The organism is Marinilactibacillus sp. Marseille-P9653, assembly GCF_916618885.1.
Classification (GTDB): domain Bacteria; phylum Bacillota; class Bacilli; order Lactobacillales; family Carnobacteriaceae_A; genus Marinilactibacillus.
Genome location: NZ_CAKAKH010000001.1, coordinates 519,043 through 576,713, shown reverse-complemented (window position 1 = coordinate 576,713; position 57,671 = coordinate 519,043). Strand labels below are relative to the sequence as shown.

56 protein-coding genes and 1 pseudogene (2 of these 57 only partly in view) are annotated in these 57,671 nt (G+C 38.1%); 17 read left to right on the top strand and 40 right to left on the bottom strand.

Translation table 11 applies throughout. The features are described from left to right. The 6 genes and pseudogenes from LG377_RS02875 to LG377_RS02850 all read right to left on the bottom strand — a co-directional run. On the bottom strand, positions 1-777 hold the 5' portion of the coding sequence (locus LG377_RS02875) for a Gfo/Idh/MocA family protein (protein ID WP_225743212.1). 138 nt of this gene lie to the left of the window's left edge; the window shows 777 of its 915 coding nt (coding positions 1-777); it begins with the start codon at positions 775-777; its stop codon lies off the left edge, out of view. Between the two features lie 188 nt (positions 778-965). After that, a pseudogene (murB, locus tag LG377_RS02870) lies at positions 966-1,889 on the bottom strand (UDP-N-acetylmuramate dehydrogenase); the annotation flags it as partial. A 425-nt stretch (positions 1,890-2,314) separates the two neighbouring features. Then, the gene (locus tag LG377_RS02865) at positions 2,315-2,962 is read right to left on the bottom strand and encodes a carbonic anhydrase (RefSeq protein ID WP_225743211.1); all 648 of its coding nucleotides are present in this window, start codon (positions 2,960-2,962) and stop codon (positions 2,315-2,317) included. Between the two features lie 112 nt (positions 2,963-3,074). Next, positions 3,075-3,533: a GNAT family N-acetyltransferase gene (locus tag LG377_RS02860; RefSeq protein WP_225743210.1), complete on the bottom strand. Its 459-nt coding sequence runs from the start codon at positions 3,531-3,533 to the stop codon at positions 3,075-3,077. Positions 3,534-3,725: 192 nt separating this feature from the next. After that, entirely contained in the window at positions 3,726-4,712 is a 987-nt protein-coding gene (locus LG377_RS02855) for an aldo/keto reductase (RefSeq protein WP_225743209.1), read from the bottom strand. Between the two features lie 192 nt (positions 4,713-4,904). Next, entirely contained in the window at positions 4,905-6,506 is a 1,602-nt protein-coding gene (locus LG377_RS02850) for a SulP family inorganic anion transporter (RefSeq protein WP_225743208.1), read from the bottom strand. Between the two features lie 201 nt (positions 6,507-6,707). Here LG377_RS02850 and LG377_RS02845 point away from each other — a divergent pair, with 201 nt between their 5' ends. After that, positions 6,708-7,001 carry a helix-turn-helix domain-containing protein gene (locus LG377_RS02845; RefSeq protein ID WP_225743207.1) on the top strand — a complete coding sequence of 98 codons (294 nt, stop codon included), beginning with the start codon at positions 6,708-6,710 and terminating at the stop codon, positions 6,999-7,001. 234 nt (positions 7,002-7,235) lie between these two features. Continuing rightward, the gene (locus tag LG377_RS02840; RefSeq protein ID WP_225743206.1) at positions 7,236-9,872 is read left to right on the top strand and encodes a cation-translocating P-type ATPase; all 2,637 of its coding nucleotides are present in this window, start codon (positions 7,236-7,238) and stop codon (positions 9,870-9,872) included. A 147-nt stretch (positions 9,873-10,019) separates the two neighbouring features. On the opposite strand, the gene LG377_RS02835 is transcribed toward LG377_RS02840, so the two are convergent. Further along, entirely contained in the window at positions 10,020-10,271 is a 252-nt protein-coding gene (locus LG377_RS02835; protein WP_225743205.1) for a hypothetical protein, read from the bottom strand. Positions 10,272-10,466: 195 nt separating this feature from the next. On the opposite strand from LG377_RS02835, the gene LG377_RS02830 reads away from it, so the two are divergent. Beyond that, on the top strand, positions 10,467-11,273 hold the full coding sequence (locus LG377_RS02830) for an alpha/beta fold hydrolase (RefSeq protein ID WP_225743204.1): 807 nt from the start codon (positions 10,467-10,469) through the stop codon (positions 11,271-11,273). Positions 11,274-11,349: 76 nt separating this feature from the next. Here LG377_RS02830 and LG377_RS02825 read toward each other — a convergent pair whose 3' ends face one another. Together LG377_RS02825 and glyA are read right to left on the bottom strand one after the other, a co-directional pair. Next, a complete protein-coding gene (locus LG377_RS02825) occupies positions 11,350-12,765 on the bottom strand; it encodes a 6-phospho-beta-glucosidase (protein ID WP_225743203.1) in 1,416 nt (471 codons plus the stop codon). Between the two features lie 198 nt (positions 12,766-12,963). After that, positions 12,964-14,187 (bottom strand): serine hydroxymethyltransferase, encoded by a 1,224-nt coding sequence (gene glyA / locus LG377_RS02820; RefSeq protein ID WP_370632531.1) that lies wholly within the window; start codon positions 14,185-14,187, stop codon positions 12,964-12,966. 270 nt (positions 14,188-14,457) lie between these two features. Between glyA and LG377_RS02815 the strand changes: the two genes are divergently transcribed. Continuing rightward, on the top strand, positions 14,458-14,988 hold the full coding sequence (locus LG377_RS02815) for a 3'-5' exonuclease (protein WP_225743201.1): 531 nt from the start codon (positions 14,458-14,460) through the stop codon (positions 14,986-14,988). Between the two features lie 49 nt (positions 14,989-15,037). On the opposite strand, the gene LG377_RS02810 is transcribed toward LG377_RS02815, so the two are convergent. Together LG377_RS02810 and tsaE are read right to left on the bottom strand one after the other, a co-directional pair. Further along, the gene (locus LG377_RS02810; protein ID WP_225743200.1) at positions 15,038-15,556 is read right to left on the bottom strand and encodes a GNAT family N-acetyltransferase; all 519 of its coding nucleotides are present in this window, start codon (positions 15,554-15,556) and stop codon (positions 15,038-15,040) included. Then, complete coding sequence (gene tsaE / locus LG377_RS02805; protein ID WP_225743199.1) at positions 15,540-16,013, bottom strand: tRNA (adenosine(37)-N6)-threonylcarbamoyltransferase complex ATPase subunit type 1 TsaE; 474 nt, start codon at positions 16,011-16,013, stop codon at positions 15,540-15,542. Before tsaE ends, LG377_RS02810 begins: the two co-directional genes overlap by 17 nt. Positions 16,014-16,239: 226 nt before the next feature. Between tsaE and LG377_RS02800 the strand changes: the two genes are divergently transcribed. Continuing rightward, positions 16,240-17,706, top strand: coding sequence for an amidase (locus LG377_RS02800; protein WP_225743198.1), 1,467 nt, complete (start codon positions 16,240-16,242; stop codon positions 17,704-17,706). A gap of 47 nt (positions 17,707-17,753) precedes the next feature. Here LG377_RS02800 and LG377_RS02795 read toward each other — a convergent pair whose 3' ends face one another. Beyond that, positions 17,754-18,224, bottom strand: coding sequence for a Dps family protein (locus tag LG377_RS02795; protein ID WP_225743197.1), 471 nt, complete (start codon positions 18,222-18,224; stop codon positions 17,754-17,756). A 173-nt stretch (positions 18,225-18,397) separates the two neighbouring features. Between LG377_RS02795 and LG377_RS02790 the strand changes: the two genes are divergently transcribed. Continuing rightward, a complete protein-coding gene (locus LG377_RS02790; RefSeq protein ID WP_225743196.1) occupies positions 18,398-19,021 on the top strand; it encodes an MBL fold metallo-hydrolase in 624 nt (207 codons plus the stop codon). A gap of 15 nt (positions 19,022-19,036) precedes the next feature. After that, on the top strand, positions 19,037-20,011 hold the full coding sequence (locus LG377_RS02785; protein WP_225743195.1) for an asparaginase: 975 nt from the start codon (positions 19,037-19,039) through the stop codon (positions 20,009-20,011). A gap of 69 nt (positions 20,012-20,080) precedes the next feature. Here LG377_RS02785 and LG377_RS02780 read toward each other — a convergent pair whose 3' ends face one another. The 4 genes from LG377_RS02780 to LG377_RS02765 form a co-directional block, all read right to left on the bottom strand. Continuing rightward, a complete protein-coding gene (locus LG377_RS02780; protein ID WP_225743194.1) occupies positions 20,081-21,529 on the bottom strand; it encodes a sucrose-6-phosphate hydrolase in 1,449 nt (482 codons plus the stop codon). Positions 21,530-21,559: 30 nt separating this feature from the next. Then, positions 21,560-22,942: a PTS transporter subunit EIIC gene (locus LG377_RS02775; protein ID WP_225743193.1), complete on the bottom strand. Its 1,383-nt coding sequence runs from the start codon at positions 22,940-22,942 to the stop codon at positions 21,560-21,562. A 162-nt stretch (positions 22,943-23,104) separates the two neighbouring features. Then, complete coding sequence (locus LG377_RS02770; protein ID WP_225743192.1) at positions 23,105-24,094, bottom strand: LacI family DNA-binding transcriptional regulator; 990 nt, start codon at positions 24,092-24,094, stop codon at positions 23,105-23,107. A gap of 25 nt (positions 24,095-24,119) precedes the next feature. Then, a complete protein-coding gene (locus LG377_RS02765; protein ID WP_225743191.1) occupies positions 24,120-24,869 on the bottom strand; it encodes an acyl-[acyl-carrier-protein] thioesterase in 750 nt (249 codons plus the stop codon). Positions 24,870-25,142: 273 nt separating this feature from the next. On the opposite strand from LG377_RS02765, the gene LG377_RS02760 reads away from it, so the two are divergent. Beyond that, positions 25,143-26,675 (top strand): AbgT family transporter, encoded by a 1,533-nt coding sequence (locus tag LG377_RS02760; RefSeq protein ID WP_225743190.1) that lies wholly within the window; start codon positions 25,143-25,145, stop codon positions 26,673-26,675. A 61-nt stretch (positions 26,676-26,736) separates the two neighbouring features. Here LG377_RS02760 and LG377_RS02755 read toward each other — a convergent pair whose 3' ends face one another. From LG377_RS02755 to LG377_RS02730, 6 genes are all read right to left on the bottom strand, one after another. Then, positions 26,737-28,224, bottom strand: a complete 1,488-nt coding sequence (locus LG377_RS02755; RefSeq protein ID WP_225743189.1) for a DUF1538 domain-containing protein — start codon at positions 28,222-28,224, stop codon at positions 26,737-26,739. A 27-nt stretch (positions 28,225-28,251) separates the two neighbouring features. Beyond that, positions 28,252-28,914: a P-II family nitrogen regulator gene (locus LG377_RS02750; protein WP_225743188.1), complete on the bottom strand. Its 663-nt coding sequence runs from the start codon at positions 28,912-28,914 to the stop codon at positions 28,252-28,254. Positions 28,915-29,183: 269 nt separating this feature from the next. Next, positions 29,184-30,734, bottom strand: coding sequence for a ribosomal protection-like ABC-F family protein (gene abc-f / locus LG377_RS02745; RefSeq protein ID WP_305067559.1), 1,551 nt, complete (start codon positions 30,732-30,734; stop codon positions 29,184-29,186). Positions 30,735-31,082: 348 nt separating this feature from the next. Then, positions 31,083-31,238, bottom strand: a complete 156-nt coding sequence (locus LG377_RS02740) for a hypothetical protein (protein WP_225743186.1) — start codon at positions 31,236-31,238, stop codon at positions 31,083-31,085. Next, positions 31,235-31,828 (bottom strand): DUF1700 domain-containing protein, encoded by a 594-nt coding sequence (locus LG377_RS02735; protein ID WP_225743185.1) that lies wholly within the window; start codon positions 31,826-31,828, stop codon positions 31,235-31,237. Before LG377_RS02735 ends, LG377_RS02740 begins: the two co-directional genes overlap by 4 nt. Further along, positions 31,821-32,138: a PadR family transcriptional regulator gene (locus LG377_RS02730; RefSeq protein ID WP_225743184.1), complete on the bottom strand. Its 318-nt coding sequence runs from the start codon at positions 32,136-32,138 to the stop codon at positions 31,821-31,823. Before LG377_RS02730 ends, LG377_RS02735 begins: the two co-directional genes overlap by 8 nt. A gap of 139 nt (positions 32,139-32,277) precedes the next feature. Between LG377_RS02730 and LG377_RS02725 the strand changes: the two genes are divergently transcribed. Further along, positions 32,278-32,550: a hypothetical protein gene (locus LG377_RS02725; protein ID WP_225743183.1), complete on the top strand. Its 273-nt coding sequence runs from the start codon at positions 32,278-32,280 to the stop codon at positions 32,548-32,550. A gap of 75 nt (positions 32,551-32,625) precedes the next feature. Here the strand turns inward: LG377_RS02725 and LG377_RS02720 are convergent, their stop codons facing one another. Further along, positions 32,626-33,963, bottom strand: coding sequence for an aminopeptidase C (locus LG377_RS02720; protein WP_225743182.1), 1,338 nt, complete (start codon positions 33,961-33,963; stop codon positions 32,626-32,628). 118 nt (positions 33,964-34,081) lie between these two features. Next, the gene (locus LG377_RS02715; RefSeq protein ID WP_225743181.1) at positions 34,082-34,618 is read right to left on the bottom strand and encodes a hypothetical protein; all 537 of its coding nucleotides are present in this window, start codon (positions 34,616-34,618) and stop codon (positions 34,082-34,084) included. Positions 34,619-34,764: 146 nt separating this feature from the next. Between LG377_RS02715 and alr the strand changes: the two genes are divergently transcribed. Then, on the top strand, positions 34,765-35,934 hold the full coding sequence (gene alr / locus LG377_RS02710) for an alanine racemase (RefSeq protein ID WP_225743180.1): 1,170 nt from the start codon (positions 34,765-34,767) through the stop codon (positions 35,932-35,934). Between the two features lie 69 nt (positions 35,935-36,003). Here alr and LG377_RS02705 read toward each other — a convergent pair whose 3' ends face one another. The 8 genes from LG377_RS02705 to LG377_RS02670 all read right to left on the bottom strand — a co-directional run bounded on the left by LG377_RS02705 (position 36,004) and on the right by LG377_RS02670 (position 44,075). After that, positions 36,004-36,228, bottom strand: a complete 225-nt coding sequence (locus tag LG377_RS02705; RefSeq protein WP_225743179.1) for a hypothetical protein — start codon at positions 36,226-36,228, stop codon at positions 36,004-36,006. 227 nt (positions 36,229-36,455) lie between these two features. Beyond that, a complete protein-coding gene (locus LG377_RS02700) occupies positions 36,456-37,307 on the bottom strand; it encodes a 3D domain-containing protein (protein WP_225743178.1) in 852 nt (283 codons plus the stop codon). A 449-nt stretch (positions 37,308-37,756) separates the two neighbouring features. Then, positions 37,757-38,521, bottom strand: a complete 765-nt coding sequence (gene fetB / locus LG377_RS02695; RefSeq protein ID WP_225743177.1) for an iron export ABC transporter permease subunit FetB — start codon at positions 38,519-38,521, stop codon at positions 37,757-37,759. Continuing rightward, positions 38,511-39,170 carry an ATP-binding cassette domain-containing protein gene (locus tag LG377_RS02690; RefSeq protein ID WP_225743176.1) on the bottom strand — a complete coding sequence of 220 codons (660 nt, stop codon included), beginning with the start codon at positions 39,168-39,170 and terminating at the stop codon, positions 38,511-38,513. The genes fetB and LG377_RS02690 overlap by 11 nt, the downstream gene beginning before the upstream one ends. Positions 39,171-39,206: 36 nt before the next feature. Continuing rightward, a complete protein-coding gene (locus LG377_RS02685) occupies positions 39,207-40,112 on the bottom strand; it encodes a YitT family protein (protein ID WP_225743175.1) in 906 nt (301 codons plus the stop codon). Beyond that, positions 40,093-41,721 (bottom strand): amidohydrolase, encoded by a 1,629-nt coding sequence (locus LG377_RS02680; protein ID WP_225743174.1) that lies wholly within the window; start codon positions 41,719-41,721, stop codon positions 40,093-40,095. Before LG377_RS02680 ends, LG377_RS02685 begins: the two co-directional genes overlap by 20 nt. A 187-nt stretch (positions 41,722-41,908) precedes the next feature. After that, positions 41,909-42,535 carry a glycosyltransferase family 32 protein gene (locus tag LG377_RS02675; RefSeq protein WP_225743173.1) on the bottom strand — a complete coding sequence of 209 codons (627 nt, stop codon included), beginning with the start codon at positions 42,533-42,535 and terminating at the stop codon, positions 41,909-41,911. Between the two features lie 139 nt (positions 42,536-42,674). Beyond that, the gene (locus tag LG377_RS02670; RefSeq protein ID WP_225743172.1) at positions 42,675-44,075 is read right to left on the bottom strand and encodes an MATE family efflux transporter; all 1,401 of its coding nucleotides are present in this window, start codon (positions 44,073-44,075) and stop codon (positions 42,675-42,677) included. Between the two features lie 246 nt (positions 44,076-44,321). Between LG377_RS02670 and LG377_RS02665 the strand changes: the two genes are divergently transcribed. Further along, on the top strand, positions 44,322-44,984 hold the full coding sequence (locus tag LG377_RS02665) for a CAP domain-containing protein (protein ID WP_225743171.1): 663 nt from the start codon (positions 44,322-44,324) through the stop codon (positions 44,982-44,984). Positions 44,985-45,015: 31 nt separating this feature from the next. Here LG377_RS02665 and LG377_RS02660 read toward each other — a convergent pair whose 3' ends face one another. Together LG377_RS02660 and LG377_RS02655 are read right to left on the bottom strand one after the other, a co-directional pair. Continuing rightward, on the bottom strand, positions 45,016-45,813 hold the full coding sequence (locus LG377_RS02660; RefSeq protein WP_225743170.1) for a carbon-nitrogen family hydrolase: 798 nt from the start codon (positions 45,811-45,813) through the stop codon (positions 45,016-45,018). 36 nt (positions 45,814-45,849) lie between these two features. Then, positions 45,850-46,764, bottom strand: a complete 915-nt coding sequence (locus LG377_RS02655; protein ID WP_225743169.1) for an ROK family protein — start codon at positions 46,762-46,764, stop codon at positions 45,850-45,852. Positions 46,765-47,126: 362 nt separating this feature from the next. Here LG377_RS02655 and LG377_RS02650 point away from each other — a divergent pair, with 362 nt between their 5' ends. Both LG377_RS02650 and LG377_RS02645 read left to right on the top strand, forming a co-directional pair. Beyond that, positions 47,127-47,444: a PTS sugar transporter subunit IIB gene (locus LG377_RS02650; RefSeq protein ID WP_225743168.1), complete on the top strand. Its 318-nt coding sequence runs from the start codon at positions 47,127-47,129 to the stop codon at positions 47,442-47,444. A gap of 54 nt (positions 47,445-47,498) precedes the next feature. Continuing rightward, on the top strand, positions 47,499-47,828 hold the full coding sequence (locus tag LG377_RS02645) for a PTS lactose/cellobiose transporter subunit IIA (protein WP_225743167.1): 330 nt from the start codon (positions 47,499-47,501) through the stop codon (positions 47,826-47,828). 100 nt (positions 47,829-47,928) lie between these two features. Here the strand turns inward: LG377_RS02645 and LG377_RS02640 are convergent, their stop codons facing one another. The 4 genes from LG377_RS02640 to groES all read right to left on the bottom strand — a co-directional run bounded on the left by LG377_RS02640 (position 47,929) and on the right by groES (position 52,066). Further along, positions 47,929-48,912 carry an NAD(P)H-quinone oxidoreductase gene (locus LG377_RS02640; protein WP_225743166.1) on the bottom strand — a complete coding sequence of 328 codons (984 nt, stop codon included), beginning with the start codon at positions 48,910-48,912 and terminating at the stop codon, positions 47,929-47,931. 108 nt (positions 48,913-49,020) lie between these two features. Then, positions 49,021-49,935 (bottom strand): ketopantoate reductase family protein, encoded by a 915-nt coding sequence (locus tag LG377_RS02635; RefSeq protein WP_225743165.1) that lies wholly within the window; start codon positions 49,933-49,935, stop codon positions 49,021-49,023. A gap of 121 nt (positions 49,936-50,056) precedes the next feature. Beyond that, positions 50,057-51,679: a chaperonin GroEL gene (gene groL, locus LG377_RS02630; protein ID WP_225743164.1), complete on the bottom strand. Its 1,623-nt coding sequence runs from the start codon at positions 51,677-51,679 to the stop codon at positions 50,057-50,059. Positions 51,680-51,781: 102 nt separating this feature from the next. Further along, a complete protein-coding gene (gene groES, locus LG377_RS02625) occupies positions 51,782-52,066 on the bottom strand; it encodes a co-chaperone GroES (protein ID WP_225743163.1) in 285 nt (94 codons plus the stop codon). 227 nt (positions 52,067-52,293) lie between these two features. On the opposite strand from groES, the gene LG377_RS02620 reads away from it, so the two are divergent. After that, positions 52,294-52,950: a CPBP family intramembrane glutamic endopeptidase gene (locus LG377_RS02620; RefSeq protein ID WP_225743162.1), complete on the top strand. Its 657-nt coding sequence runs from the start codon at positions 52,294-52,296 to the stop codon at positions 52,948-52,950. 28 nt (positions 52,951-52,978) lie between these two features. After that, positions 52,979-53,182, top strand: coding sequence for a DUF4305 domain-containing protein (locus LG377_RS02615; protein ID WP_225743161.1), 204 nt, complete (start codon positions 52,979-52,981; stop codon positions 53,180-53,182). Positions 53,183-53,245: 63 nt separating this feature from the next. Here LG377_RS02615 and LG377_RS02610 read toward each other — a convergent pair whose 3' ends face one another. Continuing rightward, the gene (locus LG377_RS02610; protein WP_225743160.1) at positions 53,246-53,944 is read right to left on the bottom strand and encodes a redox-sensing transcriptional repressor Rex; all 699 of its coding nucleotides are present in this window, start codon (positions 53,942-53,944) and stop codon (positions 53,246-53,248) included. 403 nt (positions 53,945-54,347) lie between these two features. On the opposite strand from LG377_RS02610, the gene LG377_RS02605 reads away from it, so the two are divergent. Next, on the top strand, positions 54,348-56,306 hold the full coding sequence (locus LG377_RS02605) for an ABC-F family ATP-binding cassette domain-containing protein (RefSeq protein WP_225743159.1): 1,959 nt from the start codon (positions 54,348-54,350) through the stop codon (positions 56,304-56,306). Between the two features lie 269 nt (positions 56,307-56,575). Continuing rightward, positions 56,576-57,034, top strand: coding sequence for an Lrp/AsnC family transcriptional regulator (locus tag LG377_RS02600; protein ID WP_225743158.1), 459 nt, complete (start codon positions 56,576-56,578; stop codon positions 57,032-57,034). A 58-nt stretch (positions 57,035-57,092) separates the two neighbouring features. Here the strand turns inward: LG377_RS02600 and tsaD are convergent, their stop codons facing one another. Further along, positions 57,093-57,671, bottom strand: partial view of a tRNA (adenosine(37)-N6)-threonylcarbamoyltransferase complex transferase subunit TsaD gene (gene tsaD / locus LG377_RS02595; RefSeq protein WP_225743157.1) — the 3' portion only. Its footprint extends 426 nt past the window's final position; the window shows 579 of its 1,005 coding nt (coding positions 427-1,005); its start codon lies beyond the right edge, outside the window; its stop codon occupies positions 57,093-57,095.

Below are 57,671 nucleotides of genomic sequence, written 5' to 3'. Positions count from 1 at the left end.
AAGGGTGTGATCCCAGTCACCAAAAGATCTGCTGACTGTTTTTTCTTCATCATATCTTGTCCACTCTGAAAGATTTTCTACTCGCGCTGTTTGCGTTGGACTTTGAACTTCCATCGTTTCCAGTCTAGCGCCTGACTCAGCGTTTATCGAGACCATAATATGCGTGGAATCAGTTTCCAGAATGACCCATGCACGCTTAAAGAAATCATCTGACCCTACAAGGCCTGAATTGATCATTCTTACAGGCTCATCAATCATATGGAGTGCTGTATCTACAGGATGAATCATCATGTCGTAGATTCTATATCTAGAAGAGTGTTTTGTATAATTCCCTTGGTTCTTCTGGAAGTAAACCATATTTTTATCTTCAATTGCTTTGAGTTCTTTTACTCTTGGAGCAAATCTTCTATTAAATCCAGCTGTTAATAGCACATTTGCTTTACGAGAACGTTCAATCAATGCTTTTGTTTCTTCAAGATCTGCACTGATTGGTTTATCGACGAATACATGTATGCCATTATCAATCATTTTTTCAATAATCTCAGCATGAGTTGGTGTGGGTGTATGGATAAATACGGCATCCAAACCTATGTCGAGTAAATCTTCCCAACTTGTATGTAACTGTTCTGCAGGAATTCGGTATTTTTCACCTATTTCCTTTAGCTTGTCTTGATTTCTAGTAGAAAGATGCCACTCCACAGTTTGGTGCTCTGTCATCATAACTGGTAAATAAGCTTTTTGAGCGATGGTGCCTAATCCGATTACCCCAATTTTCATCTATAATTCCTCCAAATCCATTTAGTACATATGGAAATCTTTTTTGATAAAAAGTGTACACCTAAGACTATACCGTATGTTCAGTCTTAAGTGTACACTCGCTGCTATATTTCGTCTACAAAACCTACAGATTGCTCCGTACCGATTTTTTGTTTAAATTGATCTGTAGCTTTTTGAATCAATTTTTTTGCTTTCTCTTTGTTACTTTTCACTGGGTCTTCTCCAATGATTCGAACTTCAGTTTCAAGTTGCACATCATTTTTCTCTAAAATCACTTCTTTGATGTGGTCAATCAACTCAATATAATCTGTCGCTGTTGCATGATTGATGTTTACAATGAAGCCCGCATGTTTAGTCGAAATTTGTGCTCCGCCCCACTTCAATCCTTGTAGACCCGCTTCTTGAATCAGCTTTCCAGTAAAATAACCCGTTGGTCTTTTGAAAACAGATCCACAGGACGGATATTCTAGAGGCTGTCTTGTCGTACGCAGAATAGTTAATTCATCCATACGCTCTTTGATCGCATCTTGGTCGCCTTCTTCTAACTGGAAACTAACGTCTATAACAATGTCTCCCGTCTTCTGAATTAAACTGTTACGATAAACAAATGCCATATCTTCATTACTAACTTCTTTAATTTCTCCCGTCAAGCTCAGTAACGTGACACTTTTAATAACATCTTTTACTTCTCCATCATACGCTCCAGCGTTCATGTAAACGGCTCCGCCAATACTACCTGGAATACCGCAAGCAAATTCCAATCCTGTTAAGCTTGCATGATAGGCTTTTTTACTGACTTCAATCATTGCGGCTCCAGCTTGAGCTATAACCTGGTCTTTTTCTACAGTAATTTGATCCATTTCTGTCAAAATCATTGTAACGCCTCTGATTCCGCCGTCTCTTACAATCAAGTTACTCGCGTTTCCTAAAATCGTCAAAGGCCATCGTTTCTCATTGATGTAAGAAATCATTGCAGCGATTTCTTCTTTTCTTTTAGGGAAAACCAGTACATCAGCTGGTCCTCCAGTTTCGGTATACGTAAATTGCGCTAACGGTTCGTCGGTCTTTATGATTGATTCTTTGAATAATTCCTTGAATTCTTTAATATCCATGGTATCTAAATGTTCCTTTCAATTTTCATCTATTCAATTCTGGTAGGCTGCTTAACGTATAAATAAAGATACATCAATGCAAAATCATACTTATTCTAACACGAATACAATAAGAGTAGTAGACTCAATTCGAAATCTCTCTATTCAGTTCAGCTCTATTATACACTAGCATAATTCGAGCAGATTTCCCCGTGGAAAGACTTTTTGGAGCCCATAACTTATTGTTTTGACTTTCTCATGCTATCAGATATGATTGTGACAAATATTTGAAAGGAGTCACCCATGAAGCTGATCTCTTAGAATGTTAATGGAGTATGTGCAATGACGAAAAAAGATTTCAAGTTGCTTTGTAAAAGTATTGCACACTAAAAAATCTGACCTCAGTATAGAACTAAGGTCAGACTTTTTTTATTCACTGAATAGGGTTATTCTTGTTCGTTTTGATATTTTTCTGACTCGTGGAATGCATCAGTAGCTTCATCATAAACCAGTACACTACCCGTTTTGATATCGTAATGCCAGCCTTCTATTCCTAACTCGCCATTTTCTATTTTTTGTTTTATCCAGGGATAGGTTTTTAGATGCTCAACCTGTTCGATGATGTTCAAAAGTTCCATTAATCGCGCTTTAGCGTTATCATCTTCATGAGCATGATTCTTTTCGATTTTTTCTTTTACACTTTCTAAGGGTTCTAGGTACTTCTGAGTGAATGGAAGGTGATCTAGCTTCTCTCGTCCTCCGAGTGCTGCAGCACACCCACCGCAATTTGAATGTCCACAGACAATGATTTCTTTTACCCCTAGTACTTCTACTGCAAACTCAACAGAAGATACTGTTGTTAGATCTCGCTGGCTTAATTCGTAAGTTGGAATGGTATTTGCAATATTACGAATCATAAAAACTTCACCCGGTTCACTATCGATCAGTCTTTCCGGATCCACTCGAGAGTCAGAGCAGGCAATAAATAATGTGTGCGGATTTTGAGCCTGTCCAAGTTCCTGATAAAGTTGTTCGTACTTTTTGTATGTCACATCTTTGAAATTGGTCAGTCCTTTTTTTAAGCGTGCAAGCATAATTCTTCCTCCATTAAATCAATTCTCGGCTTCAATTGTACCATAAGTAGTATATTCCAATAAACTATGATTTTATCTGGATAGTCTAAAAGCGCTTTTCACTAGTATAGTACTACTGAACTAACTGTTTTTTAAGTGTAACACAGGGTACGCCGTCTTCTAAATATTCTTCTGAGCATTTTTTATATCCAAGTTTCTCATAAAAAGCGGCGGCTGTCAGTTCACCGTGGATAATTGATTGTTTAATCCCACGTTCTAGGCTTTCTTTCTCTAGTTCTTCGATAATTTGTTGTCCAAGTCCACGATTTCGATAGTCTTTTAGTACAGCGATTCTTCCAGGACGAATCGTTTCAACATCTATCTGTGTATAACGACCGGTGGCAACTGCTTTATTTCCATCGTAAATCACAGCGTAATTGGTTTTATCATGATCGTCCATATCAAACTCTTCTGTCAAACCTATACCGCATTCCAAGACAAATACCTGCATACGGACATAAAAAGCAGCTGCTTGGTGCCATTTCTCACTTCCAAAGTGTCTATTCACAGCTTCTCCCTCTCTTCTATTCACAGATTCACTCATTCAATTAAACTGGAAGTATGCTTTAAGTCATTATCTAAAGGCGTTTAGCTTTTTTACATTAGACTCACAATTCATTTTATCTTTATACTAAAATAGCAGACATCTAGTCTCTTTCACAAGAGGTTTGATGTCTGCTAACCTTATTTAATCAGTTGTTTAGAGAAAATTAGATCTTTTGTCTTACCAAGCATAAGCTTCTGGAGCACGTCCACCCGGTCCTGGGAAAATTCTATCCAATTCTTTCATTGTATCTTCTGAAAGATTGATTTCAACGGCTCTAAGTGCTTGCTCTAATTGTTCCATTGTTCTTGGACCAATAATTGGTGCTGTCACCGCAGGATTTGCTAAAAGCCATGCCAATGCGACATTTGGTTCAGATTCCCCAAGTTCTTCGCATAGCTTAGCGTAATCTTCTAATTGACTGCGTTCGTGGTCAGTTAGCTTAGCTGCGCGACTTTCACTTCTTGAACCTGGCTCTGGATCGAGCATCTTACCACTAAGCATTCCACCCTCTAGCGGGCTCCACGGAATGATGCCAATACCCAAATCTCCTGCAGCTGGAAGTACTTCTAATTCCGGTAGTCTACAAAGCAGATTATACTTGTGCTGTTCGGATACTAGTCCAAGGAATTGTCTTTTCTCAGCTGCCGCTTGAGCTAGGGCAAGATGATAGCCTGCAAAGTTACTGGATCCAATATAATAAGCTTTTCCTTGATTGACAATTGACTCGAATACACCCCATATTTCTTCCCACGGTGCGTGGCGTTCAATATGATGCATCTGATACAGTTCTACATGATCGGTTTGTAGTCGTTTCAAAGATTCTTCCAGATGACGACGGATTTTATAAGCAGAGAGCCCACTTCCTTGATTTGGACCATCGGCTTCATTTTCCATCCCACCATAAACTTTTGTTGCTAGAACAACTTTTTCACGTCGTCCGCCACCTTGTGCGAACCAACGACCAATAATCTCTTCTGTTTGTCCTCTTTGACCTTTACCACCATATACATTTGCTGTATCAAAGAAGTTAATGCCTGCTTCCAATGCTCTATCCATGATGGCAAAAGCATCCTCTTCACTTGTATATGAACCAAAATTCATTGTTCCTAAACAAATCTTGCTTACTTTTAGTCCTGTTCGTCCTAGATAACTGTATTCCATCATTCATTTCCTCCTCATAACTTTTAAGTAGTACAGAACCGTTAATTAATTTAAGTGATAACACGCCATAACAGTCAAACTTTATCACTATTCAGTTAGTACTACAACGAATTTGAATCCGTTATCATTTAATTTCAACAGTAAAAAAAGACTCTCAAGTCTGCTTATAAAAACAGTCTTGAGAGTCTTTTCAATTTATACGTATGGATATTCGATGATTTCATCTTCACCTTCGTCAATAATGACAGAAGTAAAGGCATTTGCATTGTGGAACATTCGTTTACATTCATCACTTAATCTGACAATCTTGAATGTCTTACCTGATTCTTCATATCGTTTGGTAACGGAGCTGATCGCTTCTACTGCAGAATAATCTGTTACTTTTGCGTATTTTAAATCCAAGATCACTTCATCTGGGTCACTCTCTACATCAAATAACTCTTTGAAATTCAGGACTGAACCAAAGAACAGCGTTCCATTGATTTTGTATGTTTTCGAACCATTATCAGATTCTTCTACATTGGCATAAATCACTTTCCCTTTTTCCCATGCGAAAATCAATGCTGAAACAACCACTCCAGTAATAACAGCTGTTGCAAGGTCTGCAAAGATTGTGATTGCTGATACAATAATGACAACTAAAATATCTTGCATAGGTACTTTCCCTTTATAGCGTAAACTTTCCCATTTAAAGGTCCCAACAACCACCATAAACATAACCCCAACTAGACCAGTTAGTGGAATCGCATTGATAAATGCTGAGCCAAACATGATGAAAAACATTAGAGCAGAGGCCGCAACGAGTCCAGATAAACGATGACGTCCACCAGATTTGATATTAATGATCGACTGACCAATCATTGCATCTCCTCCCATGCCGCCAAAGAAACCGTTGACTGTATTCGCAAGTCCTTGTGCAATAATCTCCTTGTTTGTTCTACCTCGAGTATTAGTCATTTCATCAATTACTTGAAGGGTCAATACCGCTTCAGTTAATCCGACAAGCCCACCTATAAAGGCATACGGCGTAATGATTCTAAGCGTTTCAAAGTTTAACGGAACTTGAGGAATATGGAATCCTGGTAGTCCACCAACAATTTCCATTCCAGCAAAGTCTTGTACATTTCTGAGGTGCATCCCGAAACTCCCAAGCCCAACAGCGATTAAAGTCATTACAACGATAGCAATTAGACTAGACGGAATCACTTTAGTGAATTTAGGAATGATGTGAATCATAGCCATAATAAATAGTACAAAGCCAATCATAACTGCCAGATCTGTCCACGGCATCCAGACAGATTGTGTAACCATATTCCCATTTACTTCTACTACTTGATTGATTTTGAACTGATCCAATTGTGCTATAAAAATTAGGATCGATAATCCATTCAAAAAGCCAAGCATTACTGGATAAGGGATGATTCTAGCATATTTCCCTAATTTTAATAATCCGATGATTATTTGTATAACACCCATGAGGACAACCATTGCAAAAAGGTATTCTAGTCCATGAGTTGCGACCAATGAAGCGATGACCACTGCAATTGCAGCCGTAGAGGAACTGATCATACCAGGTCTTCCTGTAAAAATTGCTGCCACTAATCCAATCATAAAGGCTGTTTGTAAACTAAGAATTGGACTAACACCCGCTACAAATGTAAAAGCGATGGATTCAGGTATTAACGCTAACGCTACTGTTAACCCTGACAGTACGTCTCCTCTAATTGCGCCTTTATTGTCTTTCAATAATTGCATCGGTCGAAACTTCTCCTGTTTCGGCTGTTTTTTATCTCTCATTTTATTCTCTCCTTCTTTAACCTGCCTCTATCGGCAGTCACAATTAAATATATTAACACATAAATCATATATTACAATATAAAGTTTACCTATAAGTTAATTTATATACTATAAAGTGTTTTCGTTTTGAAATTTTTCTTTTTTTTAGCCTTTTTACATGCTATGATACTTGAGTAATAAAATAATTATTGAGGTGCCGTTATGGAATTTGGTCCTAAAATCAAAGCTTTAAGAATCGCTACAGGAATGACCGCTAAAGAACTTGCACAGAAAATCGACATTTCTCCTTCTTTTATTTCTGCGATTGAACATAATTCAACAAAATTATCTTTAAAAACACTTTCTCATATATGTGATGCGTTAGATGTCACCTTATCTGAATTCTTTAATGATGAAGCCAGTCCTATTGAAAAAAGATTGACCACAGTTATTCAGTCTTTACCTGAAGAAAAACAATACGATCTTCTCAAATTTTTGGATGGTTTGAATTGGTAAAGATTAGAAATAATTTTCTTGCAATTCTTTCATTACTTTTATATAATGAATCCGACAACAAAATAGGCTTACGGGAGTAACTTGCAGCGAAAGCTGTTACAGTGCCACCAACCGTAGATACTTGTTTATCTGCTGGTGCTGTATTAAATAGTGAGACGTATGCGGAGCTTTTGCCTCCGTATACGTCTCTTTTTTTCTATTGAAAGTTCCTTCATCTTAGAAAGGATGGAAAAAATGCAACATTATCAGCAGAATACCGAGGAAGTTTTATCTTCACTCAATACTACAGGAGATGGATTAACCTCCTCAGAAGTACAAAAGAGGCAAGAAGAAAAGGGATTCAATGAGCTAGAACAAAAAGACCGTCAGTCTACCTTATCTTTATTTTTAGAAAGCTTTAAAGATCCAATGGTTATTGTTCTTTTAATTGTAGCTGTCGTTCAAGTTTTATTAGGCGAGACCGTTGAGTCTATCATCATATTCGCTGTACTTGTGATCAATTCCATCCTCAGTGTCGTACAAACGAGAAAAGCGGAAGATTCGCTGGCATCCCTTAGAAATATGGCTGCTCCAACCGCAACGGTTATTCGAAACAACAGTACGCAAAGTATACCTGCTAGAGAACTGGTTGTTGGAGATATTATCGTATTAGAAGCTGGAAATAATATACCAGCCGATGGACGCTTGCTTGAAGCAGAGTCTTTACAAGTTGAAGAAGGTGCTCTAACAGGAGAATCTGTTCCTTCCGATAAGAATGCGATAACAATACCAGAAGAGACTGGATTAGCTGATCGACTCAATATGGTTTATAGCGGAACACTTGTAACGTATGGACGAGCAAAATACGTCGTTACTGGAATCGGAACAGAAACTGAAATGGGTAAAGTAGCTAAATTGATCCAAAATGCAACCTCTAAGCAAACCCCACTTCAACGTAAATTAGAAGTGTTCAGTAAAAAATTAGGATTTGTGATTCTTGGTTTGTCTATTCTGATTTTCGGAATACAAGCTGCGCGTATCTTTTTAGGTGGAACACAGGATATCCAGATTCCATTACTAAATGCCTTTATGTTTGCGGTCGCGGTTGCGGTTGCTGCAATTCCAGAAGCTTTGCAATCAATCGTAACGATTGTATTATCCGTTGGAACCAACAAAATGGCTAAACGTCACGCCATCATTCGTAAACTACCAGCCGTTGAAACATTGGGCTCTACTAGTGTTATCTGTACGGATAAGACCGGAACATTGACACAAAACAAAATGACAGTCGTTGATACATTCTTGGCTGGCCAATCAGAAAAAGCTTATACTAATCAACCAGATCAATGGTCTTTTGACGAAAATCGCCTGATGCAGATCGCCGTTCTTGCAAATGATTCTTCCATTAATGAAAAAGGAGAATCAAGTGGCGATCCTACTGAGATTGCGTTAATCGATCACAGTAATAAACAAGGATTACCTTTTTCAACGCTACGCTCCACTTATCCTAGAATAGCAGAGTTGCCTTTTGACTCTACTCGTAAACTGATGTCTACTCTTCACGACATTGACGGCGAGCAGATGATTCTGACTAAAGGTGGACCCGATGTTCTCTTCAAACGTTGTTCTAAAATCTTGATCGATGGAAACGTTGAAGAATTGACAGAAACGCATTTAAAACAATTATACGACAAAAATGAACATTTCTCTGACCAGGCAATGCGTGTTCTGGCATTTGCTTACAAACCAGTAACTAAGTCTGAGCTAGATTTAGATGATGAGAATGATTTGATTTTTGTAGGATTACTTGCAATGATTGATCCTCCAAGAGAAGAAGTTTACGATGCCATTAAAGAGGCTGCCGAAGCTGGTATTCGTACAATTATGATTACAGGTGATCATAAAACAACGGCGCGTGCAATCGCAAGAGACTTAAATATTTTCACAGAAGATGACATTGCTTTAACCGGACAAGAACTAGATGCCCTTTCTGAAGAAGAATTGATGGAAAAACTTGAGCACATTACTGTATATGCCCGAGTTACGCCAGAAAATAAAATCCGTATCGTTGAAGCTTGGCAGAATAAAGACCAGATCACTGCCATGACCGGTGATGGTGTGAATGATGCTCCAGCATTGAAACAAGCAGATATCGGGGTCGCTATGGGTAGCGGGACAGACGTTTCAAAAGACGCCGCTGCTATGATCTTGACGGATGATAATTTTGTATCCATCGTAAGTGCCGTTTCAGTAGGTAGAAATGTTTATAGTAATATCAAAAAAGCGATCGCTTATCTATTTTCAGGTAACTTGGGTGCTGTTACTGCGATTATTGCTGCACTACTCATGAACTGGGTGAATCCATTCACTGCCTTACAGTTACTATTTATCAACTTGGTCAATGATTCTATCCCTGCAATTGCGCTAGGAATGGAACCAGGTGAACCGCATATTATGAAACAAAAACCAAGAGATCCTAACGAAGGTATCTTCTCTGGTCAGACATTACAGTCTGTAATCTTTAGAGGATTGACCATTGGTGTAGCTGTTATTATTTCTCAGTATATCGGTTTAGGATATTCTAATGAAATTAGTGTGGCTATGGCCTTTACAACCTTGATTCTTGCTAGAACACTACAGGTCTTCCCTGCTCGTTCGAATTCTCAAACCGTTTTCCAAGCAGGATTCTTTACAAATAAATATGTTGTCGGTGCATTTGCCGTATGTATGATGTTATATGGCATCACTATTTTGCCGATTGTCCGCCCAATTTTTGATATACCAGCAGAATTTGGACTAGAACATTGGGGAATCGCTGCTGGACTAGCACTTGCTACAACAGCTATTCTAGAAATTAGAAAGCTTGTCTTCCCTTCGAAATTAGCAGATTAAATTAAATATCTTATACCAAAAAGAGATCAGGAGAAATATTCCTGATCTCTTTTTGGTATACTTGATAAGCGTACATGTTATTTACACTGAAAGATTATAGTACAGTAGAATAAATAATAAATCCTGCGAACTTAGACTAGTTGCTTTTCAATTCTGTCTAGGTTTTTTTATTTTATCTACGATATGTTTTGCATCCACTAGGTCTAATGGATAATATTTTTCTCTAAGTAATTTAATAGTTTTTACTTCATTGCCTTCTCTAAGGTACGTTTCTTCTGCAAATACCTCAAGCTCTTTTTCATCATGCTTAATCATGCCTTTCATTTTTTTGATTTCTTTTTGTTGACTGAAATTTAGCAAGAGTAGCGTAACTATTATAATAAATAAAAAAATTAACATTTCGTATTCCTCTCTCTCCATATAAATTGTTATATCATTTTATAAAAGATTGCCTTCTTTCTCTGGTAGTATTTTAAGCATTCCGTAGTCATTCTATTATATCAGCCATTTGAATACAAAAGCATTATATTTTAAAAATTCACCTTTAAGCGTTACTATGAATTCGTAGTTAATTGAACTTTAGGAGGAAGCAAGTTGAATAAAATAATTAAAGGTAAAAATGATGTTTCAATCGCTGTAAAAGATATGGGTTCAGGTTCACCGGTTGTATTTCTTCACGGTTGGCCACTAAATAACTTAATGTTTGAATATCAATACAATCATTTATTGGAAAATGGGTATCGCGTAATCGGAATCGATTTAAGAGGTTATGGAGAATCGGATCTGGGCGTTGAAGATTACGGTTACGATACTTTTGCGGATGACGTTAAAGCCGTGATCGAAGAATTAAACGTAACAGATGCTACACTTGTTGGATTTTCAATGGGGGGAGCTGCTGCTGTTAGATATATGGCTCGCCATAACGGATTCGGTGTTAAAAAACTAGTACTGTTAGGTGCTGCAGCTCCAAGATTTACGCAAGGTCCTGATTATCCATACGGAATGGAAAAATCTGGCGTAGATGAACTGATTGAGCAAGCTAAAGTGGATCGTCCTAAAATGGTTACAGATTTCGGATCACAATTATTCAATAAAAAACCAAGTGATGCGTATGCGGACTGGGTTGCAACCTTAGCATTCAAAGCCTCTTCTTACGGAACAATTCTTTCAGCAATCGCTTTAAGAGATGAAGACCTTTCTGAAGACCTGACCAAAGTCACAGTCTCTACTTTAATCGGCCATGGTAAAGAAGACCAAGTTTGTCCTTACGACTTCGCTGAATTAATGGACAAAGCTATTCCTGATAGCACGCTGAAAACTTTCGAAGAAAGTGGACATGGTATCTTCCATGATCAACCAGATGATTTGAATAACGCTTTACTAGACTTCATTCAATCATGATATACCTGCGTTTATTATAAAAAATTTATTTGAATCAAAAATCCCAAAGTCAAAAGACTTTGGGATTTTTGATAATTTAAACCGTTTCTTTTACATTTGTTTTCATCAATTCGTCCACATACTGAACCGTTTCTGGCTGGTTTTCTTCAATATCTTTAATCTTCTCTGCAAATTGTGGCAGATATGCTTTATGCGCATAAAGCAACTCATCCAAGACTGTTTTCGCTAAGCGTCCACCTGGAATCAATGGATTCACCGTGAAGGCTTGTAAAGCAGCTCCGTAGTTTCCTTCAATCGCTGCACGAATGACACTTTCTTCCATGCCTTTCATGTTTTGAATAATGCCTCTAGCGCCATCGTTTTCAAATCTTCCCCAGTTATAAGGTTCAAAGCCATGAGCCGTAACAACGCCTGAAACTTCTACTGCACAATCGTATGGTAAAACTGTGATTGTTCCATTATTTTTAGTGGAAACAACCATTTCTGTATGCTTGTCATTTTGAATAGACGCAATGATCTCACAAGCTGCATCACTATAGTGTGTACCGCCACGTTGTGACAACTCTTCTGGTTTGTGGTCCAGATTCGGGTCTTTATACATTTCAAACAGTCGCGCTTCTGTTTCTTTAACCACTTGCGCTCTCGTTTCTCCATTTTTGAATTCTTCGATAGAATGCTCAAGCATTTCATCTTCAATATAGTAGTAACGGTGGTAACCACACGGCAGCATATGAAGATCTTGAATTTGCTCATAATGGAATAAAGCGCTATGGATATTTTTCAAGTGGTTGTCATCTTCATTCTGGTTCGGTCCATAAATCAAGTCTATCAGTTCATCTGTCCGTTCTTTTCCTGATTTATCCCAAACTCTATGCCAGTGGAAGTGATTGATCCCAGCAAATTTGAAGAACAAGTCAGCAGCTGGTAAATTCAATTTTTCTGAAGCAGTCTTAACATGGCCAATCGGTACATTACATAATCCAACGGTTCTTTCCCACCCACCATGCTTAATGGCAGCTTCTGTAACCATACCCGCTGGATTTGTAAAGTTGACTAGCCATGCATCTGGACAGACTTCTTTCATGTCTTCAATAATATCTAAAATAACGGGGATTGTTCGGAACGCTTTTAAGATTCCGCCAGCTCCATTGGTTTCTTGACCAAGAATACCATGAGATAAAGGAATACGCTCATCTTTGACACGCGCATTCAACAAGCCTACACGAAATTGAGTCGTTACAAAGTCAGCATCTTTTAAAGCCGTTTTACGGTCAAGCGTTAAGGTCACTTTCCAGTCAAGGCCAGCAGCTTCGACCATTCGCTTAGCCATAGCTCCTACAATATCCAGTTTTTCTTTACCATCTTCGATATCAACTAGTACGATCTCGCTGATGGGTAATTCATCTTTGCGCAGAATGTATCCTTCAATCAATTCTGGTGTATAACTTGATCCTCCACCAATTGTTACGATTTTCAATCCATCTTTTGACATGTTCTTCTTCCTCCTTGGCTCTTCTATTAATATAACGCTTTCATCTTTTTACATCTCTAACCTTATTCTATGTAATGGTTTACATGCAAGCGTTCTTATAAAAAGAATACTTTTTTTACGTAATTTTAATGTACCTCTCTTATTCTTTACAAAAAAGAGCCTATGTCTAATTAGGTTTAGACATAGGCTCTTCAGCTTTTATTTATATAATGGGTACTGTTTTGTCAGTTCACGAACAGCTTTTTTGATTTCACTTAATTGTGCTTCATCTTCTTTATTTTCCAAAGTTTGAACAATTAATTCCGCGACTTTCTTACTAGCGACTTCGTCGAATCCTCTAGTTGTAATCGCCGGCGTTCCTATACGAATACCACTCGTTTTGAATGGGCTAAGCCTTTCAAAAGGAATCGTATTTTTGTTCACAGTAATACCAACACTATCTAATAATGCTTCTGCCTGTTTTCCATTCATTTCAAAATCTGTTACTTCTAACAATAATAAATGGTTATCTGTTCCGCCACTGATTACGCGGCCTTTAGATGTATTGAATACTTCCGCCATTGCTTGAGCATTTTTGATAATTTGTTTTGTATAAGTCTTGAATTCTGGTTGTAATGCTTCTTTGAAGGCAACCGCTTTTGCAGCAATCACATGTTCAAGAGGTCCTCCTTGGATACCAGGGAAAATCGCGCTGTTCAAGCGTTTTGCATATTCCTCTTTTGCTAGAATCAGTCCGCCACGAGGTCCTCTTAATGTTTTATGCGTTGTACTTGTTACGACATCCGCATAAGGAACCGGATTTGGATGTTCGCCTGTTGCGATCAATCCTGCAATATGTGCCATATCGACCATCAAAATGGCGCCGACTTCATCAGCGATTTCTCTGAATTTCTGGAAATCAATTTCTCTTGGATAGGCACTATACCCTGTAATAATCAATTTCGGTTTATGTTCAATCGCTAACGCGCGTACTTGATCAAAGTCGATGGTTTCCGTTTCCTTATTTACACCATAAGGTACAACGTTATACAATTTCCCACTAAAGTTTACTTGTGATCCGTGCGTAAGATGACCACCGTGGTTTAAATCCATTCCCATATACGTATCGCCTGGTTCAAGGAATGTCTGGAAAATAGCCATATTTGCCTGTGATCCTGAATGTGGTTGTACATTTGCATACTCTGCGCCAAATAACTCTTTCACTCTATCTATTGCCAGATTTTCAACGATATCTACAAACTCACATCCACCGTAATATCTTTTTCCTGGATAACCTTCTGCATATTTATTGGTCAGTACGCTTCCTTGTGCCTGCATAACAGCCTCAGATACAAAGTTCTCAGAAGCGATCAGTTCAATGTTTTCTTCTTGTCTGTTCTTTTCCTGTTCAATAGCATCAAATATTTCTTGGTCAAAACTCAATGCGTACAACTCCTCTAACTACTTTGATATAGAAAGAGTATAGCATAGCTATACCTGAACAGACGCATGATCTTCGAAATTCCTTTCAGAAATTATTGGATTATTCGGATATAGAAATCCTCGTCAAATTTTTGCAACATTCTTTTGATAAACCAATTGAATTCAATTTCTACCATTGAAACCTATTTGATTAATGGTATACTTTATAAGAATGCACGTTCGTTTAAAAAACTCTTAAAGATAACTCCTTCAAAAGAAAGTAGGCTTATAATGAATTTTACTGCATTGGATTTTGAAACAGCCAATCGTAAAACACATAGTGCTTGTTCTGTGGCGCTGACTGTTGTCAGAAATAACCAAATTGTAGATGAATATTATACACTGATCAATCCGGATACTTGGTTTGATGCTGTAAATATCCGTGTTCATGGGATTCGAGAAACTGATATTATTGATGCCCCTTATTTTCCAGAAGTCTGGGAAAAAATGTCTGCTTATTTTACAGACGATCAACTCGTTGTTGCACACAATATGTCATTTGATAAAAGAATCCTTCTAGGCACACTAGATTATTATGGGATTCAGCATCCACGTTTTCAGACTTTATGTACTGTCCAGTCTTCTAGAAGATTGTTGAAGCAGCTACCTAATCATAAGCTGAACACTGTAGCCGCCCATTACGCTATTCCTTTGAATCATCACCATGCATTGGATGATGCCAGAGCAAGTGCAAAAATTTTGATCAATCAAGAAAAAGAATACGGCACGGCTTCGCTAAAAAGTCTCGTTAAGTTAGCCTAAAAAAAGAACAATCGATTAGAAGCTGTGCTTCTAATCGATTGTTCTTTTTTTAGACGAGTTTCCCCATCATGCAGACCGGAAGAAATTCTCCATTATCTTTCACGCCTCTTTGCATGACGCCTTCCAGTTCAAATCCATATTTTTTATATAAGTGAATTGCTCGTTCATTTCTTTGTTGTACTTTTAATTCAACTCGTTTGATGACGTCAGACTCATCAGACCATTTCAGTACTTCTCTTAACAATTCTGTTCCGATTTTAAAGCCCCAATACTCTTTATCTACGACAATACCCAGTTCTCCAATATGTCTAATCTTTGGTTTGTCTACAGCATGAATGGTTGCCATACCAATAATTTCTTCTCCAAGTATCGCAACGATCAAACAGTTGATATCTGATTCATAGATTTCAGCAATATGGTGGCTTTCTTCTTCGACTGTAAGTCCAGCACCTTCTTCGCCCATTGTCATAAAGCCCGTTTGAAGTGCTGTTTTTTCAAGGCAGTTCAGTAGAGATTCCGCGTCTGATGGAATGGCTTCTCTAATACTGATTTCAATTTCTTCTCTCATGTTCCAACTCCTCTAATAAGCTTTCATAAGCCTGCCCAACAGCAGTCATCTTCAGTTCTCTTTTATCTATATCTTCCAGTGATGTCTTTATCTGAATCAATAAGTGTTCTTCAGGTAAATTCTCTTTTACAACGGATCCCCATTCAATCACACAGACGCCATCCCCCTCGAAATATTCATCTAGACCCATTTCTTCTGCGCCTGTGTCTTCTAAACGATACAGATCCATATGGTACAAGGGTAATCGTCCCTGGGTATACTCTCTAATCAAAGTGTATGTCGGACTTTTGATGACACGGTCTATTCCTAAACCTTCTGCAAAACCTTTTGTGAAAGTCGTTTTACCAGCACCCAATTCACCTTCTAGCAAAATCGTCATACCTGGTTTCACGAGAGTAGCCAGTGTGGAAGCTAGTTTTTTTGTTTCCATTTCATTGCTCGTTCTGACAGTCTCCATGATTTCGCTTCTTCCTTTACATAATTTGAAATTATTTTACCATATCTATTTCTGAAATCCTATCATGTCCTAATATAAAGACAATGTTGTATTTAACTTTTTGAATGATTGGCTTGACTGCGTGACCTGTATTGATTCGTTATTAAAATATTACAGGATTTCTTTAACAATTCCTATATGTACAGTATGCTAGACATACTTATAGACAAGAGAAAGAGGTTGACTTATGACGAAACCATTTGACCGTACGCAAGACGGATTGTACTTCGCAGACCTTGTAAGCAAACGATACGCTTCTTCAGAAGAGCTTATTGAAGAAAGTTTCAAACAAATTGAACAACAAAATCCCATTTTAAATGCGGTTATTTCAACTAGAAAAGAGGCTGCTCTTAAAGAAGCTCGCTCTAGAAAGTTCGCTGGTTTACCTTTTGGAGGTGTACCGATTCTTTTAAAAGGGCTGGGGCAAAACCTTGAGGGAGAGCCAGCTACGTCTGGTGCGCGCATTCTAAAAGATGTCAAAGCGAAAAGAACGGCTCATTTCGTAACTGATCTGGAAAATGCAGGTTTTATTCCGATTGGTCATACCAATATCCCGGAATTTGGATTCACGAATATCACAAATCCTGAATTGTATGGGCCTGCTAGAAATCCTTGGTCTAAGGACCGAACACCCGGTGGTTCAAGCGGTGGTGCAGCCGCGGCAGTCGCTTCCAATATGACTCCTGTCGCTGGTGCTAGTGATGGCGGCGGATCGATTCGGATTCCAGCTTCTTTTACCGGACTAGTCGGCTTGAAACCAACGCGTGGACGTACAGCAGTCGGTCCTGGTAGCGGTCGTGGCTGGCAAGGTGCTTCTATTAGTTTCGCCTTAACGAAATCGGTTCGCGATACAGCTGCTTTACTAGATGCTGTTCAAGTTGTTCAACCACAGGCAGCCTTTCAAACCCCTTTATTTGAAACAGGTTACTGTTCTGTTTTGAACGCCCCATTTACACGCCCTTTGAAAATCGCTGTTAATCTAACAGCTCCAAGCCAGCATCCAATTTCTGAAGAAGCCATAAAAGCTGTTAAAGCTGCGGCAACCTGGTTCGAATCCAAAGGTCATCAGGTTTTTGAAGCCACGCCCGAGATCGATACCCTTAGCCTGATGAAAAGTTATTATGCCATGAACGCTGGGGAAACAGCCGCCGTTTTTGAAGGATTGGAACAAAGTTTTGGAACATCTTTTTCTTTAACGGATATGGAATTGATGACTTGGACTTTACTGCAAGCTGGGAAGAAACTACCAGCCGCAACTTACGCTCGCGCACTTGCTGAATGGGACAGTGCTGCAGAAAGTTACCACTATTTTCATCAAGAGTACGATATCTTGTTAGAGCCAGCTACGGCTGATGTTGCACCAAAGGTAGATCGTACCTACTGGTCTGATTCACTGAAACGTCAGATGGAACACACGCAAGACCATTCTTCAGACGAAGCTCAGCAAATCGTATGGGATATGTTTACGCAGAGCTGGGATATCACGCCATTCACGCAGCATGCTAATTTAACCGGACAACCAGCAATCAGTTTGCCTACTCACCTAACATCAGAGGGCCTTCCACTCGGGATTCAATTGACTGCACCAAAAGGTCAGGAGCATCTCCTTTTACAAATTGGTCAGCAAATGGAACTAGATGGACAATTTATCTAAAAATAGAGCCCTTCAAAGACAAACAGTCTTTGAAGGGCTCTCAATCTTTATTTTTTGTCGTCTAGTGCTGTGTGTCCTCTATAAGCTTGCATCATCCAGATCGTTTTATCCACTTCTGTTTTCTGAGCAATCAACATGTCGTTTGATACATCATCATGTTCTTCGTCCGTTAATTTAATACCGTTTGAAAGTTCATCTCTTAAAATCTCAAAGTCCGTAATCACATTATGGATCATTTCTTCTTCAGATAGTTTTCTTTCCTCAACAGATTCAGAAATCAATGAATGTTCAAGGAATTCTTGTAACGTTGAATAAGGTGTTCCACCTAAAGCCAATAATCGCTCTGCTGTTTCGTCCATTTGTTCCGTTAAATCATCATATAGTTCTTCCAGTTTAGGGTGAAGAGAGAAAAAGTTTGGTCCTTTGATATACCAATGTGCCTGATGTAATTTAATGTAAAAAAGTCCTTGCGTAGCGACTAGTGTATTTAAATACTCTTTTGATTTTTCGCTTACCATAAATTTTCCTCCTATATTATAATCATTCTAATTAAGATTATACCCCTCAAAAATATAGGTGTCCAATTATTCGCCTTCCTTCGACAGCTCTCTTTTAATTCGTTATAATAAGAAAGCAACGTCGGTCTAATTCACAAGAACGACGATTAGTTTACGAGCTGGAGGCTACATTTATGATTCAAGTAAAACAAATTATTACCGGTACCATTGAAGAAAACTGTTATATCATCTACAAAGATGATCAGGCTCTGATTGTGGATCCCGGTGACGAAACAAGTAAAATCAAAAACGAAATCGAAGAACTGGGTGTCCGCCCAATTGCTGTTCTGCTTACCCACACTCATTTCGACCATATCGGTTCTTTGGAAGATATCCGAGTGGATTACGATATCCCTGTCTACGTTAGCGAAGCGGAACAAGACTGGTTGGTAGATCCTACGAAAAACCTTTCTGCGAACAAGCCATTCGCTATCATCGCAAACCCTGCTGACTACCTTTTTAATCCGGTGGAAACAATTGATATTGAAGGATTTACCTTTGATGTCGTCCCAACTCCCGGACACTCACCAGGCGGTGTCAGCTTTATTTTTCATGAAGATAAGTTCGTAATTTCTGGCGACGCCTTATTCAGAGGCAGTGTCGGTAGAACCGATCTACCCGGCAGTGAACCAGCGATCCTTTTACCTGGTATTAAAACGTATCTTTTTACATTACCAGATGACTATATTGTCTATCCAGGACACAGTAAAGATACCACGATCGGTCATGAAAAATTTACAAATCCGTACTTTAGATGATTGCGAGGAAATAAAATGAAACATATTTTAATATTGCATACAGGTGGCACGATTTCTATGAGTACAGATCAGAGTACTGGAGTCGTCAAGCCAAGTTCTGAACATCCATTAAACGAATACAAATATGTATTTGATCAAGAAGTTAGATTAACCGAAGAAGATATCCTGCAATTACCTTCTCCACACATGACGCCTGCGGATATGCTCATTGTTAAAAATCGTATTCTTGAAGCAATTCGTGCAAATGATATTGATGGCGTTGTGATTACGCATGGAACTGATACATTAGAAGAAACAGCTTATTTTCTAGACCTGACGGTGCCCTTTTCGATTCCGATCGTTATGACAGGGGCTATGAGACCCACTAATGAGATTGGATCTGATGGTGTAAGAAACTTACAGAATGCGGTCTGGACGGCCATGTCAGACGATGCTGCTGATAAAGGTGTACTCGTCGTTATGAATGAAGAAATTCATGCAGCGCGGTATGTTACTAAAACGCACACGACGAATGTAGCGACATTTAGAACCCCAACTTTCGGGCCTATCGGAATTGTTTCTAAAAAAGAAGTGATGTTCTTTCAAAAACTCATCAAAAAAGAATGTTTCCCTATCGATAGCGTGAACAAAGTGGTTCCTTTACTGAAAGCCTATGCTGGAATGGACGGGTTCCTCATAGAATCTCTTGTCGAGAGTTCTATTGATGGTCTCGTTATTGAAGCACTTGGCGCTGGAAATATGCCACCTGCTACATTAAAAGGGTTACACGCCTTGATTGAAAAAGGTGTCCCCATCGTTTTGACTTCTCGAGCTTTTAACGGGATCGCTCAAGACATTTATGATTATGAAGGCGGCGGCAAGCAGCTGAAAAATGCTGGTGTCATTTTTGCTCCAGGTCTCAGTGGACCGAAAGCACGTCTAAAATTACTTGTTGTACTGGAACAGTCGACTGATCTTGATTATATAACGGAAGTATTTGAAAAAGTCTAAGTGACAATCCAACCAAACGAAAAGCCCGAGCTGATCTGTACTTGTGTACAATCCAACTCGGGCTTTTATTTAGGCTTTTTTTAAATCCCATTTACTGATTTGAACAGATGTATCGCCACTAAATTCGATGCTATTCAACTGACTTGTCGGATACAATCTAGTCGTTAGCACATACTCTCCATCATTTAGGAAAATCTCAAGAGACGATGTATCTAAAAACAACTGAATACTGTTCAATTCAGATAGTTCGATTGTTCTTTTTGAACGCCCAAATCCAGAGGCGCCTAGACTAAGCGTGAAGACTTTCCCATTATATTCTAAGGTAGTGTCTTGAGAAAGTTTTATCTTTAAAGCTCTTGTGGGTTGTTCAACCTTAACGATCATTTCGTAGGTATCACTTGTTTCCTTTATCATTTCCAACGCTTCAGTTCGTTCAATACTCATCTTTTGTACTTGTTTTCGAAGTACTTGATATTCGGGTAGGGGTCTTTGCTTAAGCTTTCCATCTTCAATTGTGAGTTCTCTCGGAAGCGTCATAGCGTGTTGCCAACCTTTTTCGATTGTCGGGTTTGAATAATCAGGCTCAATGTCTGGAAGCCCCATCCATCCCCAAAGAATTCTACGTCCTTGCTCATCCAAAAAAGTTTGCGGTGCGTAAAAATCGAATCCTCTATCTAATTCCACAAAATCTGCTGTCGGTTCAAACTTCAAAATATCCCAATCTGTTTTTCCAATAATTGAACCGGACTGATAGACATTTTCAAATTCATGCCCTGACTGCTCCACACCTTGAGGAGACATCAGTAAAATATCTTGTCCATTGAGTTCGAAGAAATCTGGGCATTCCCACATATACCCTAAGTCAGGTCTTTTTTCCAAAAGGTTTCCTTTATACTCCCAATTAGACAGATCCTTCGATGCATATAGTAAAATGGCACCTTTATCTTCATTTGTACGTCCACCGAGGACCATATAGAATAAACCATCTTTTTCAAGAATTTTAGGATCTCTTATATGTTGCGTGAATCCATCTGGGTATTCGCTTGAATCAATCACCACTTCTCGACTATCGATATGGAAACCATCTTGGCTTATCATATGAACGGTATTATGTTCTCTACCACTGGTAATATAGTCGTGTGTTCCAGGGTGCTTTACATTCCCAGTGTAAAAGAAATGGGTTACACCATCTTTTTCAAACGCACTGCCTGAGTAAACCCCATCTCTGTCAAAGCTCTGATCAGGATACAAAAAGATCTCTTCTTCTTTGAAATGCACAAGATCTGTAGATGTCTTATGTCCCCAGTATTTGACTCCCCCTGTTGGGTCTAACGGAGAGTATTGATAGTATAGATGGTAGAGTCCATCTTTTTGATAGACACCATTGGGATCATTGAGCCATCCAGTAGGTGGCTGCTGGTGAAAATGAAGTCTCCATGGATCTGTTGCTACTTTTTCAACCAGATTCGGTTGCTTTGTTTTTATCTCTTTTTGTAGAGTTTCTTTTATATGATTCATTTGTCCATCCTTTTTGACTTATTTAACCTTTTACTTTGCATTCAATTCTGCTTGTACTGGTCGACTTTGAACTTTAACCAATACAAATCCTACAGCAAATGCAACAGCAATCACGAGTAGATATTGCAACATGCTACTTACACTATTTGTATACAGTAACAGACCGGGAATAAAAGTGATCCCCATACCAGTTGCAGAAAGACCTAGAAGAGCAGTTACGAGTCCTCCAGCTGCTCCTCCGACCATGCCAGAACCAAATACACGCATGGATCTCAAACTAACACCGAATAGGAGTGGTTCAGTGATTCCAAATAAGGTAGATGCACTTGCACTCAACGCATTGGAGCGTTTCAACTTGCTGCTCATCAGTAAGGCCGCACTCACCGCTGCTCCGAACTGTCCAGCCATACTAGCGGTTCCAAGTGTGTTCAATACATTTGTTCCACCATCATTCAATAAACTGATTTCGATAATACTGATGGAGTGGTGGAGACCTGTAATGGTAATGACTTGCTGGAAGCCTGCATAAATAATATACCCTATTCCAAATGGTGCTTCTATCAGATAAATAATACTATTAATCACACCAGATTCAGCAATCTGAACAATCGGTCCTAATAGAAACAGCATAACTGAAATCGTGATTGTAATTGTCAAAAATGGTGTGACAATTAAATCCATCATTTGTGGCACAAAACTTCTAAATAGACGCTCTAGCCTAGAAATCATCCAACCAGCTAAAATTGCTGGAATCACAGATCCCTGATAGCCGATGATATCAATCCCCAGCAAGGTCAACGACTCCGCTTCTCCTCCGGCTACTGCATAAGCATTAGGTAATTGCGGTGCAACAAGCATTAGCCCCACTACAATCCCTAAAATTGGATTACCGCCAAATTTACGCGTTGCACTAAAAGCAATCAGTACAGGTAAGAATGCAAAAGCTGTATCGGTCAACATCTCGAACATTGTTAACCAGTCTGGGCTCATTTCAACGCCTAGTTCGAGAATAAAGCCTCTAATCCCCATCAATAAACCTGTCGTAACAAGCACTGGAATCAAAGGAACTAGAATATCTGCCAATGTACGCACAATTTTTTGTAAAGGATTTAGATTCTGATATACATCATCTTTAAAGCCGCCTGAAGAGTTTTCTGAAGACTTGTCTCCTAATCTTTGTTCCATTTCGCTATAAACAGCATTCACTTTTCCTGTCCCGAATATAAACTGGTGCTGACCGGTATTGAAAAAGTAGCCCTTACTTTCCGGAACCTCATCTACTTTATCTTTATTTAATTTACTATCATCTTTTAGAATAATTCGAAGTCTCGTTGCACAATGCTCAAAATTTCGAATATTGTCTTCTCCACCTACAACTTCAATCAACTTATCAATTGTCTCGTTATATTTCATTTTTCATTCTCCTTATTTAGTAACCGGTTCCATTAAAGAATAAATAAAAAAGTAATGGATAGTGCACATTCGCTAATATAAATAGAACCGGTTCCTTTTATTTAAATCTATCATAACAGGAACCGGTTTTCTTTGCAAGTAAAAAAAGAAAGCCGTTTCTTTTTAGGCTTTCTTCTTTGTTCTAGTTGAATTTTTAATCACTAATTCGTTTTGCAGTAACGTTTCATAAGGAATTTCCGTTCCATTAATCAGTTCCGTTAAATACTCTACTGCTTGAATTCCCATATCTTTATAGGGGTAACTCATTGTCGTAATACTTGGTTGAACATAATCGGTTTCTTCGTATCCACCAAATCCACTGATAGAGAAATCTTTTGGAACCGCATAATTCATTTCGATGGCTGCTTTTAGTACAGCAATGGCTATATTGTCGGTGGCACAGACAATATAGGAAGCACTAGTATCAGGAAGAGCTTTTAATGCATCTTGATAGGCGATTCGTTTAGAGAAGCTAGTCTCGATGATTTCAACAGACATGCCCTTTTCTTCTTTAAGACTATCCATAAATCCTTGTTTTCTTTCTACCCCTACTGCCTTATCTTGTTCTGACACGCCAAAAAATAAAAATGATTTATGTCCTAACTCCATTGCGTAACGACCGATCTTTTGTCCCGCTTCATAATCTGCATAAGCGATGGAATGTATCGATTCCGCTCTTTGTCCTAATACAAGAAAAGGTAGATTGGCTTCTTGAATAAGCGATTGGTGGCTCTCTGTGATTTCTCTGGCAAGCAATATAATCCCTTCCACTTTTTGCTTAACGAGCGTCTGGATATTGCCAAGTTCTCTTTCTCTATCTTGATTCGCATTCGTAATGATCAGCTCGTACCCATTTTCTCTAGCCTTTTCATCGATACCGTTCAACACTTCATTAGTAGAAGCAGAATTCAGACGCGGAATGATGACTCCAATCATATTCGTTTTGTTTGCTTTCAAACTTCTAGCAAATGTATTTGGTGTATAACCTGTCTCTTTTACGATCTCATCGAGTTTGGTTCGAGTTTTTTGACTGACAGATCCGTTATTCAAATACCTGGATACTGTGCTTTTGGCAACACCCGCTCTTTGAGCGATATCTTTGATGGTGACCACTGAACCCACTACTTTCTAAAAAGGTTTAGGATTGAAGTTTCCATTCAAAACTGGCACTACAGTTTGCTACACCATCTGTTCTAATCTTGTGCGCAGTAATGGTTTTATCCTTTGTTTTTTCAATACTAACTAAACTCTGAATCATTTGATTTTCATGTACTTCTTTATCATATTTTACATTTGCATAGACCATTTTATGTTCAGATAAAAATGCTCCGCCCAGAGTATTCAAAGTCCAATCCAAATACTTTGAATTATTCACATGCTGATTGGTATCAATATCAAAATATCTGACATGGAAAGGCTGTGAACGAGCTGTCTCTTCATCTAGTTCAGCAGGCTTAGGCGTTCTTTTCACTTTTTTAGTGAACGCCGCCTCAAATGGTTCAACAATATCTTCTGGTATTCTTGCCATTTTACGATTAGCACGATCAAACAAAGCAAATGTCGAGTGAATTTTGATAAGTTCTGTTCCCTCGTCATCCCGTACAATAAAATCTCGATAACAAAATAATTTGTTGTATTCCGTTGCGTAAGTCTCGATTTCTATCGTCTCTTTGTTTTCGGGGAATTTCGAAATATGAAACTCATATTGTAAAATAATCCACGAGTAACCCATTTCTTCCATAACATGTTCTCCCATACCAAGCTGATCTGACTGTTCTCCTGAAACTTCTAAAATCAGATTGATGAGCATTGGGAGTGTTAGTGTATGCGTGCGATCACACATATAATAACTAATTTCTTTGGTATTATGGTATTTTCTTGCTGGCATGGAGTTTTCCCACTTTCCTTTAAATCTACACTAATGATTTTAGCACAGATTATCCTATACAAAACACTATTTAAAATGTTATACGCTTACAATGACAGGCAATTCATAAATATTAGAAAACCCAAAAGAAAATTTTAAAAATATAACTTTAATTATGAAAATATGTTGAAATTTTTCTGCTATTTGTATTAAAATCTATAGAGTAACGATATCATTTTGAGTTTATTCTAATTTAGATATCCGTTTACAATTAACTAAGGAGGATTTAAATTAATGAGTGATTCTGAAAAGAACACAAATAAAGGTTTGCTTGGCATGGTTGAGCGTGTTGGAAATAAACTACCTCATCCCGTTGTCATTTTCATTATTTTTGCTGTTGGTATTATATTTATTTCAGAAATTTCGGTTCGTTTAGGTTTAAGTGCGCCAATGATCGACGCGGAAACTGGAGAACCTGGTATTGTAGAAGCTGTCTCTCTAATGAATAAAGACGGGATTGCACATATTTTTAACAGTGCGGTTTCTAACTTTACAGGATTCGCACCATTGGGTACCGTTCTTGTAGCGATGCTTGGTGTTGGGGTTGCAGAATGGACTGGATTGATTTCTTCTGCTTTAAAGAAATTGTTGAGTAATGTCCCTACTTGGTTACTAACTGCTATGGTCGTTTTTGCGGGTATTATTTCAAATATCGCTTCCGATGCCGGTTATGTAGTAGTTGTTCCATTAGGTGCCATCATGTTTGCTGCTGCTGGACGTCATCCAATTGCTGGTTTAGCTGCCGCTTTTGCCGGTGTATCCGCAGGTTTCTCTGCCAATCTAATCTTTGGACCAACAGATGCTCTACTTGCAGGAATTACAAATGACGCATTAACGTCTGCTAATATTGACTATTCAGTTGAAACAACGGGTAACTGGTACTTCATCTTTGTCTCTACTTTCGTATTGACTGGTGTCGGAGCTTTCGTTACCGACAAATTTGTAGAACCACGACTTGGTGTCTACGACGGAGATTATAAACCTACACAAGAACCATTATCTTCTCAAGAAAACAAAGGTCTCATTTATGCTTTGATCACCTTACTTGCTTTTCTAGCTATTATGGCCTTTCTCATGATCCCACAAAACGCTGCGCTTAGAGCTCTAGACGCAAACGGTGACATGACTTTAAGTGCCTTCTTATCTTCAGGTCTATTATTTATGATTTTCCTACTATTTGCTCTTCCGGGTCTAGCTTACGGAATCACAATAGGTAAAATTAAGTCATCTCATGACTTTGTTAAAGGGATGTCTGAATCCATGAGCTCAATGGGTGGATACTTAGTATTAGCCTTCTTCGCTGCTCAGTTTATCAATTACTTTGCTTATACGAATCTTGGCTCAATCATTGCAAGTAACGGAGCGAACTTACTCGAAAATATCGGATTTGTTGGTTTGCCACTGATTCTAGCCTTTATCTTATTCACTGCATTTATCAATCTCTTCATGGGATCTGCAAGTGCCAAATGGGCTATCATGGCACCGATTTTTGCACCTATGATGTTCAATTTGAATATTGCGCCTGAAATGACATTGATGGCTTACCGTATTGCAGATTCTTCTACAAACGTTGTATCTCCATTAATGAGTTATTTTGCTATGATCTTAGTCTTTGCTCAAAGATACGACAAGAAGAGTGGGCTTGGAACCATCATTTCAACGATGATTTACTACACCATCTCTTTCTTGATTGCGTGGTCAATGTTACTAGTTATCTGGTATATATTCGGACTTCCTTTGGGACCTGGAGCACCAGCAACAATATAAAAGGCTAAAAATTAAATCCCTTTGTAGATCAACACTTTCGTTGATTTACAAAGGGATTTTTTTAGTTCACACTTTTTTGAGTTTGTTTTGCTTTCAAATGATAAATCAATCCAAAGATCTGTAAACTGAGGATGGGCATTAAGGCAACTAATGCAATCATACCAAATCCATCAATCAAGACACTAGCGTGGGGAATAGCTTCCGCAGCTCCTTGTATAAAAGCTAGTATGAAGGTCGCCGTCATGGGACCTGATGCAACGCCTCCTGCGTCAAATGCCATCCCGACAAAGCGTTTAGGAACGACATAACTGAGAAAAATAGCTAGTAGGTATCCTGGAAGTAGAATATGCCAAAGTTCTAAATCAAATATAACCAGTCTCATAGTAGAAAGTAGAATAGCTAAACCTACACCAATAGATAAGGTCGATAGTACTGCTACTGGCTTGATTGCTCCAGAAGTTACAGCCCCAATCTGTTTTGTCAGTACGCTTACTGCTGGCTCTGCTAGGATTGATAAGAAACCAAGCGAAAATCCTAATATAAATAGTAGTCCGTAAGACTCTTGAGCCGCTAATGTGTATCCAATTAAGCTTCCTACATTCATAAATCCAGCATTTACCCCTGAAAGGAATAGTACGAGTCCAATAAAGACATACAATACACCAATCAAGATTTTATTTAACTTTCTTTTAGGTAGCTTGAGCCAAATTATTTGATACAGACCGAATAGGATGACAATTGGCAATATTGCTACGATCACTTCTCCAATTTGATTGAAAATTTCTCTAATTAAATCGAGGAAAAAGCCATTTTCTGTTCCCATCACAATATCTAAAGAACCAGATAGTTCTTCTGTAGGTGAAAAGACGTTCACGATCATAACTGAAAGAATGGCACCTGTAGAAGCAATCGCTACGAGTCCAAAACTATCCTCACCGGAATTTTTACTACTTTTTTTCAAAGAAGCAATACCTGTTGATAATGCGAGTAGGAATGGAACAGTAATGGAACCAGTAGTTGCTCCAGATGCATCGAAAGAAATTGATAAAAACTCTGTTGAGGTAAAGAATGAAAGTAACAAGATCAAACCATAAGCAATTGTTAGAATAGGAATAATAGACAAACTATAAACCACCCTGAGCAGACCAACAACAACCATAACCGCGATACCTAAAGACACTACAATAACGATAAAGGAACTAGTAATATCTCCCCCTGTTACTAATCCAATTTGGTTTCCTAATACCGTCAAACTAGGTTCTGCAGAAGAGATAAAGAATCCAAGTAGTAATCCAACAATGACCACTACGATGATCTTGTTAGACCTTGCTATCCCTTTACCCATATGAGATCCTATAGGCTCGAGTGCAATATCAATTCCCATAAGGAAGATTGCAAGTCCAATCACAATGACGATTGCACCGAATAGGAATCCTATCAGAGAGCTTGTCGGCAATGGAACAAATAAGAAGTGGATAATGAGCACTAAAACAACGATTGGTGTAACAGCGCGAATAACTTCTAAGAATTTTTCTTTAAGAATATTCACTTAAATAAAGACCTCCTTTCAGTTCGATTAATTAAGTCCTATTGTCTCATTTAAGTCTGTAACAAATAAAATCCCTTTATTGGGTTCTTCAATATGCAGTTTTTCACTAATGGTATCAATAATCGTCTGAGAGTGTTCTTTCTCAGCAATAATTAAAATAATTTCTTTTTCTGGAACAATATCCATATGGAAGACGGTTCTAGATTCTGCATTGCCAGCGCCTCTCGCTTGGATGATTGTTCCTCCTTGAGCGCCCGCATCTTGCGCATACTCCATTACATCTTCTGCTTCTCCTTTGTTTACAATTACATAAATAGCTTGATGCATTTTTTTAGTCTCCTCATCAAAATCATTTAGTTTTTCTTCAATATTTTCATGTATCCCTAAAACATCACTCAAAGATACTCTAAATCCAATCCCATTACTTTTTTTCTTCATAACCTTTGCTTTTGCGATGTGTTTCAAAGCACGTGAAGCTTTTGTTTCTGAAGTTACCATCAGTACAATTTCACGCTTAATAGAATTCAACCCTAAAGTTTTTAAAATACCTTTACCAGAGGTTCCTTCGCCATAAAATATAGTACCACCTTGTACCCCCTCTTCATTTGCTAGCTTGATAACATGGTCCCCTTCGTTCGGCATTGTGATACAAACGATCAGTTCCATAGCCGTTTCGTATTCCTTGTGCATCTAGTCCGCTCCTTTTCGATTGTCTTTAAGATTTTAGTCGTTACTGACTAGCAAAACCAGTCTATTTTTTAATGACTAAATCGCTACTATTTTCTCAAAAACTTATTTAATTAAAGAGATTTTAGCAACGTGTCTCTACATATTAAAATGTATTTCATATTAAGTGTACCATATTCTAATGCTTCAAGATAATATCATCTATACCTTACTTTCCAAAACTAAAGCAAGCTTCTTCTCCCTATTATGCTGGAGAAGAAGCTTGCTCGTTTCTACTTTTCTTGATTCAATTGTTCAATTAATCGCTTTTTCGTTTTCAGTAATTCTTGAAATTGGTTTTCTAGTTCTGTTGTTGATTCGATGCTCAACTGACTTAACACCGTCACGATTTCATTTTCTAGACGCAATTTTTCTTCTCCGTATGCATCCGGCCCTCTCTGTTCTTTCAATTGTTTGAAGACGTCATAACTGCCTTCAAACACTTTGAGAGACTGATTTTCGATAATCAATAACCGCTCAGCGATTTTATTCATAAACCTTCGGTCATGGGACACGAATAAAATACTCCCCTCATATTCTGCCAGTAAAGCTTCCAGCGCTTCAATTGCCTGCGTATCTAAAAAGTTTGTTGGTTCATCTAGTATCAAGGTATTGTAATCTCCAACAATCAACTTGGCTAGCGCTACTTTGACGCGCTCTCCACCACTCAGTACGTGAATTGGCTTATGAACATCATCGTTTTTGAACAGCAATTGTGCCAAAACGATTCGAATCAGAGTTTCTGTCTGTAAAGAACCTTCTTGTACATTCTCTAAAATAGTCTTCTGCTCTTTTAAGACACTAAGATTTTGAGCAAAATAACCAGGCTTCATCGCTTCTGATCGTTTAATGCCTTCCGCTTCAGATAGAATACTATTCAATAACGTTGTTTTTCCACTACCATTCGTTCCCACAATGGCGACTTTTTCTCCGCCTTTAATAAAGAAACTTGTTGGTTTAAATAGAACTTTTTGAGGAAACGCCAATCCAAATTCGTTCGCTCGTATAATCTTTTTATTGACGAATCCTCTAGCATTGGTTAACTTCATCTTGATCAATTCTTGTTCTTCTGGTCTTTCTACAGTTTTTAGTTGTTCGATTCTTTTTTCCATAGATTTAGCAGATTTATAGAGTTTTTGCGCCTTTTTTCTGAAATAAAAATGGCTAGATTCATCTGTTATACGGTCTGCTTTATCCTTTTTACTTTCCAAAGCTTCTGTTAACTGTTTTTCCTTTTTCTTATAGGAATCGTAAGACACTTGTTTACGTTCTAGTTCACTTTGTTTCAGTGCTTCGTAATCTGAATAGTTTCCTGTATACTCCGTGATTTTTTCATGACTGAGCTCCCATACTTTAGTACATGTATGATCTAAAAAGTCACGATCATGAGAAATAATGATATAGGCTCCTTTATAAGCCTTGATTTCTTTTTCTAACCATTCCACATGTTCAATATCGAGATGCGTCGTAGGTTCATCCGCCAAGAGCACGCCGGACTTTTCATTCAGACTTGTAACGATTGCACTGGCTGTGATTTCTCCACCACTTTTTGTTCCGGTTGGTTCTTTTAATTGCGGAATAAAAGAGATCTTCTGATTGCGTTTAACCGTACCCGTTTCCGGTTGGAGCGTTCCTTTTAAAATATTCAGTAAGGTCGTTTTCCCACTACCATTTTTTCCGACTAATCCTATTTTATCTCCTGGTTCTACTTTTAAGTTTTCTATATTGAATAATGTTCTATCTTTAATCGAGTATGTGATTTTATTTGCTTCTATCCAAGCCATGCTGATCTCGCCCTTTCTCTTATCCATTCATTATCGTCATTAGGATTTAAGAAACATGAAAAAACCTCCTATTCCACTGTTGCGGAATGGGAGGTTTGAATTTGTGATAGAGATCTATAAGACTAAAAACAATCAGTTGTTTTTAGTCTGGTCCTCTGTATGCACAATCGCCTGATCCCATTCCATCTAATAAAGACATAACTAAATAGAGTTCTAGAAGAACCTAATTTTTGTCTTATTGATTTGTTATAGGATTAGTTACGCATTGGCCCAGAGTACACCTCGATCTTTTTTAAGATGTCTATAGAATACCCTACCTCTATTTTATTGTCAACGATTTCAAGTCGTTTATTCGAAGCGAACGACTCTGTACCAGCTATTTTGGTTGTCTGTATAGTTTTCAGTATCAAATCCACTCATTGCATACCCTATAAAAGAAATACATAAACCAATAACCATAAAAGCGACACTTAGTTTCGTTAAAAAAGTTTTCCCGATTTTCATAGACTGAATGCACCTCTTTGATGAAAGATTTTTTCTTTAAAGTAGTTTGTTGTTTTCTGACTATACCTAACAAACCGTTTACTAATGCTTATCGTTATCAATGTAATGAGTAGGCCTGCTCCAAATAGCATCAAACCAATTCCAAGCTGAGTCAATCCTATATGAAATCCATCCATTAAAGCTAATGGGCTTAAGATCGTACTCGCCAGTCCACCTGCGACCCCTGCGAAGGCAAGAGCTCCAGTTATAACTGGAATACACCAAATCACAACGTAGAGACTGAATACTAGTAAAATTCCTGCCAATCCTAGTGAACCCCAGAGCGGAAATCCTAAAATCAGGAGAATCACAAGGTATGGACTGAATTTCTTGGATATCGGCAAATTCCACTCAAGAGGTGTTCCTTTAACCGAATCAATGATTTGTTCAGGTGTGTCTAGTTGACTGACTGCTTTCTCTTCTGTCATGCCTTCTTCCATAAGATCAAGAATCATTTCATCATAATAATCCACTAATTCTCGAACTTCTTCTGGTCTCATAATGTAAGATAACTGACTGCTCAATGTTTTGATAAATTCAATTCTATTCATCTTCTACACTCCTTTTAATATATTCATGTATCGCTTGAACTTTCTCCCAAGAATCTAAGAATCCCTGAATACTTTTGAGTCCTTCTGGTTGGATCTGATAGTATTTTCTCAGTCGCCCGTTATGTGCATTGGAATAAGTAGTCACCTTCCCCTGGCTTTCCAACCTTTTTAAAATAGGATATAAGGTGGACTCGGTGATTGGTAAGTGAGAAGAAACGGTCTTTACAATTTCGTACCCGTAAGAATCTCCATAATTCAAATTTGCTAAGATGTAATATTCAATTAATCCTTTTTTTAACTGCGTGTCCAACTCGACACCTCCTTATACACAATACTATATATTACACAGTATAGGATTACAAGCCTTTTATCTTTATTTTTTTATACCTTTATTCTATTTCGTTATGTGATACAATTTGTGGGCATATTGAAATAGAGGAGGTTTGGTTATGATTTCTAAAAAAAGTCGTAGATTACTACAGCTATTGGGATTTGTCATAGGGGTATCGTTTGGATTATGGCGTCCGCAACAAGTTCAAATGATGTTGCCACTGCTTGGAATCACTGTCGGTATCGGGTACTTTTTTCTTTCAAGAGTCTCCACGGAGAATAAAACGGACCTAACGGAAATTAAATGGTTTGTTCCTATTCAAATGATTATGTACTTTGTGATTGGAGGAGCGATTGGCTCATCCATTCATTTATATATGGCATTCTTCTAAAAAAGATGCTCGTTAAATGTTTTATACATCTAACGAGCATCTTTTAAATTTTAAAATAAGATCGATTCAGGTATTTTACTGCATCATAGCAAGTGCGCCCATTGGATCCCATGGTTCTAATTCTGTAACGGGTTCTTCTAGTGCTTTCAACCATTGTTCCTCTACATATTTTTTGCTGACAGTGATTTGGTAATTGTATTCATCGAACCATTGATCGCTCATTGAATAAACCCCTTTATCTCCTGAAGTATCTCCCCAGCTATTTTCTACTTTCCACTTAATTGGTGCCCCGTCTTCATCTAGATCAACTCCAACGAATACCATTGCATGTGTTAATAAGCTTTCTCCGTAATCCAATCTCTGGGCTTTCGTTAATTCAACGGTTTCCCCTAGTGTTGCCTCGTAATCGTAAGCGTGATGATCCATAATCCCTGCTTTACGATCTAGCATTTTTCCTACATCGCAACCAAACCAGATAGGTTCTCCATCTTTGATAGCTGCAACAGCTGCTTTTTTAAGGACATCTATCGGTACATTAATATAAGTGACTGGTTTCGCTTCTTTTACAGTTCCAAGATACTTAACCGTATAGGCTTTTCCATAAGGTTTATCTTCTGTAGGAGCGTTGATTAGACTAACTCTGTCGTTCAAATCCCATTCAACATACTCTTTGAAAAAGTCTTGAGGGGTGATGTCTTTGATACGGTGGAAGTCATTTTGATTGTCTCTATATTCATAAGTAAACGTTTCCGGTACTTCTCCAAGTGTTTTCACCAGTAAATTGTACACAAAATAAAGGGACGATTCTTTTATTTCCAGTAAAGCTTCTCTTGATGCACCTGATTTATGTGCTTCACGTATTTTAGCAGCAAATTCTCTCAATTTCGCTGTTAAAAGTGTATTCAATTCTCTCGTATTTGAAGAATGATAAGTTTCGGGCATAACAGATTTTGGAACAGCACCGTATTTTTCAAGAAGTCCAGAAAACATATCCCATTGTCCACCATCTTGAATAGGATCAAACAGTAAATGTTGCACGAGTCTCGAATTTAATGGCTCTTCAACTGTATCTATAATATTTTCTAACAGATAATTAGATTTCTCAAGTTTATCCCAGAACAACGTATAGTTTTGTGAAAATTCGAAAGTTTTCACGTCTAGTTTTTTCATAGTATCTACTCGGGCTGTATTTAATGCCGCAAACATCCAGCAGCGTCCACTAGATTTCTGATTTGTAATCTCACCGCGCGTTGTTTCGTTTGAGAAAATAAAAGAATGTCTTCTAAGCCTATTGTTATCGATGGAAGCATCGGCAATCCCTACTTTCGCAATGGCTTGCTTGACCGCATGATTGGAAGGTTCTGCGTTAAATTTTTCCTTGTATGCTGTTAACAGCTTTTCATTGATCGTCATCTGATGATCCCCTTTTAAATAGAATTGTTCTTATCATACCGAAGAGTGCGTTCAAGAACAAGGTTCTATATAAAGAAAAACTGATTTGTCTTGGATAGACAAACCAGCATAATTTTATTTATTGTGGGGGAAATATAACCCCTCCAATGATTGGACTACCCGAACCATTTAAAATAATAATAGAAGAACCGTCTTCTGTGGCTAAGGTCCCTTCAGCTTCTGGTAAAAGCGATACGCCTTCTAATTCAAAGGTTTGATTCACTGCTCCACCTTCGGAGACCTCAAGATCTGGTAATTCAAATTCCTGGAAATCATCTCCGGCATCTTCAAAGCTTGGCGGTGTCGCTTCACCTCTACTATGAATTTGAATACTTATTTCTCCTGCTGATACGTCTTCTAAATTCAATGTAAGCATCACGTTGCCATCACTTTCGTCAAAGATTGCATTACCTGCTCTTTGAGAGTCTCCATTATAAAGATCCACATCTAAAGCTGCCATTTGTTCATCTGTACCTGTAGCATCCGTTTCTTCCGTTGACTCTTCTGCTGCATCTCCATTTGCACCAGGTGCAATTTCAGGAGCTGATTGATCGGTACAAGCTGCCATGAACAAGCTAAGCATGACGATTATAAAGGCCTTTGATCCTGTTTTCATATTCAAATCTCCTATCTATTTATCTTATTTATGGTTATTGTAACAACACTTTGTAAGAATAACGATTCTAACGCATTATGACTTCGATGTCAGCTTTCATTCATGTTAAAATAAACAATACCAAATCATAAGGATGCTGATGAACAATGGATTATGGAAGTTATCGTTTTACACGTGCTGAAATCAACCTCGATCATATTGCTTATAACTATACTCAGATGAAAAGTCTACTGGATACTCAAACTAAATTTATGGCTGTTGTAAAAGCCGATGCGTATGGTCATGGAGCTGTTGAAGTTGGCAAAAAACTGGAAGAACTTGGTACGGATTATCTTGCAGTAGCTGTACTTGATGAAGCACTTGAATTAAGAGAAGCTGGCATTGAAGTTCCGATTCTAATGTTTGGCCCTGTCGAAGAACAAACCATTGCGACCGCCATTGCAAATAATATTACCATGACTGTTTTCACTGAATCTGTTGCTGAACAAGTGCGTAAAACTGCTGAAAACCTTCGGAAAGTTGCGACTGTTCATTTAAAAGTGGATACGGGCATGTCCCGTATTGGTGTGCGTTCTAATCAAGAAGCTTTGAAAGTCATGCATACTATGGAGTCAGAATTTGTTCTGTTCGACGGTGTTTTCACACACTTTGCCGACGCTGAGAATCTAGAAGACCCTTCTTTTACTAAAGCTCAATTTAAAACCTTTATGAACATTGTTTCTTTTTTGGAAGAAAATGATATCAAATTCAATCTTAAACATTGTTGCAACACCGCTGCAACTTTAGCCTACCCTGAGTTTCACTTGGATATGATTCGAACAGGTATCTCTATCTATGGATACCATCCTGATAAAAGTATGGAAAGTACCATTGATTTGAAACCAATTATGAAGTTAACGACTCACGCTGCTTTTATCAAAACAATCTCTAAGGGAGATACGGTGGGATATGGACGTACCTATACTGCTGAAAGCAAGCGAACAATCGCTACGATTTTACTTGGATACGCTGATGGTATCCCGAGACAATTATCTAATCGATGGTATCTAACAACTAACGGGAAAAAAGCACCTATCGTTGGTAGAATCTGTATGGATCAAATTATGTTAGACGTAACAAATATTGATTCTATATCAGAAGACGACGAAATCGTCTTCTTTGGAGATCCCGCTGCTGATTATCCGTCGCTCTACGCTATGGCTGAATTAACAAATAGTTTTCATTATGAATTACTGTGTGGCATCGGTAAAAGAATCCCTCGAGTTTATATGAAAAACAAAGAAGTTGTTGTCAAAACCAATATGTTATTAAATTAAGTAAAAAACTGAGAACCTTATACAGGCTCTCAGTTTTTATTTTACTTATTCTAAGTTTATTTGGAACAATTAATCATTATCTGAATCTGTATCTGTATCATCATCCAAGTCTAGGTCATCGCCTAAATCTGCATCATCATCCATATCATCGTCCATGTCTGTACCCGTACCTGGATCTGTCGCTGGGTCTGTAGTAGCTGGATCATCCATATCGGTGTCGGTAGTGTCTCCACATGCTGCTAACAACATTCCGGCTGTCATCGTCAGTGCTGTCAGTTTTGCAAGTTTCTTCATTTTTCTACTCTCTCCTTTATTTAATCCATATTTTTTTGAAAGAATTTCTTCTCTCAAATATAACTTAACATGAATACGTCTGGATTCAAAAAATAATACTTTTACAATTTGTTAAAGTTTATTTTTAAAGACGTCATATTATTTACAAGAACTCATTACCTTACCTAAAGACTTGTTCAAAAAAGCCTGACCAGAATGGAATCTGGTCAGGCTCTAACTTTATACTATTATTCGATGATTTGAACTTCGATTGAGCGACGTCCAAATTGTAAAGCTTGTTGAATATCTGTCATGTGGATATCAATACGGTTTCCTTTGATAGCTCCACCAGTATCGCCAGCGATAAATTCACCATATCCAGGTACGTTGATTCTAGATCCTAACGGGATAAAGCTTGGATCTACAGCGATAACGTTTGGATTTTGTCTAAGATCGATTCCTGAATAAGTGATGTTTCCTAGTTCAGGCTGGTTTAATGAATAAGCAGTTGCTTCTACAGAAACGGTTCTTCCACTTTGAGCTGAAGCTTGTGCTTCACTAGAAGACGTTGATATATCTTCAGAAGGTGCTTCAGGTGCTGTTGTTTCTGTCGCTTCAGGTGTTTCTTCTGTAACGGCTTCTTCTTCAACAACTTCTTCTTTTACAGATTCTTGCACTTCTTGAGGTGTTTCTGTTTCTACAACCTCTTCTTCAGATACATCATAGCTGACAACTTCATCGTTGTTTTCAACTGAAATAATTGAAGAATCTCCACTCAAGTAAATTTTTGTATCCACTTGAATCATGCTGCGGTTATCAATGTCGTTTACTTTAGCTAACTTATCGATAGAAACATCTGTTGCTTTTGAAACGCCCCACAATGTATCTCCCCATTGGAAAGTATATTCAATTGCGTCGTTTCCATCTTGATTTTCTTTTTGCGCTGCAATTTCTGAAGAAATTTCAGAAACAGTTCTTGGTTCCCAGTTGTCTGCGGACATTTCTTGAGCGCTAGCATCGCTCGTATTTCCAAAAGTAAACATTGAAGCAAACGCGATTGTTGCTCCTGCTTTGATTAAAAATTTCTGCACTGTTGACATAATTTGTCGTGCTCCTTTTCATTTTATCCTTATTGTGTAAATACTCAACTTCTGCCGCTTAATTGTTGAAGGATAGATTCACTAAATACTCAATCTATCTGCGACCGAATGTAATCTTACCACGATTAGAATAAAATAAAAGGGTCTAACGCCTGTTGTTACGCCTTTTTAGTACGCTTGTATTATATCACTTACTTTTTTACAGTTGTATTTCAATCGGTGAGTTTTATGTCAAACTGTAACAAGAGCAAAACTTCGTTCGCTTTATACAATATTCCATACACCTTATACAGATTTACTGTATCTTTATTCTTTCCGTAGAAATGTTCTTGTCATACTAATCGTAACATTCCCTTAAGAGAACCCATTCTTACCATAATCGGAATATATTCTGTAATATACCAAATTTCATATTCCCAGCCTTTTTGCCTATCATTTAGACCCTTCAACTACAAAATCAGTTGTTTTTGTTCGTTGTAAAATTGCTTGTATGCTAGAAAACTGGCGATTACACTCGAAATACTGGTTACAGCTATTAGCATGAACATGACGACAATCTGGTAGCGAATCGCTTCTGTTGGTTCGATTCCTGCAAAGATCAAACCAGACATCATTCCCGGTAAACTCACGAGTCCAACCGTTTTCGTACTATCTATAGAAGGTGTCATACCAGTTCGAACACTTTCTCTGATAATGGTCATAGAGGCTTGTTTTTCATTTGCGCCTAACGCTAGTTTTTCTAAAACTTGTTGTCGTTGATCTTTGAATTTGTCATTCAGCGCTCGGTAAGTCAAACCCACTGCAACCATCGCGTTACTTGCAATCATCCCAGTGATAGGAACAATTTGTGAAGGCACCCATTCAATGGTTCCTGTTAAAATCAGTAATCCTAGAGTCAGAGCAGTCCCCGTTCCTAGTGATAATAAGGATATTTTCAAGGAATTTGGAATCCCTTCGCTTCTTTTATGCGCATTGTAGGCAGCATTGAATACGATAAACAATACCATGGCAAAAGTAACCAAGATATTATCCAAATTGAATATGTAACTCAGTACATAACCAATGAGGAAAAGCTGTATGACTGCTCTAAGTCCTGCGACGAAGATCTCATTTCCTAGTCCCAGCTTTTGTTTGTAATCAACAAAAATCGCAATTAGTAAAAGTCCAGTCGAAAAAAGAAGTGATGTATTGCTAATTTCAAGACTATTCGTCATTAGAATCCTCCATTCTTCCATTTCTGATTTTAATCACTCTACTAGAGTTGGAAATTTCTGCTTCATCATGGGTTACCTTAATTATCGTCACTTGATTTTTCTTGTTCAGATCATCTAGCATACGTAAGATAATAGACCGGTTTTTTGCATCCAGTGAACTGGTAATTTCGTCTAGCAATAAGACTCGTGGTTCAAACATCAAGTTACGGATCAATGCAATCCGCTGTTTTTCTCCTCCTGATAACTCAGTGACCGGTTTATCATAGTAGCCATCTGAAAGCTCAACCTTTTCTAAATAGGCTTTGATTTTTTCCTCATCGATTTCTTGATCGCGTATGGTGAAAGGAAATTCTAGGTTATCTTTAACTGTCCGATCGAATAAAGCCGCATTTTGAAAGAAATAAGAAACTTCTTTTCGGTAATTCATAGGATTGATTTTCTCTAAATCCTCTCCTTTGTAGCTAATGGTTCCTTGAGTAGGTGTGAAGAGACTTCCAATCAACTTCAATATCGTACTTTTCCCACTTCCAGAAGGGCCTGTCAGTGTAATAACTTCGCCCTCCTGGACTTCAAACGTGATCTCTTCAAGTATGGTTTGTTTACTCGTTTGAAATCCAACCTTTTTCAATGATAGAATTGACTGTTTCATTATCTACTCCAATCTAGACCTAATGGTTCGTCTCTTTTATTGTAGTCCTTGTTCTTCTGCTTCTGTGATTCTCTCTGCTTGTTCTTCTTGGGATAGATAGGTAAATCCTTCTCCTGTAACTTCTTGAACGTGGGATAAGGTGACAAATGCGTTGGGATCGACGGATTCTACAATTCTTTTAATTGTAAGCACTTCTCTCCGGCTTATAATAATATAAAGAATCTGCTTTTTGTTACCAGTGAAATGACCTTTTCCGTCAAGTATTGTAATCCCACGACCAATTTGTAGTTCAATCTGACGCGCAATTTCTTCGTATTTTTCCGAAATGATAAAAAAGGATTTTCTTGGATTTAATCCTTCTAATACGAAATCGATCATTTTTGTCTGAATAAATAAGTTGATCAAGGTAAGGAAAACATTTTCGACACCGATAATGAATACACTTGGTACAACAATGAAAATGTCAATCAGCAAAAGCGACGTTGGAATATTGATACCGATATATTTCTGCATAATTTTAGCAAGGATATCACTTCCGGCAGTCGTCCCATGGCCCAGCATGATCAACCCAATTCCAGCACCCATAAAGACCCCTGAACCAATTGGAGCTAGCAGTGTCGTTTCTGGAATAAAAGCCCATTTCGGACCTGAAACGACTAATAGCAAAACTGAAATAATTCCATTCGCTACGATTGTGTAGTTTAATGTTTTCTTGTCCAAGAATTTATATCCGATCGCAATGATAAAGATATTACAGATAAAAATCGTATACGATGGTTCGATATCCGATAAGTAAAATAAGATCAGTGAAAATCCAGTCAGCCCACCTTCTGCCAAATCATTGGGTACAGTGAAGCCATTAACACTGATTGCGTATAAAAATGATCCAATAACAATCAGAACCAGATTTTTCAAAGTATCTTTAACTTCTATTTTCTTCATTGCTGTTCTCCTTCTTATACACTTCTTTGCCGCCAACAATCGTTGCAAGTACTTGTGTATCTTTGATCTTCATAGGATCACAAGTGAAGATATCTTGATCGATTACGATGAAGTCAGCTAACTGTCCAGGTTTGATTCTACCTTTAATTCCTTCTTCAAAACTTGCATAAGCACTCTCATAAGTGTACGCGTCGATAGCAGTATAGATGTCTACGGCTTCTTCTGGCAAAAAGCCTTCTTCCGGCGTACCATCTAACCTTTTTCTGGTAACGGCTGAATAAATATTTTCCCAAGGATCAAAGGACACAATCGGTGCGTCTGAACTGAAGGACTGGTGTACACCAGCTCTGGCTAAGGTTCCAAAAGCATAAGACGTTTCCGCCCGCTCTTTACCGATACGAGAAAGCACAATCGGAATATCGTCATTTAAAAATATGGGTTGTACATAGGTCAAATATCCTCTATCAATCACACGATCTACAAGGTCACGACCTGTTATTTGCATATGATTGACGCCTAATCTGAGATCATTGGGCTTTCCTTTTAGTGCTTCGTCATAGGCATCTAATATTCTTTCCACACCTTTATCCCCAATCCCATGAATAATGACTTGGAAACCGTGATCAACAGCGATCTTCACTTCTTCATTTAATTGCTTTTGAGATTTTGTTTCAATCCCTAGATTTTCCGGATCGTCCGAGTAAGATTCTCGCATAGCAGCCGTTCTAGCACCTAATGTACCATCTGAAAAGTATTTGATTGGTCCGATCTTGTTATAGAAACTACCTTGGCCGAACATATAGCCTTTATCAAAAAATGGCTGAATATACGTAGCATCATTGAACCAGATTTGTTGATAGAAGCGTACGGTCAAGGCTTGTTCCTCTTCAAGCTCTCGGTAGAGTGAGAGGGTTTCTTCAATCGTTTCATCTTTAGCGTCGTTGGTATGCATAGATGTTAACCCTAAGCTGTTTGCTAGTTTCATTGCTTTTTTCAGCTGTAGCTTTCTAGTCTCCACACTTGCTTCAGGCAAGAAAGGACGCACCAAATCCATTGCACCTTCTGTTAATACCCCGGTAGGTTCACCTTGAGCATCTTTTTGAACTTCTCCACCATTTTGAGAAACAGAGTCTTTTGTCAGTTTCAATCTTTCAATGGCCTTGGAATTTAAACTCATAATATGGCGATCTACTCGAACCATTGCGATTGGAACCGTTGTAGAAATTTTATCCAAATCGGTTCTGTCCGGAATTTTTTGTATATCTGTAAAGTAATTCTGATTCCATCCTTCTGTATATAGAAAGTCTTTTTCTGTTAGTCCTTTATCTTCTATATATTCTTTTGAACGCTCGATTAATGCCTTCATAGAAGTGACATCCGTAATTTTCAACATATCAAGGTATTCAGCCGTCATCAAAAAATGCAGATGGGAATCGTTCATACCTGGAACAACTGTCTTCCCCTTTAAATCAATCACTTCGGACTGATGTTGATAGGCTTCCACTAATTCGTGATTCCCAACTACTTTTATGTAATCCTCATCAACTAGCATCGCTGTCGCGAATTGTTCTCTTTCGACATAAATTTTACCGTTTGTATATAATTTCAATGCCCTTCGCCTCCTAACTTCTTTTCTATTGTATCATGAGGTTTATTACTAGAGATAGATTTTAAAATCAATCTTCAAAATTACTTTTTTTACTCTTTTTTTATTTAAGGGAGTTTATTAAATCAAAAAAAGAAGCTGCCAAGTGGCGACGTACTCACTTGAAAACTTCTTTGCTGTCATACTATTCTTATAACCAGCTACCTGTAAATTGGTGAATACCATAGGTATTATCTGTTGCATCGATTTCTCTAGACCAATAATCTTTTGGAGAAAAATACTCTAGAGGGAAAATGTGGCAGTTCTCAATAATTTGTTTTGTATTATCTGGCTTTAATCCACGCTCTGTCATGATTTCTGTGATACGGATGACATTCGTTTTTTCATCTCTTGATCCATCTGGCAAGATAAATTCACGACCATCATAGTCATCATATAATTCTTCAATAAATTTATGATGGGGTTCTGCTCCGATTATCCCAGTCGAAATTTCTGTCTCGATTTCAAAACTGAAAAATGCTGGCAAGTCTCTGAACTCTTCAATGGATTTAATTAATTCCATATCTGTATCACAATAAACTCCACCATGTTCTTTTAAAGCATAAAGACGCGCAACGTCTGAGACAAAGGCCCAGTCTTCTCTTTCATAAGCTTGTTTTGTGTATATACCATGTTCTTCTGGATTGAAATTTGATTCATCCCAACGCATAATCTCCCAATCAGGACAATATTTCTTCCAGCTAGCTAAACATTTTTCTTCCAGTTCTCCTAGTTCGTTCCCACCAAACCAAGCGTAGTGTATAATCTTTGGTATCATATCAGTCTCTCCTCAATTTGAATGTTATCATGAAACTTTCTTGAAAACTCTAACTTCATTGTAACAAACTACTTGCTGAAAAATCGAATAAAAGGCTTTTAGGATTTAAGAGAAGGTCGAATTAAAAGACTTGGACCCTTTAAACTTGTTCGTTTGCAAACCGTTCTGGGTTCAATGGTTCGTTGTCAGACATCGGACGAATTTTCTTATTGTAGACATAGCGCATAACAATAACTGAAAAGACCACAGCCACAGCTTCTGATATCACAATCGACCACCAGACAGAATGTACATCTCCAGAAAGCGAGAGCACGTAAGCTACTGGTACGAGTACAACGAGTTGTCTAATCACGTTTACCCATAAGCTGAGCATACCATTCCCTAGCGCTTGGAAGACTGTCCCTATAATAATACTAAAGCCTGCTAGCACGAAACTAATACTAATCGTTCGAAGCGCAGAAACACCAATCGCTGTCATTTCATCTGACGCATTAAACAACGCTAGTAATTGTTCAGGAAAGGCTTGGAACAATATCGTGCCCATTAGCATCATGCTCATGGCATAGATCAGACAAATTTTAATAGCACTAATCATTCTTTTCTTGTTTCGAGCCCCATAATTATAAGAAACAATTGGGATCATACCGTTATTCAGTCCAAAAACTGGCATGAAAGCAAAGCCTTGAAGTTTAATGTAGACACCATAAACCGCTGTAGCTGTAGGTGTGAACTGTAAGAGAATATTGTTTAATAGAAGTGTTACTACAGAAGTGATGGATGTCATGATCATAGAAGGTACACCAATAGCATAAATCCGCTTGATGACCTTAAAATTGGGTCTGAACCCTTTGTACTGCATATCAATATCATCGTTGAATTTAGCATTAAAATAAAAAGCCAATAGTGCAGAGATGAGTTGAGCGGCAACGGTAGCGATTGCTGCACCGTAGACACCTAATGCCGGAACACCGAATAAGCCAAAAATCAAGATTGGATCCAATGCAATATTTAAAATTGCGCCAGTTCCTTGGGTGATCATTGTATAAAATGTTCGACCCGTTGCCTGAAGTGATCTCTCATAAACAAATTGCATGAACTTACCAATTGAGAAAGTTGTAATAATAACGGTATATTCTATTCCGTACTGAATAATTTCCGGATTATCTGTTTGAGCTTCAAAAAACGGTCGTACTAGTGTAAGTCCTAGTACAAGAAAAATGATATAGTGAACGACTCCTAAAAATACACCATTGTTTGCTGTCTCACTGGCCAATTCTCTATTCTCTTCGCCTAGACGTCTAGACATTTCTGCATTCATACCGACTCCTGCCCCTACTTGGATCGCAATCATCAGCATCTGAATGGGATAAGCTAGAGACAGTGCTGCAAGTGCTTCTTCACTGATTTGAGCCACAAACATACTATCCACAACGTTGTAAAGAGATTGTATCAACATCGAGATCATCATCGGTAAAGAAAGATTCAGCACAAGACGATTCATCGGCATCGTGCCTAATTTGTTCGATTTCATATTTTTCATTTGACTGTGCACCTACTATATTTTATTGTGAATTCTTAAGATTTTTTTAAAGAGAACTTTTCTGATTATACCGAATGCTTGTGCTGAAATGAAGTATAAAGTATAAAATCTTATAATGAATTTCTTCCAACTAATCTCTTGTCACAAATAAGATATGGACTTAAAGAATCCAAACTGATTTCTCAACTTATTCATACTTTTCTGATACAATATGTGAGCATCCATCGAAAGGAGTCCGTTGTACTCATGAAGTATATTAGAAAATTAATCGTACTGGTATTAGCCGTCATTCTAGGATTCTGGCTAGCGTCTACCAACGCTTTGCAAAATACAATGGTAGGAAATTGGCTTGATACTATCGTGCGCTTTATTCCAGCTCCAGATGACTGGTCAAACTTAAGTCTGCAAAACCCGGAGCAGCTTGTTAAACGATTCGCTCCTGAAGAACAACCAAATGAAAGCCAAGTCTCGTCTGTCACTCAAGAACGCTCTTCTGATCTTGATTATGATGTTGTAGAAAACAGAATTCTAACTTTATTGAATGCATTACGTGAAGAAAAACAAGTTTCTACACTCACTTCAAATGAGACCTTAAGAGAAGTAGCCAACATTAGAGCGATTGAAACGGAGACGTTATTCTCTCATACTCGTCCAGATGGTTCAGATACCTTCTCAGTTTTTGAGGAAGAAGGGATTTCTTATCCATATACAATTGTCGGTGAGAATTTAGGTATGGCAACGAACTACCTAGACGAAACGGCTATGGCAGAACTTTTATTCAATGGCTGGGTAGAAAGTGAAGGTCATTATGAAAATATGATTCGTCCAGAATTTCAAGAAGTTGGCATCGGTGTTCATTATGACGGAGAATTCCTCTATGCAACGCAGATTTTTGGTACTCCACAATAGTAGTCTTAAACCGTGATGCTTGAATCAAGCTTCACGGTTTCTTTTTGATTTGGTATAACTCTGGTCTGCGGTCTTTGAACACATTGATTTGTGTTTTGATTTCTTTTCGATGACTCAAATCTAATTCAGCAGTCAGAACGGTTGCTTCTTCTGCACTTTCAGCTAAAGCTTCTCCTAACGGATCCAAAATCACCGAATGTCCACAAAATGTCAACTCGTTCGCTTTACCCACACTATTTACACCTACAACGAACAACTGATTTTCGATTGCTCGAGCTTTCAGTAATGTTTGCCAGTGGCTGACCCTTGGGTGTGGCCAAGCTGCAGGAACAAACAAAATTTCGATTTCCTCAAGCGCTAGTAAACGAATCCATTCAACAAATCTTAGATCATAACAAGTTGCTATGCCTACTTTAACGCCGTCTAATTCAAATAGACCGAGTTCATGACCTGGTGTAAAGACTTTATCTTCTTTGGATGGTGAAAATAAGTGCACTTTATGGTAGGTATGAATCAGTTGACCCATTCGGTCGTACTGATAACTTGAATTAAATAGTTGTCCGTTAGAAATCGTCGCGACAGTGCCGCCTACAATATTGACTTGATATGTTTTACTTAATCTACTAAGCAGCGCTTTTGACCTTATACCTTCTTTATCAGCGTTCTCTTTAACGTCTTTAGGATAGAAAGAAAGGTTCCACATTTCAGGAAGCACAATTGTATCTGGAGACTCTTTTTGAATAACGTCTTCCACGAGCCGCTCGATTTTTTCTTCATTTTTGTCTGGATCATTGAATGCAAGATCCATTTGAATCGCACTGATTTTCATTGTTACTGCCTCCGCTCTCTTACTTAACATTATCTTCTATATCTTTTTTTGATTTGTTTTCAACAGGTATTGGTACAGTGCTCCATACAGATTCGCCTCATTCCCCAACTCACTTTGAACAACTTTTGCTTGAAATCCGTTAATTTCCGTCATAAAATCTTCAGCAAATAAGTGATCAACCGCACGCTGAATCCCTTCAACAAATAGCGGTTCTTCACTCATACCGCCTCCAATCACAATCACTTCAGGATCAAACATGGTTTGGAAATTCATAATCTGAGCAGCAATAGTCTGACAATATTGTGAAAATAGCTGCTCCGCTTTTTGATTGCCTGCTTTGATTTCTTTGAAAAATTCTACCCCAGAATAGTGTTCTGGATCTTCTCCAAGAGCTTTAGCGGCTCGCTTCACCAGTTTCACTGCGCTACCTTTATTCGCAAATATCTTCTCTTTAGATAGTGGCAACTGTCCATCCGTTCTGATTGTGGAAAATTCCCCAGCTGCTAAATGATGTCCTTTAATCAATTGGCCGTTAGCGATAATGCCCCCTCCAATCCCTGTTCCAATAATCAATGCAATACCATCTTTTATCCCCTGTAGTTTCCCTTTCCATACTTCTCCAAGAGCAGCACTCTTACCATCATTTTCGATCACGAGGGTCTGATCAATTTTTTCTTCAAACATTTCTTTCAAATTTATTTGATGAATAAACTCAAGTGATCCTCCATGAACAGCATAACCTCTATCTGAATCGATGATTCCAGGCATGCTAAAAGCCACTCCAGAGACATCGCTTTTGAACTCGCTGTAAATCTCTACGATGGTGTCTATAAAATCTTCCATATTTTTTGTAGGAGTCTTCATCTTGCCTGTAGTTAAAATCTCTTCTTCATTCATTACGGCATATTTGATTGAAGAGCCGCCTACGTCATATATTAAATAGTTCTTCATTGTATTCCTCCAACTTTAAACCAATTCATCTTTGATTGTTTCTTTTTTCTACACTATCACTACTCTACCATTTTACAAATTTTCTTGCTCCAGAGCCATTATCTGAATAAATCATTTCTACTCATTTTTATCATATGTCATCGATTACATGTTATATTATGCTTTAAATCTGTACTGATTTTATTCTTTATTTGAATTCAAACAAATTTTAGTGTATAAATAGTATATAAGAAGGAAACGATTTCAAATTATTGTTAACTCGTAAATTTTCCAACACGACTCTAAAACAACAATGTAACCGTGTACAAATCGATGAATCGTTTATGTATTAATCCAGTTTATCTAAAGAAGGAGAAGTTATTATGTCAATGAAAACAATCATGTTAGTATGTGCTGCCGGAATGAGTACAAGTATGCTTGTATCCAAAATGGAAAAAGCTGCTGAAGCAGATGGTGTTGAAACGGATATCTTTGCAGTTTCTGCCAATGAAGCGGATAGTTACTTGGCTTCTAAACCTGTAGACGTTTTACTTCTAGGTCCTCAAGTTAAATTCCTTAAAAAACAAATGGAATCAAAAGTAGCCAATAAAGGTATCCCAGTTGAGGTCATTGATATGAGAGATTACGGAATGATGAACGGGAAAAGTGTTCTTGACAGAGCATTAGCCCTAAGCGAATAATCCTTTTCGCACGGTTTAAACTTATCGAGCGCTTTTTAAGAAGGAGAATTGTGTATGTCGGATAGAACTGAAAAACAAGAAGAAATGCTTCAAACGATAATGGGACTAATCATGCATGGCGGAGATGCCAAAAGTAATGCAATGGAAGCCATTCATGCAGCTAAGGAAGGCGACTTCAAGGCGGCCGATGATAAACTTAAACTCGCAGACGATGCGTTGATTCAGGCTCATCATTCACAAACGGGCTTGTTGACCAGAGAAGCTTCTGGCGATAGCGTTGAAATGTCTCTTTTAATGGTTCACGGTCAAGATCACTTGATGAATGCGATTACCTTTAAAGATATGGCAGTAGAAATCATCGATCTTCACAAACGTCTTCAATAATCGTTTATTATAAATCAGTAAAAGAGCTCATCTACCTTAAAAAGTAAATGAGCTCTTTTGCTATATACCAAGGCCAGTCAATCTGTGTTCAACGTTTAAATTACTCTCCAATTTTGAGAATGATTTTCCCTGTATTCTCGTTATCTTCCATTTGACGATGAGCTTCTTTTGCTTCTTCAAACGGTAAAACCGAGTGAATGATTGGACGAATATCGCCTTTTTCAATCAACGGCATGGCATGCTCTACAAATTCTTTTGTCAGTTTTGCTTTGTATGCATCACTTCTTGGAGTTAAAAGCGTTCCTTTTAAAGAAATCCGTTTCTGTAATAGATTCGTTAACGATACTTCTTCTACAACCGTTCCGCCTAGTGTTCCGATGAGTACCCAGTTAGCATCCAGTCCAGCGCTTTGCATATTTTTCTCCCAATAAGAAGCACCAACAAAATCAAGGATGACATCTACACCTTCACCATTTGTCATTTCATTGATTACTTCTTCAAACGCTTCTTTTTTGTAATTGATTACAGTGCCTGCACCAAGTTCCTTAGCCACTTTCAACTTATCCTCATGACCTGCTGTCGTAAAGATTTGTGCCTGACTAAGGTGACGTGCGAGTTGAATCGCTGCTGTTCCTACACCACTACCTCCAGCATGAATCAAGACCTTCTGTTTTGATTGTAATGCTCCTAGCCAATATAGTGTCTGATAAGCCGTTAGAAAAACTTCAGGGATTGCGACGGCTTCTTCCATAGATAATGATTCATGAAATACGATCGCACGGTCTGCCGGCATCGTCACATACTCGGCATATCCCCCTTGATTGACGAGTCCTGCTACTTTTGTACCTGGCGCAAGGTTTTGATCTGTTGAATGATTCTCAACCACCACGCCACTCACTTCTATCCCCAAAATTGGATAAGGTTTTGAAAGTGAAGGATTTTGTCTGGTCAACGTATCTGTTCGGTTGATACCGGCGGCTTTCACCTCAATTAGAATTTCGCCTTCTTTTGGTTGTGGTTTTTCTCGATCTTCTATGACGAGTTGTTCTCTTGATCCGGGTTCTTTGATTGTCCATGCACGCATGCTTTTCACTCCATTTGATTTAGTTTTCCAATCTTACTTTAAATCAAGAAGTTTAATAATATCCAATGAAATGACCGGGTATTTTTTATTGCTTATAAAACTAGTTGATTAAAATGTTTTTTCAATTTCTTTTATGCGTTTATAAAGCTCTTCGTTTACTGGTGTAGAGATTCCGTATTGTTTAGCTTTTTCTAAAATAGTACCTGCAAATAAGGCGACTTCTGTCTGTCTTTTTGCTAGACCGTCTTGTCTCATAGAAGGCATGCCTTTTGGATCAACTGTATCAATAATATCAAAAGCATTTTGTATATGTTTTTCTTCAAGCGGAATACCTTCTGCCTGAGCAATCTCGATTACTTCCTGCATGGCAGCCCGTGCCTGTTCGTGGTAAGCCCCACCCGTTTGAATGCCTTCATAAGTCGTTTCATGAACCATTACGACTTGGTTAACCCCGACATTCATAATGAACTTTTCCCAAATTTTCAGCATGATATTCTCTTCAATGACATATGGAAATTTTGCTTCGTCAAAAATGGCTGCGACTGTGTTGAGCCTAGCCATCTTTTCAGGAACTTCAGCACCAATTTGTAGCCATCCTTTTACTTTTGAGCGCACATTCTGACCTTCTCTTGTCGCATCCATTCCAATCGCTACTGTCGGAATGACTTTTTCTTGTCCAAATCTGGCACCGAGAATGTTCTCGCTAGTGATTCCATTGATTAAAGACAAAATGGTGGTTTGAGGTCCGACTTGATGCTTCATCGAATCCATCCCACTGTCTAACGTCAAAGATTTTGTACAGACAATAACTAAATCAGATGGATCGCCTTGATCAGTTTCCAATACATAATTGAAATCGCACGGTTCACCGTTCAAAGTGACTCCGTCTCGCTCATAGCGTTCTTTTCTTTCTTTGCTTACAATAACTTTTACGCGGTCTTTGCCTAGTGCATTTGAAAGATGTTGTCCATACAAAATACCTAGTGCGCCTAATCCTACTATCGCTACTGTTTTATCATTCATATTCTATCCCCTTTGATCATTCTAGATGGTACTTCGTACTGTTATCTTATCATATTCTTTTTACACAAAGTGAAAAAGCTACATCCATGAAAGGATGCAGCTTTTTCTTTAAGTCATAAAATTACATCATGCCGCCCATTGCGCCTGGGTCCATTCCAGCTCCTGGAGCTTCTGGTTCAGGAATATCAGCAACAGCTGCTTCAGTTGTAAGGAGTAATGCAGAAACAGAAGCTGCGTTTTGTAATGCTGAACGCGTTACTTTTGTAGGATCAATGATTCCTGCTTCTACCATGTTGACCATTTCTCCAGTAGCTGCATTAAATCCGATACCTGGTTCTACATGTTTCAGACGTTCTACGATTACACTACCGTCAAGACCTGCATTGAAAGCAATTTGACGTACAGGTTCTTCAAGCGCACGAACAACGATTTTAACGCCTGTTGCTTCATCACCAGTTGCTTCAATTTCTTGAAGTTTACTTAAGATGTTGATATAAGCTGTACCACCACCGGCAATCACGCCTTCTTCAACTGCTGCACGTGCAGCATTCAAAGCATCTTCGATACGTAGTTTACGTTCTTTGATTTCTGTTTCTGTAGCTGCTCCAACTTTGATAACCGCTACTCCGCCTGCAAGTTTCGCAATACGTTCTTGTAATTTCTCGCGGTCAAATTCAGAGTTGGTTTCTTCAGCTTGTGCGCGAAGCATTGCGACACGTTGCTCAATATTACCTTTATCGCCAGTTCCTTCAACAAGTGTTGTATCGTCTTTTGTAACAACCGCTTTACCAGCAACGCCTAGTTGATCAATCGTCATATCTTTCAAGTCTAGTCCAAGATCATCTGTGATCACTGTACCATTCGTCAAAATCGCGATATCCTCAAGCATACCTTTACGGCGGTCACCGAAACCAGGTGCTTTAACCGCTACAACGTTCAAGGTTCCTCTAATTTTGTTTAATACTAAAGTAGGCAGTGCTTCTCCTTCAATATCATCCGCAATAATCAATAAAGCACGATTTTGTTGCATGATATTTTCAAGTACAGGAAGAATGTCTTGAACGGATGAAATTTTCTTGTCTGTAATCAAAACGTATGGATTGTCAAGAGTTGCTTCCATTTTTTCATTGTCTGTTACCATGTATTGAGAAAGGTAACCACGATCGAATTGCATACCTTCAACAACGTCAAGTTCTGTTTCGATACCTTGAGATTCTTCAATAGTGATGACTCCATCACTACCAACTTTTTCCATAGCATCCGCTAGCAATTGACCAATTTCATCGTCTCCAGAAGAAATTGCTGCAATCTGAGCGATTGATTCTTTACCTTCAACTTTAGTAGAAGCTTCATGTAGGGCTTCAACAGCTTTTCTTGTGGCCATTTCGATTCCGCGACGGATTCCTACTGGATTTGCGCCAGCCGTTACGTTTTTCATTCCTTCGTTTACAATAGCTTGAGTCAAAACGGTTGCTGTAGTTGTACCGTCACCAGCAATATCGTTTGTTTTACTAGCAACTTCGGCTACTAGTTGAGCACCCATATTTTCAAACTGATCTTCAAGTTCGATTTCTTTAGCGATCGTTACACCATCGTTAGTGATTTGAGGAGCACCGAAAGCTTTATCTAAAATAACGTTTCTTCCTTTGGGTCCTAATGTTACTTTTACTGTATTTGCTAATTTGTCAACTCCACGTAGCATAGCTGCACGTGCGTCTTCAGAAAATTTGATATCTTTAGCCATGGTTTCCATTCACCTCTTAGTAAAATTTTTATTCGATTTTTGATTGTATATAATAAATTTGATTTTGACCTTATTGACACGAATGCTTTACAACTGTGAAAACTATTCTACTACAGCAATGATGTCTGTATCTTTAAGCACTAGGTAGTCTTTACCTTCGTATTTCACTTCAGAGCCTGCGTACTTTTCAAAAATAACTTTTTCTCCAACAGCTACGTCGACTTCTGCACGTCTACCGTCTTCCAGTACCTTACCATTACCTACTGCTACAACTTTCGCTGTTTGTGGCTTTTCTTTTGCCGATTCCGGTAAAACAAGTCCACTTACAGTTTTTTCTTCTTCTTTGATGACTTCTAGAAGAACACGATTTCCTAAAGGTTTTAACATGGTGTTATCCCTCCGATATTTTTTTAGTTGATTAGATTCGTGTTAGCACTCTAAGCGTCCGAGTGCTAACTCCAATACTTAGTATATTCAAAACGAGGATTTCTTGCAAGCCTTTTGATGTTAAAAAATCGATTAAAAATCTCATCTGGAATACGCTTGGCTTTTATGTTAAGTTACTAGTATTGTCAGCATTGACTGAACGTTATGATAGAGCGAGGATGAGTCACATGGACATACAAAACAAAAAGAAAACCGGACTACAAATCGTACTGACTTACATTATGATTCAATTGTTAACGGTATTATCTAATCAGTTATTACCTGCTTCTCTACAGCCTGCTGGTGGAATCTGGTCGAATATCCTTTTATTTAGTTTAGGTGCTGGGCTTATCATTTACCTGGATAGAAAAAATCGATTCGATCTTTTGTTCGAAAAAACCTTCAGCATACAAAAATCTGAAGTTATGATCTGGGGAGTCGTAGGATTCGTGATCGCAGTTGTTTCCCAGTATATCGCTACACTTATTGAAGTGAGTTTTTTAGGAACACCTATCACCTCACAAAACACCCAAGGAATCCTTGAAATCATCAAGCGTTATCCTTATTTCATTGTAATTGTTTCCATCGCGGGCCCTATTATGGAAGAATTTGTTTTTCGAAAAGTCTTATTTGGTCTGAGTATTGGAAAAATTGGTGGTATTGGGGCTGCAGTCATTAGTTCTTTAGCCTTCGCTTTCATTCACTTTGATGGTAGAATGCTGGTTTACTCCGTTATGGGACTGGTCTTTTCTTGGCTATACTATAAAACCAAAAATATCTGGACACCTATTATCGCTCATAGTTTAATGAATACATTCGCTATACTTCAAATATTTTTCGTATAAGGAACATGCTTTATGAAAGGATTTTTTAATGACAACTAAACAATTACTCACTTATATCTTTTTGAAATATGCTATGTTTGCCGCTTTGATTTATGTAACCATCAATTCTGTCCAAAGAGATGGCTGGGATTTTTTCCCCATACTATTCGTTCTTTTAGCTACCCGAGACTTTGTACAAGGTACGCGTTTAGTACAGGTCTACTATAAAATCAAAAAAAATTACAAAGTTTAAAAAACTGCAAGCTGCTCGTTCAAGTGTTTGAACGAATAGCCTGCAGTTTTTTTGATTAGCTCTTTAATCTTCTTCGACAAAAAGCTCTCCTGTATCTTCATCAATCACGACTTCATCTTCAGCCTCATCTAGCTCTTGATAATAGTTGATAAAATAAATCAATGTTTGAAGCTCATTGGTCAAATCGACATTATGTACTCGGATATTATCCGGTACATTTACTCGAATTGGAGTAAAGTTCATAATTCCTTTTACGCCGCCTTCAACTAATTTGTTCGCCATTTCTTGGGCGATTTCTGAAGGGACCGTCAGTATGGCAACATCTATCTGTTGTAAATCAAGTTGTTCTACCATCTCATCGATATGATAGACAGGTACGCCTTGATGAACCGTACCAATCAGTTCTTTATTCACATCAAAGCCAGCACTAATTCTTGTATTATTGCTACGTCTGAAGTTATAGTTCAATAGCGCTTGTCCAAGATTCCCTACGCCGATTAAAGCGACATTTGTCAGGCGGTCTTGATTGAGCGTCTTACTAAAAAAGTTCATCAGTGCTTCGACATCGTATCCATACCCTCTTTTACCTAACGCTCCAAAGTATGAAAAGTCTCTTCTGATTGTAGCACTATCTACTTTTACGGCCTCACTCAATTTTGCTGAGGATACTCGGCTCTTCCCGGCTTCGTGGAGAAAGCGTAAATAACGATAATAAAGGGGTAACCTTCTTGCAGTTGCTTTAGGAATCTTCTTTTCTACCATGCTTTTTCTCCTTTATGGTTTAATTGCCTTTTCTGATTGAAAGGTTAATCCTATTTAAGTTGATTTTATGAATCAGATTTCACAAGTGTAAGAGATGTTTCACTAGTTATTATAGCATGTAAATCGGAAAATGAAAGTTAATATGACCATAAAATAAGCGTTTGTAGCTACGTTAACTTTAATCACTAACAAACTTTCCAAGTAGTTTGTGAAAAAACATCTGTATAATGGACAATTCGGCCTATTATTTTAACTATCCAAGGTAACCGATTACATAAAAAGTTTTTTGTATTTCTCCTATTCTGTTACCTGTATATCATTCTTTAGATATGCTACACTTATACGGAAAAGCACTTAGTATGTAGAGATAAAAAGACCTAATAATTCAAAATGAGGAATTTAAATGATTTTATTACAAACTCAGAAAGTTGCACGTCACTTCGGTGCAGAGATTTTGTTCGATGACGTTACTCTAGAAATCAAAGAAGCTGCCCGAGTCGGACTAGTTGGAAGAAATGGTGCAGGAAAATCGACTTTACTTCATATTATAGCTGGACAAGAAGAGCCCGATGCTGGACGCATGAACAAAAAAAGAGATTTGACTATCGGTTATCTAGATCAACATACCGGCTTAGAGTCGACTAGAACTATATGGGAAGAAATGCTGACCGTCTTTGAGTCTGTCATTCAACTCGAAAAAGAAATGCGTCAATTAGAAGCCAAAATGAGTGATCCTAGTCTCCTAGAAGATCAAGGGCAATATCAGGAACTACTCAAACGCTATGACATCATGCAAGAATCCTTCAAACAACAAAATGGCTACGGTTATGAAAGTGAAATCCGCTCTGTGCTTCATGGTTTCCGTTTTTACGAAGAAGACTTTTCAATGCCGATCTCTCAATTATCTGGTGGTCAAAAAACACGCTTAGCGCTTGCCCAATTGCTACTGGAGAAAAAAGATCTATTAGTTTTGGATGAGCCCACTAACCATTTAGATATTGATACGCTAGCTTGGCTTGAAAAATACCTTTTAAGTTATAAAGGCGCTCTACTGATTGTTTCACATGACCGCTATTTTCTAGATAAAGTCGTCAATGAAATCTACGAAGTGAGTAACGGAAAGGTTCAACACTTTACAGGAAACTATTCCAATTATTTGAAACTAAAAGCAGAGCTTATTCAAAAAATGTGGAAAGAATACGAAAAGCAGCAGAAAAAAATCGAGAAGACTGAAGACTTTATCAATCGTAATCTTGTTCGAGCTTCCACAACTAAACGAGCTCAATCCAGAAGAAAAATGCTGGATAAGATGGACAAAATGGGTAAACCTCAAGATGACGAAAAGTCGGCAAACTTTAATTTCTATACTGAAAGAGAATCAGGTAGCGTTGTTCTTCAAACGGAAGAGCTTGCTATAGGATACGATGATCATGTCTTATCTGAATCCATCAATTTAGATATTCGAAAAACAGATGCGATCGCTTTAGTCGGTCCAAATGGAGTCGGAAAAACGACCTTGCTCAAAACACTGGTTGGTCAGATTCCAGAATTAGCTGGTTCTATCCAGCTTGGTACTAAAGTGGATACTGGTTATTATGATCAAGAACAAACTCTGCTTCATTCAACGAAGCGTGTTTTAGACGAACTATGGGATGAACACCCAACAATCCCTGAACAATCTATTCGTACGTTACTAGGAAGCTTTCTGTTTTCTGGAGATGACGTTGAAAAATCTATTTCTTCTTTAAGTGGTGGCGAAAAAGCACGTGTTGCTTTAGCAAAACTAGCTATGGAGAAAAACAATTTCCTTATACTAGATGAACCCACTAACCATTTGGATATAGACTCCAAAGAAGTTTTAGAAAACGCGCTGATTGATTTCGAGGGAACGCTTTTATTCGTTTCCCATGACCGATACTTTATTAATCGTATGGCTACTAAAGTTCTTGAAATCAATCAAGATGGACTCACACTGTATTTAGGTGATTACGATTACTATCTTCAAAAGAAAGAAGAACTCGAAGCTTTATCCGCACTAAAAAACACAGCAGAAACGAATCAGTTGAATCCAGTTGCATCATCCGCCTCTGAGCCATCTAGTGGCTCTGACCGGGCTCAGCAAAAAGAGCAACAAAGAGAAACACGTCGTTTAGAGCGATTAATAGAAGAACTAGAACAGAAGCTTCAAGTAAATGAAGAGCAACTGGATCAGGTTCATCAACAGCTCAGCGATCCTGCGGTTTATGATGATGCAGATCAGGCCTCGAGACTTTCAAGTGAACACGAAAAACTTCAAGCCGAGCAAGAGACACTCATGGAACAATGGGAAACGGCTAGTGTCGAACTCGAAAGTTATCAATAAAGACCGAAAAGGGATCCTATTAAAGAAGGGATACCCACAGAAATCATATTCTATCCACTCTAAACAGGTATACCTAACCTAACGTTATTTAGTGTGAATATTAACCTATTAAATAACCATTGGTATACCTAAAAAGTATATTGCATTAATTTTTGATTAGGGTATAATATAATCAAATTGCTATAATAAAAATAAATTAGTTAACTAAAAAATTTCAGCATAACAATGATTCAATGATAGTTGTTGTTAAAAAAAGGGGCTTGTTTTACATGGATCAAATGGATAAGAAAATTGTTGAGATACTTCAAAAAAACAGTCGTGCATCTTTAAAAGAAATCGCAGGAGAAACATATCTTTCTTCTCCAGCTGTCTCAGCTCGTATCCACCGTTTGGAGAACGAAGGTATTCTTGGAAGATATATTGCTTTCCCAGACTTGAAAAAAATGGGCTATCATATTCAAGCGTTTATTCATTTAGACTTAAGCCCCACTCAGAAAGAAGATTTTTATCCATACATTCAACAATCCACTAATGTATTGGAGTGTAACTGTGTAACCGGAGAGTTTTCAATGCTGATCAAAGCCGCTTACCCAACAACTACTGAGTTGGATGATTTCATAAACGATCTTCAACGATTCGGTAAAACGTCTACACAAATCGTTTTTTCTACACCGATACCTGCTCGAGGCGTTCAATTACTCGCATCTGAAGAAGCTGAAGCAAAATAAAAACCATTCCATTTCTGTAGTGACTCGCTTAGAGTCAAAACAGATTTGGAATGGTTTTTTATAGGGTTAGTCCTGGCTGTGCGTTTAATGCCAAATCTAATTGGTTATGGTCAGTGGAATCAATAAAAGCAGCTGCACCAATCATTGCTGCATTATCTCCACAGAGTGCCAGAGGCGGTACAACAAGTTCAACTGATGACAATTCCTGCTCTACTGCTTGTGTCAGTGCTGTGCGTAGGCCTTTGTTAGCGGCAACGCCTCCAGCTAGTACAATTTGCTTCACTTTTTTATCTTTTGCACATTTGAGTGTTTTTTTGACCAATACTTCAACAACAGCTGCTTGGAAACTCGCTGCCAGATCATACCGATCTAAAACGTCTCCTTTTTGTTCAGCATTATGAACTGTATTGATAAAAGAACTTTTTAGCCCACTGAAACTGAAATCATTTGTGTCATCTTGCATCATTGCTCTTGGAAAGTTGAAGGTATCGGCTCCTTTGTGAGCCATTTCATCAATGTGTTTTCCTCCAGGATACGGAACGCCAAGTACTCTGCCGATCTTATCATAAGCTTCTCCTGCAGCGTCATCTCTTGTTTCTCCAATGATCTCATACTTTCCTGGTTCGCTCATGTAGAC

What these genes read in the sequence shown, in the direction of transcription:
- LG377_RS02840 (WP_225743206.1), top strand. Translation starts at nt 7,236, where the DNA reads ATGCAACATTATCAGCAGAATACCGAGGAAGTTTTATCTTCACTCAAT.
- LG377_RS02775 (WP_225743193.1), bottom strand. Translation starts at nt 22,942, where the DNA reads ATGAAATATAACGAGACAATTGATAAGTTGATTGAAGTTGTAGGTGGA.
- LG377_RS02705 (WP_225743179.1), bottom strand. Translation starts at nt 36,228, where the DNA reads ATGAAGAAACTTGCAAAACTGACAGCACTGACGATGACAGCCGGAATG.
- LG377_RS02810 (WP_225743200.1), bottom strand. Translation starts at nt 15,556, where the DNA reads ATGAGAGAAGAAATTGAAATCAGTATTAGAGAAGCCATTCCATCAGAC.
- LG377_RS02835 (WP_225743205.1), bottom strand. Translation starts at nt 10,271, where the DNA reads ATGTTAATTTTTTTATTTATTATAATAGTTACGCTACTCTTGCTAAAT.
- LG377_RS02700 (WP_225743178.1), bottom strand. Translation starts at nt 37,307, where the DNA reads ATGTCAACAGTGCAGAAATTTTTAATCAAAGCAGGAGCAACAATCGCG.
- LG377_RS02765 (WP_225743191.1), bottom strand. Translation starts at nt 24,869, where the DNA reads ATGCCAGCAAGAAAATACCATAATACCAAAGAAATTAGTTATTATATG.
- LG377_RS02650 (WP_225743168.1), top strand. Translation starts at nt 47,127, where the DNA reads ATGTCAATGAAAACAATCATGTTAGTATGTGCTGCCGGAATGAGTACA.
- LG377_RS02610 (WP_225743160.1), bottom strand. Translation starts at nt 53,944, where the DNA reads ATGGTAGAAAAGAAGATTCCTAAAGCAACTGCAAGAAGGTTACCCCTT.
- LG377_RS02720 (WP_225743182.1), bottom strand. Translation starts at nt 33,963, where the DNA reads ATGACGATCAATGAAAAGCTGTTAACAGCATACAAGGAAAAATTTAAC.
- LG377_RS02785 (WP_225743195.1), top strand. Translation starts at nt 19,037, where the DNA reads ATGAAACATATTTTAATATTGCATACAGGTGGCACGATTTCTATGAGT.
- LG377_RS02790 (WP_225743196.1), top strand. Translation starts at nt 18,398, where the DNA reads ATGATTCAAGTAAAACAAATTATTACCGGTACCATTGAAGAAAACTGT.
- groES (WP_225743163.1), bottom strand. Translation starts at nt 52,066, where the DNA reads ATGTTAAAACCTTTAGGAAATCGTGTTCTTCTAGAAGTCATCAAAGAA.
- LG377_RS02675 (WP_225743173.1), bottom strand. Translation starts at nt 42,535, where the DNA reads ATGATACCAAAGATTATACACTACGCTTGGTTTGGTGGGAACGAACTA.
- LG377_RS02855 (WP_225743209.1), bottom strand. Translation starts at nt 4,712, where the DNA reads ATGATGGAATACAGTTATCTAGGACGAACAGGACTAAAAGTAAGCAAG.
- LG377_RS02685 (WP_225743175.1), bottom strand. Translation starts at nt 40,112, where the DNA reads ATGAAGAAAATAGAAGTTAAAGATACTTTGAAAAATCTGGTTCTGATT.
- LG377_RS02780 (WP_225743194.1), bottom strand. Translation starts at nt 21,529, where the DNA reads ATGAATCATATAAAAGAAACTCTACAAAAAGAGATAAAAACAAAGCAA.
- LG377_RS02670 (WP_225743172.1), bottom strand. Translation starts at nt 44,075, where the DNA reads ATGAAAAATATGAAATCGAACAAATTAGGCACGATGCCGATGAATCGT.
- LG377_RS02660 (WP_225743170.1), bottom strand. Translation starts at nt 45,813, where the DNA reads ATGAAAATCAGTGCGATTCAAATGGATCTTGCATTCAATGATCCAGAC.
- LG377_RS02750 (WP_225743188.1), bottom strand. Translation starts at nt 28,914, where the DNA reads ATGCACAAGGAATACGAAACGGCTATGGAACTGATCGTTTGTATCACA.
- LG377_RS02725 (WP_225743183.1), top strand. Translation starts at nt 32,278, where the DNA reads ATGATTTCTAAAAAAAGTCGTAGATTACTACAGCTATTGGGATTTGTC.
- LG377_RS02825 (WP_225743203.1), bottom strand. Translation starts at nt 12,765, where the DNA reads ATGTCAAAAGATGGATTGAAAATCGTAACAATTGGTGGAGGATCAAGT.
- fetB (WP_225743177.1), bottom strand. Translation starts at nt 38,521, where the DNA reads ATGACGAATAGTCTTGAAATTAGCAATACATCACTTCTTTTTTCGACT.
- LG377_RS02690 (WP_225743176.1), bottom strand. Translation starts at nt 39,170, where the DNA reads ATGAAACAGTCAATTCTATCATTGAAAAAGGTTGGATTTCAAACGAGT.
- LG377_RS02715 (WP_225743181.1), bottom strand. Translation starts at nt 34,618, where the DNA reads ATGAAAACAGGATCAAAGGCCTTTATAATCGTCATGCTTAGCTTGTTC.
- LG377_RS02655 (WP_225743169.1), bottom strand. Translation starts at nt 46,764, where the DNA reads ATGAAGAACTATTTAATATATGACGTAGGCGGCTCTTCAATCAAATAT.
- LG377_RS02850 (WP_225743208.1), bottom strand. Translation starts at nt 6,506, where the DNA reads ATGAGAGATAAAAAACAGCCGAAACAGGAGAAGTTTCGACCGATGCAA.
- LG377_RS02605 (WP_225743159.1), top strand. Translation starts at nt 54,348, where the DNA reads ATGATTTTATTACAAACTCAGAAAGTTGCACGTCACTTCGGTGCAGAG.
- LG377_RS02640 (WP_225743166.1), bottom strand. Translation starts at nt 48,912, where the DNA reads ATGCGTGCATGGACAATCAAAGAACCCGGATCAAGAGAACAACTCGTC.
- LG377_RS02665 (WP_225743171.1), top strand. Translation starts at nt 44,322, where the DNA reads ATGAAGTATATTAGAAAATTAATCGTACTGGTATTAGCCGTCATTCTA.
- LG377_RS02795 (WP_225743197.1), bottom strand. Translation starts at nt 18,224, where the DNA reads ATGGTAAGCGAAAAATCAAAAGAGTATTTAAATACACTAGTCGCTACG.
- LG377_RS02620 (WP_225743162.1), top strand. Translation starts at nt 52,294, where the DNA reads ATGGACATACAAAACAAAAAGAAAACCGGACTACAAATCGTACTGACT.
- groL (WP_225743164.1), bottom strand. Translation starts at nt 51,679, where the DNA reads ATGGCTAAAGATATCAAATTTTCTGAAGACGCACGTGCAGCTATGCTA.
- LG377_RS02600 (WP_225743158.1), top strand. Translation starts at nt 56,576, where the DNA reads ATGGATCAAATGGATAAGAAAATTGTTGAGATACTTCAAAAAAACAGT.
- LG377_RS02800 (WP_225743198.1), top strand. Translation starts at nt 16,240, where the DNA reads ATGACGAAACCATTTGACCGTACGCAAGACGGATTGTACTTCGCAGAC.
- LG377_RS02645 (WP_225743167.1), top strand. Translation starts at nt 47,499, where the DNA reads ATGTCGGATAGAACTGAAAAACAAGAAGAAATGCTTCAAACGATAATG.
- LG377_RS02845 (WP_225743207.1), top strand. Translation starts at nt 6,708, where the DNA reads ATGGAATTTGGTCCTAAAATCAAAGCTTTAAGAATCGCTACAGGAATG.
- LG377_RS02615 (WP_225743161.1), top strand. Translation starts at nt 52,979, where the DNA reads ATGACAACTAAACAATTACTCACTTATATCTTTTTGAAATATGCTATG.
- LG377_RS02760 (WP_225743190.1), top strand. Translation starts at nt 25,143, where the DNA reads ATGAGTGATTCTGAAAAGAACACAAATAAAGGTTTGCTTGGCATGGTT.
- LG377_RS02815 (WP_225743201.1), top strand. Translation starts at nt 14,458, where the DNA reads ATGAATTTTACTGCATTGGATTTTGAAACAGCCAATCGTAAAACACAT.
- LG377_RS02740 (WP_225743186.1), bottom strand. Translation starts at nt 31,238, where the DNA reads ATGAAAATCGGGAAAACTTTTTTAACGAAACTAAGTGTCGCTTTTATG.
- abc-f (WP_305067559.1), bottom strand. Translation starts at nt 30,734, where the DNA reads ATGGCTTGGATAGAAGCAAATAAAATCACATACTCGATTAAAGATAGA.
- LG377_RS02865 (WP_225743211.1), bottom strand. Translation starts at nt 2,962, where the DNA reads ATGCTTGCACGCTTAAAAAAAGGACTGACCAATTTCAAAGATGTGACA.
- LG377_RS02735 (WP_225743185.1), bottom strand. Translation starts at nt 31,828, where the DNA reads ATGAATAGAATTGAATTTATCAAAACATTGAGCAGTCAGTTATCTTAC.
- tsaE (WP_225743199.1), bottom strand. Translation starts at nt 16,013, where the DNA reads ATGGAGACTGTCAGAACGAGCAATGAAATGGAAACAAAAAAACTAGCT.
- LG377_RS02635 (WP_225743165.1), bottom strand. Translation starts at nt 49,935, where the DNA reads ATGAATGATAAAACAGTAGCGATAGTAGGATTAGGCGCACTAGGTATT.
- alr (WP_225743180.1), top strand. Translation starts at nt 34,765, where the DNA reads ATGGATTATGGAAGTTATCGTTTTACACGTGCTGAAATCAACCTCGAT.